The organism is Actinomyces sp. zg328, from assembly GCF_009829635.1.
Lineage (GTDB): Bacteria > Actinomycetota > Actinomycetes > Actinomycetales > Actinomycetaceae > Actinomyces > Actinomyces marmotae.
Window position 1 is genome coordinate 57,672 of record NZ_VWPE01000002.1, and the last position, 57,346, is coordinate 115,017.

The window sequence follows — 57,346 nt, forward strand, 5'->3', positions numbered from 1 at the left end:
TCACCCCCGCCCATTAGAGGATGATTAATGTGGAGACTGAGTTTGAGTCACGGCTATTGATGCGCGGGGCGGCTCCCCTGTCCCGGACGATGAGCATCGCTTGGAGTCGGATTGACGGGAGCGCGCGTCGCCGCTTCGCCGTGATCGGAATATTGTCGATAGTGTCCGGCGTCCTCCCTGGGGCGCAAGTGTATGCGGTCGGAGCTCTCGTATCGTCAGTCGTGGACAGCGCCGACTATAGGGGGTACCTCGTTTGGGCCATCGTGTTCGGAGTGGTTGTCTTCGTAAAATATGTTCTTGAGAACATAATCAAATTCCTTGGGGATGTCTTAACCTTAAGGCTATCGTATGACATAGAGATCGACGCGGTTCAGCGACTGGGGGACATGGAGGTGCAAAATTTTGAGTCCTCAAAGACGTATGACATCATTCAACGCGTGGACGAATCGACGGGCGAGCACGTCTACGGCTTGTTTGATACGCTGAGATCCGCGATTCAGGCGCTGCTGTCGCTGCTGAGCATATGCGCAGTGCTCTGGCAATGGAGCCCCGTTATTGCATCAATGCTCCTTGTCGCCCCTATCCCTGGATGCGTCGCCACTTTTCGCGTTCAAACGAGGGCTTATGATATAGAGTACAAGCGCGCCACGAAGGCAAGGCTGGCGGGATACCTCCGCGGCTTGCTCATGTCGGATAGTGCCAAGAAGGAGACTCGTCTGTTCCGCCTGGACGAACTGTTCACGAACTCATATTCGTCGATCAAGAAAAATTTCTTGCGCCAAGACATCGGCCTGGCGCGCTTCGCTCTCCTCCAGGCCGGAGGCCTTGGGGCGGCCTCTGTGCTCGCCAGCTTCGGCGCAGTGGTTTACGCGGCAATTATTGCCGAGGCGCATAATAGGGTAGGCGAGCTTGCGGGATTTATTTCGGCCACTACTCAGGTCGGCCCATTAGTGCTCGCGGCGTTCATCGGCTTCACAGGCATTTATCAGCATCTTCTTTATGTGTCAAATTGGGCGGCATTGGTTGATACGCAACCCGCCCGTATCGCTGAAGGCGCGTTCCGAGGGCCTTCCGATGGGCGCGGCGGCTCAGTGGAGTTCCGTAATGTGAGCTTCCGATATCCCGGGACTGATGTTCTCGCATTGAATGATGTTTCCTTTTCGATCGACAGTGGCAGTATCACCGCTTTTGTTGGAATCAACGGTTGTGGCAAATCAACGATATGTAAATTACTGTTGAGGTTCTATGAGCCGGATGAAGGGGAAATTTTTGTTGATGGCCGCCCCATCGGAGAGCTGTCGCGAGAATATTTGTACTCATGGTCCTCCGCTCTTTTCCAAGATTTCGTTAAATATGAGAGATCGTTGCGAGACAATATTGAGTACGGCTATCCGCGAGATCGCGGCACTGCTGATGATGAACGACTCTGGGATTCTCTTGAGGCGGTCGGGCTGAGAGATTGGGCGATGTCCCTGCCTGAGCGGTTGAACACGATGCTGGGACGGCATTTTGAGGGAGGCCATCAACCGTCTATTGGGCAATGGCAGCGGATCGCGGCTGCGAGAGCCTTGGTGAAGAAGCCTCGCCTGCTGGTCCTTGACGAGCCGACTGCGTCTGTGGACGCGGTCTCGGAGAAGATACTTTTCGAGGCCATGGCCGCGCTTGGGGGCGAGACGACGGTCGTGCTCGTCTCGCATAGATTCGCCACAGTGGCTCATGCGGACAGGATCATCGTCATCGATGATGGCGCGGTCGTTGGCGTTGGCGGGCACGCGGACCTAATGGAAGACTGTGCGCATTATCGCGATATGTATGACGCCCAGGGCCTGCAGGCCCGTTGATCGGTCCTGCCGGAAACAGCGAGCACAGCTAGGACGCGGGTTACCGCGCTCACGGCCACTTTACGGGCCTTCACGGTCCGCGCTAACGCACTCCTGATGTCTGAGGGCAGGCGTCGTCCGGCCTCGACGAATTGCTGTCCCGCGGCTCACGCGTCGATGGGAGCCTCACCGTGTCGCCTGCCGCCTGCGCCCCCTCCGGTACCACCGTCGAGCACGTCGGCGGTCGGCGCCGGGGCGGTGGCCTCGCTCGGGCCGCGGCATCGCCGTCGGGCCCCAACCCTAGGGCCCTGCCCACCCCCGGCGCTAGACCCCACCGTCAATCTGTGGAAAACCCCCACCAAGCCCACCCCACCAGCACCGCCCTGTAGACAACCGACCGGTCTCGCCCCTAACAACGACCGGTCTCGCCCGTGTTTTCGACCGGTCTCGCCAAAGGGGGCGGTGCGGCTAGAGGAGGTCGAGCACGAGGCGCAGGTCGCGCTCGTCGATTCGCGCTGGCGCCTGCTCGCGGAGCAACGGCTTGGCGCAGAAGGCCACGCCGATCCCCGCGGCACGTATCATGTCGAGATCGTTCGCGCCGTCGCCCACCGCCACCGTGCGCTCCATCGGCACCGAGCGCTCAGCCGCCCACTGGTGCAGGCAGGCTTCCTTCGCCCGTCGGTCCACGATCTTTCCCAGGACCCGCCCGGTGAGGCGCCCATTGGCGACCTCCAGCCGGTTTGCGGCGACATGGTCGATCCCCAGGCGCTCGGCCAGGGGTAGGACGACCTCCTCGAAGCCCCCCGAGACCACGCCCACGGCGCAGCCCCGCTCATGCAGCGCCGCGATGAGATCCTCCGCCCCGCGTGTCAGGCGCACCTCGGCCAGGACCTCGGCGAACACGGTTTCCGGCACGCCCGCCAGCGTTGCCACCCGCTCGCGCAGCGAGGCCGCGAAGTCCAACTCGCCGCGCATCGCCCGCTCAGTGACGGCGGCGACCTCCTCGCGAGTCCCCGCCCGCTCGGCGATGAGCTCGATGACCTCCTGCTCGATGAGCGTGGAGTCCACGTCCATGACCAGCAGCCCAGGGCCCTGCGGGGCCAGAGCCCCACGGGCCCCCGAGACCCGAGAAGTGGGTGAGGCGGGGGATGCGGCGGCGCTCGTGGGAATCATGGACGCGATCGTACCGAGCGCGCGCCTGGGTGCGCGGCGCGTCCTGTCGGCTGCGCCGCGCACCCCGCGCACCGGGGTATCTACTCAGGTGGCCGGCGCGTCAGCGCGCGACAACCTTGCCCTTGGGGACCACGGTGATGCCGGACTCGGTGACGGTGAAGCCGCGCTCGAGGTCGTGCTCGCGATCGATGCCGACCATCGCGCCCTCCTCGATTACCACGTGCTTGTCGAGGATCGCGCGGTTGACCACTGTGTTCCGCCCGATCTGCGCGCCATCCATGATCACCGACGAGCGCACCGAGGACCACGAGTTCACCCGCACCGACGGCGAGAGCACCGAGGAGATCACCTCACCACCGGAGATGATGACGCCGGGTGAGACGATCGAGTCAACGGCGTGCCCCAGGCGCTCGTGGTGCCCGTAGACGAACTTCGCCGGAGGCATCGAGGCGTCGTAGCCGGCGAACAGGGGCCAGCGGTCGTTGTACAGGTTGAACACGGGGCTGACGCTGATGAGGTCCTGGTGGGCCTCGTAGAAGGCGTCCACCGTCCCGACGTCGCGCCAGTAGTTGCGGTCGCGCTCGCTCGCGCCGGGGACGTCGTTGTCCTTGAAGTCGTAGACGCCGGCCTCGCCCCGGGAGACGAACCACGGCACGATGTTGCCGCCCATGTCGTGCTTGGAGGACTCGTCGGCGGCGTCAGCAGTCACGGCCTCCAGGAGGGCGTCGGCGTTCATGATGTAGTTCCCCATCGAGGCGAGGACCTCGTCGGGAGAGTCGGGCAGCCCGGGGGTGTCCTTCGGCTTCTCCACGAAGGCCTTGATGACCCCCCGGTTGACCGGGTCGGACTCGATGACGCCGAACTGGTCCGCCAGGGACCGGGGCTGGCGGATGCCCGCGACGGTGCAGGGCAGCCCGGAGGCGATGTGGTGGTCCAGCATCTGGGAGAAGTCCATGCGGTAGATGTTGTCCGCGCCGGTGATCACCACGTAGTCCGGCCGCTCGTCGTCGAGCAGGTTGAGAGACTGGTAGATCGCGTCCGCCGAGCCGAGGAACCAGTGCTTGCCCACGCGCTGCTGCGCGGGCACGGGCGCGATGTAGTTGCCCAGCATGTTGGACAGGCGCCAGGTCTTGGCGATGTGACGGTCCAGCGAGTGCGACTTGTACTGGGTCAGCACGACGACCTTGAGGAAGCCGCTGTTGATCATGTTGGACAGGGAGAAGTCGATGAGCCGGTAGATCCCGCCGAAGGGCACGGCGGGCTTGGCACGATCGACGGTCAGGGGCATCAGGCGCTTGCCTTCACCGCCGGCGAGGATGACTGCGAGGACACGTGGGGAAGCCATGGGGCCACCTTACGGTGATCGAGGCCACTCATGCGACCGGTTTGGGGGTGCGGGTCGGCATCTGAGCGCACCGCTTGGCGCCGGGGACGGGCTGAAACCCCGGCGGCGCGCCGCCCGATCCCGCTACCGTTGCGCTGAGGCCCGCATCACGGCCGACGGCGCCCTGGCCAGCAGGGCGGCCCGAACGCGCAGCCGAGGAGGCACAGGCACATGGCGTCACTGAGAGTCGATCTGCTCACCAAGGAGTACCCGCCGTTCATCTACGGAGGCGCTGGCGTCCACGTCAACGAGCTCGCGCGCGTGCTGCGGCCCCTGGCCGATGTGCGCGTCCACGCCTTCGGGGGGGCCCGCGAGCCGGGCAGCGAGGGGGCCGACGACGGCGTCACGGGCTACCCGGAGATCGCGGAGCTGGATGGGGCGAATGCGGCGCTGCGCACCTTCGGCGTCGACCTGGAGATCGCCGCCGGCTGCGAGGGCGCCGACATCGTCCATTCCCACACCTGGTACGCCAACCTCGCCGGCCACCTCGCCTCCCTCCTCCACGGCGCCCCGCACGTCATCTCCGCCCACTCCCTGGAGCCCCTGCGCCCCTGGAAGGCCGAGCAGCTCGGTGGGGGCTACGCCCTGTCCTCCTGGGCGGAGCGCACCGCCTACGAGGCCGCCGCCGGCGTCATCGCCGTCTCCAACGGCATGCGCGCCGACATCCTGCGCTCCTACCCGGCCATCGATCCCGAGCGGGTCAAGGTCGTCCACAACGGCATCGACCTCGACGCCTGGCAGCGCCCCGCCGGCCCCGGGGCCGATGCCGCGTCCAACGCCGCCCTGGAGCGACTGGGCATTGACGCCTCGCGGCCCACCATCGTGTTCGTCGGACGCATCACCCGCCAGAAAGGCCTGCCCTACCTGCTGCGCGCCTGCGAGCTCCTGCCCGCCGAGGTCCAGGTGATCCTGTGCGCCGGAGCCCCGGACACCGCGGAGATCAAGGCGGAGGTCGAGGGCCTCGTGGCGGGGCTGCGCGAGAAGCGCACCGGCGTGGTGTGGATCGAGGAGATGCTGCCGCGGCCTGAGCTCATCGCCGTCCTGTCCGCCTCCGACGTCTTCGTGTGCCCGAGCGTCTACGAGCCCCTGGGCATCGTCAACCTCGAGGCCATGGCCTGCGGGCTGCCCGTCGTCGGCTCGGCCACGGGTGGCATCCCGGATGTCATCGTCGACGGCGAGACCGGCCTCCTGGTACCCATCGAGCAGGTCACCGACGGCACCGGGACCCCCGTGGAGCCCGAGGCCTTCGTCCACGACCTCGCCGAGCGCCTCACCTCGCTCGTCATGGATGAGGCCCTGGCCCAGCGCATGGGCCGGGCGGCCCGCGCCCGCGTGGAGCAGCACTTCTCCTGGGAAGCGATCGCCCAGCGCACGATGGAGGTCTACCGCTGGGTGCTCGACCGCGGCTGATCCCTCGATAGCGCTCCCGCCCCGGTCTCGCGCGGGTCGCGGGCCGGCCGGGGCCGGGTTGCCCTCAGCGCGCCCCGGCCCACCAGTCCGTTGCCGCGGCCACGCCGTGGCGTGCGGTGTCCCGCAGGGGGCGCAGCACCCGCGCCCTCCGCTCGGCCTGGAGCGCCGTCGCCGCGGCGCCGTCGTCGGCCAGCGCGATCTCGCAGATGCCCAGCAGGCGCAGTGAGCGCTCCAGGAGCTCGCGGCGCCGCTGGTCCATCCCCGGTGGCAGGAGGCGCGGGTCCGCGACGGCGGTGATGAGATCCGTCAGATCGTCGGCCAGTTCGGGGCGCTCCCGGGCCAGGTCCAGCTCGGTGAGCGCCGCGATGGCCTCCTCCGTCGCCGCATGAACCTGGGCGCGCGCGTGCGCGGCATCGAAGGGGGGAACCGCCTCACCGGGCCCCGCGGGCCCAGTACCCAGTTCGACGAGGCGCCACACCGCGCTCGTTCCTGACGGCTCGGGGATGAGCAGGCGCGTGCGGGCCCCATGCGGGCCGCCTCGCCCCGCCGCGGTCCGCAGCAGCACCGCCTCACCGGCGTCGAGCGCCGAGCCCAGCCCTGGCAGGGGGTCAGAGGGACTGGGGAGCACCGCCGCCACTCGCTCGGGCCGTCCCGCCAGGGTCATCCACTCCAGCAGGGGCACCTGACCGCCGAACTCCGGATCAGCGACCGCGTGGGCGCCGTCGGCGCCCTCGACGACGGCGGCGCCGCGTGAGGAGGGAACGGGCAGCCACAGGGCGAGCAGGATCGAGGGGCGGAGGTCGAGGTCAGTCACGCTGCGCACCTTAAACCGTTGGGAGCGCTGCGATTGCGAGGCCGCACCGCGCCGCGGGGACGTAAAATGAAGGCACTCCGTCCCCGCTGGACCGGCGTCCCCACCGGCCTCCCACCGGGGCAGCGTCTCCTGGAGGCACTGATGCCCACCGCCCCTGTCCCCTCACGCTGCGCGCGCTGCGATCGCCGGATGCCGATCCTCGCGGCCCTGCTCCTGCCCGCGCTCATCCCATTGGCCGCCTGCGGGTCGGGGTCCGGGCCGGGCGCGCCGAGCGCCGCGCCGTCGGCCCCTGGCGTCGCCGCGGAGCAGGACCCGGCCCCAGCCGGCGCGGTACCGGCGTCGGAGGCTCCCTCCGCGCTGCCCTCCGGGGCCGCCACCACCCTCAGCCCCCTGCCCTCGGCATCGACCTCCGCCGTTGACCCCGCTGACTACTCCTACCCCGGCTTCGACGGCGTCGCCTTCCTCACCCCCAGCCGGAACATCGCCTGCGTGATCGGCCCCGCCTCCTTCCCTGACGCGCTCGGATCCGATTCCGCGCGAGCCGTCGCCCCGCAGGCCTCCTGCGAGCTGGCGGACAGCCCCGAGCTCCGCGCCGAGGACCAGGACGCCAACGGCTGCCCCACCGGGCCGCTGACCAAGGGCATCATCCGCACCGGTGAGGCCGGCCCCTCCTATGGCGCGTGCAAGACCGATATCAACGGGATCACCGCCTGGAGGAACGGGGGCGGCGCCATCACCGACTTCGACGCCTTCGGATCACTGGGCTACGGCCGGTCCGTGAGCGCGCACGGCTACACCTGCTCCAGCGTGGAGTCGGGCGTGACCTGCCTGGACGGCGCCGGGCGCGGCTTCACCATCAGCCGGGATGAGTACGCCCTCCACTGAGGGGCTCCCTGCCGGCGCGCCGGACCGGTCTCGATCGTAATTTCGACCGGTCTCGGCGCTGTTTTCGACCGGTCTCGATCGAGGAGGGGAGGGCTGTGCGCGAGTGCGTGCGACTCAGGTCACGCGGGCGGGATAGGGTTATCCCATGACCCGTGTTCTTCTCCTCGACGACGTATCCCTGCACCGTGGGAGCACGCAGATCCTCGACCACCTCTCCTGGAGGGTCGACGAGGGCCAGCACTGGGTGGTCCTCGGGCCCAACGGCGCCGGCAAGACCACGGCCGCCCGCATGGCCTCCGCCCGTCTCTTCCCCTCCTCGGGGGCCGTGGAGGTCCTGGGGCGGCGCCTGGGCAGGGTGGACATCTCCGAGCTCCACCCCCGCATCGGGCTGAGCTCGTCGGCGATGGCCTCCAGCTTCCAGGCGGGGGACCGCGTGCTCGACATCGTCCTGTCGGCCTCCTACGGCCGCATCGGCGTCTGGCGCGAGGAGTACGAGGACAAGGACACCGAGCGGGCCACCGCGCTGCTCACGGCGCTCGGCTCGGGCGAGCTCATCGAGCGCCCCTGGGCGAGCCTGTCCTCCGGCGAGCGCAAGCGCGTGGAGATCGCCCGCGCCCTCATGCCCGACCCCGAGCTCCTCATCCTCGACGAGCCCGCCTCGGGGCTCGACGTCGCCGGGCGCGAGCAGTTGCTGGGGGCGCTCAGCCAGATCGTGTCCACCCCCTCCTCCCCGACGATGGTCATGGTCACCCACCACCTGGAGGAGATCCCGGTGGGCTTCACCCACGCCCTGGCCCTGCGCGGCGGGCGGGCCGTGGCCTCGGGCGCCCTGGGCGAGGTCCTCACCAGCTCGACCATGTCGGCCACCTTCGGCCTGCCCCTGGAGATCACGACGGACCGCGGGCGCTTCACCGCCCGCGGGGCCAGCGGCCCCGCCGTTCACCAGGCCTGAGCCGGGCCTGGATCCGATCGGGGCGATCAGCGGGCCCCATCCCCATCCCACTCATCAACCACGGCCCAGTCCCATTGGGCAGAAAGCGAGACCGCCATGGAATGGATCTGGTGGCTCGGCGCCGCCCTCATCCTGGCCATCGTCGAGACCCTCTCGGCCGATCTCACCCTCCTCATGCTCGCTGGGGGCGCGCTCGGCGGCATGATCGCCTCCCTCCTGGGGGCGCCCCTGTGGCTGCAGGTGATCGGGGCCGCCGGGGTCGCCAGCCTGCTCCTCCTCGCCGTCCGCCCGGCCCTCAAGCGCCGCATGTCCGCCTCCGCGCCGAGGATGCGCACCAACGCCGACGCCATCGTCGGCTCATCCGGCCGAGCCCTGACCGCCGTGGACGCCCTGGGAGGCCGGGTACGCCTGGGCGGGGCGGAGTGGAGCGCCCGCCTGGCCGAGGGCCACGGGCCCGGCGCCAGGCTCGAGCCCGGCGCGGCCATCACCGTCATCTCGATCGACGGCGCCACCGCCGTCGTCGCCCCCGCTGACTGACCAGTCATCCGCCCCGGGCCCTACCCCCGCGGCGGCCCCCTATCTAAGGAACTGATATGGAGAACGTCATCCTCATCATCCTCGGCCTTTTCCTCCTACTCGTCCTCGTGGCGATCGTGCGCGCCGTGAGGATCGTGCCCCAGTCGTACGCGATCATCGTCGAGCGCCTGGGCAAGTTCCAGGCCGAGTTCGGCGCGGGGATGCACCTCCTGGTGCCCTTCGTGGACCGCGTGCGCACCATCGTGGACCTGCGCGAGCAGGTGGTGTCCTTCCCGCCGCAGCCGGTTATCACCTCCGACAACCTCGTGGTGTCCATCGACTCCGTCATCTACTACCAGGTGACCGACCCCAAGCGCGCCACCTACGAGATCTCCAACTACCTCCAGGCCATCGAGCAGCTCACCGTCACCACGCTGCGCAACGTCATCGGCGCCATGGACCTGGAGCAGACGCTGACCAGCCGCGACCAGATCAACGGCCAACTGCGCGGCGTCCTCGACCAGGCCACCGGCCGCTGGGGCATCCGCGTGAGCAACGTGGAGCTCAAGTCCATCGACCCGCCCGCCTCCATCCAGGGCGCCATGGAGCAGCAGATGCGCGCCGAGCGCGACCGCCGCGCCGCCATCCTCACGGCCGAGGGCGTCAAGCAGTCCCAGATCCTCACGGCCGAGGGCGATAAGCAGTCCGCCATCCTGCGCGCCGAAGGCCAGGCCCAGTCCGCGATCCTCAAGGCCCAGGGCGAGTCCCGGGCCATCCTCCAGGTCTTCGACGCCATCCACCGCGGCAACGCCGACCCCAAGCTGCTGGCCTACCAGTACCTGCAGACCCTGCCCAAGATCGCCAACGGCCAGTCCTCCAAGATGTGGGTGGTGCCCACGGAGTTCACCGCGGCTCTCAACGGCATTGCCGGCGCGCTGGGCGGAAAGGGGGCCGACGGCCCATCGGCCGCCTTCGCCGACGCCGGTGACTCCGGTGAGGTCCGGGTGGATCTGGCGGGCATGGAGACCGGCCTCGACATCGCCTCCGACCTGGCCGCCACGAACCTGCAGACCCCCGAGGAGGCCCTGGCGCAGGCCCGCGGCGAGGCGGCCTCCGCCTCGCAGGAGGCGGCCGAGGCGCCGCAGTCCACCGGTGGGGCTGACCCGGCGGGCCCCTCCTTCCCGGCGTCGCGGGGCGGCGCGCACCGCCAGGAGCCCGAGCCCCCGGCGCAGGGGTGAGGCGCGTCCCAAAACCCAACGGCGCAACGGGGGGACATGGAATCGGCCGACCGGCCGTCCTAGTCTCCCCGTTGTGCTGCCTGCCCTCTCACGCCCTCCCCTCGATCTCGCCCCCTGCCGCCCCCTCCGCCAGGGGGCCCTACGATGATCGTCCCCGTCGAGCACGGCGATGACGACCGCCTCGCCGACTACACGCGCCTGACCGACGTCGCCTTGCGCCGCCGCCTTGAGACCGAGCGCGGGCTGTACATGGCCGAATCCACCAAGGTGATCGCCAGGGCCGTGGAGGCCGGGCACGCCCCCCGCTCCTTCCTCACGGCGCCCCGCCACCTGGACGAGATGGCGCCGCTCATCGCAGCGGCCGCCGGCTGCCAGGGCGATCCCGAGGGCGGGCCCGTGCCCGTCTACGTCGCCGAGGAGGCCGTGCTGGAGTCCATCACCGGATTCCACCTCCACCGGGGGGCGCTGGCCGCCATGAACCGCCCTGCTCTCACCCCGGTCCCCCGGTTGCTCGCAGCGGCCCGCGGGGGAGCGGGCGCCCGCCGGGTGGCGGTCCTCGAGGACCTCGTCGACCACACGAACGTGGGCGCGGCCTTCCGCTCCGCGGCCGCCCTGGGGATGGACGCCGTGCTCGTCACGCCGCGCTGCGCCGACCCGCTCTACCGGCGCGCCGTGCGCGTCTCCATGGGCACCGTCTTCCAGGTGCCGTGGACGCGCATCGATCCCTGGCCGGCCCTCGCCGACCTCCACGCGGCGGGCTTCACCGTGGCGGCCATGGCCCTGTCCGAGGACTCGATGAGCCTCGATGCCTTCGCCGCCTCGCCCGCCTGCGCCTCCCCGGGATCCCGAGTCGCCCTCGTCCTGGGCACCGAGGGCGATGGGCTGCGGCGGCGCACCGTGAGCGCCTGCGACGCCGTCGTGCGCATCCCCATGGCCGCAGGAGTGGATTCCCTCAACGTGGCCGCCGCGGCCGCCGTCGCCTTCTGGGCGCTGCGAGTCCCGGGGGAGGGCTGAGGGTCCGGCCCCCGCTCCCCGGGCTCCCGCCCGCTCCTCCCAACCTCCCGCCCGCTCCTCTCAACGCGGTGGCACGGCTGAGGGCCGGCGCCCCACGGGGGAGCGCCGGCCCTCAGAGCCGAACCACCCGGCCGATCCCCGCCAGAGGATCGGGCGAGGATCAGTCCAGGATCAATCCTGGGCGGTGATGCGCAGGAGCGCGGCGCCCCGCTCGATGCCGCCGGAGGCCACCAGCTCGACGGAGGCGAACTTCGCGGTGTTGGTGACGAGCACCGGGGTGGTCAGCGAGTAGCCGGCCTCCTCGACGACGGCGCGGTCGACGCGCACGAGCTCCTGGCCGGCCGTGACCCGGTCGCCCTGCTTGACCTTGACGTCGAAGCCCTTGCCCTCCAGGTTGACGGTGTCGATGCCCACGTGGATGAGCAACTCGACGCCGTTGTCCAGGTTGATGCCGTAAGCGTGGCCTGAGGCGGGGGCGACGACGACCGTCCCAGCCGCGGGGGCCGTCACGACGATCTCGCCCGAGGGCGTCACGCCCGCGCCGTCACCGACTGCCCCGGTGGAGAACACGGGGTCCGGCACATCGGCCAGGGCCACGACATCACCGACGAGCGGAGAGGCGATCTCGGTGACCGCGCCGGGCTTGAGCGCCTCGGCGACGCCAGCGGCTCCGGCGGCGCCAGCGGCTCCGGCCTCAAGCGCCAGATCCGCGGCGGTGTCCTCAGCGGGGGCCTCGACGGCGCCGCCGGCGGCAGCGGCCATGGCGGCGGCGCGCTCCTCCTTCGTGCGGTAGTCGGTGATGATGATGAGCACCATGGCGGTCAGGAAGGCCGCCGTGATGCCCACGACGTAGAGGAACATCGGGGAGAAGACCGGGATGGTCAGCAGCGAGGTGAACACGAAGGTCGAGGCCTTCAGGCCACCGCCGATGCCGACGATGAGGCCGCCCACGGCGCAGCCGATGAGCATGCGCGGGTAGACCCGCTTGAAGCGCAGGTGGATGCCGTAGAGGGAGGGCTCGGAGATACCACCGAGGAGGCCCGCGGCGAGGGCTCCCGAGGCGGTCTGGCGCATGACGCGGTCCTTGTCGCGGATGGCCAGGACGAGCACGCCGGCGGTGGCGCCGAAGCAGGCGAAGTTCCAGGTGCCCATGGGGCCCTGGATGAAGTCGTAGCCCAGGGTGTCGATGTTGATCAGCATGAGCGCGTTGAGCGGCCAGTGCAGGCCCAGCGGCACCAGGAAGGGGTAGAGCAGCGGGATGACAATCGCGAAGACGATCGGCGCGCTGTTGTTGAGCCACGCCAGGCCGGCGCCGATGGCGCTACCGGCCCACACGCCGATGGGGCCCAGGAGGAAGGCGGTGACCGGCATCATGACGACGAAGGAGAGGAAGGGGACGAAGACCATCTGGAGGTTGACCGGGATGATCCTCTGCAGGCCCTTGTACAGCGGCGCGAGGACCGCGACCATGATGAGCGGGACGAACACCTGGCCGCCGTAGTCATTGAGCTGCATGGGCAGGCCGAAGATGTGCGCGACGCAGGACTCGGTGCCTAGCGTGTGGTTCGTCGTGCAGGTGACCTGGTCGGAGAACTTCAGGGCCTGGGTGAACATGCCCGATCCCGAGGCGGTCTCGGTGTACGCCTTGGAGCTCAGGCTCATGAAGTTCGGAGTCATCAGCGCGGCCATGACGGCCGTGCCGACCCAGGGGTCGATGTTGAGCTTCTTGGCGGCGTTGTAGGCCACCATGATCGGCAGGAAGTAGAACACTGAGCGCCACATGGAGTCCACGAAGACCCAGGTGGCGCCCTTGGCCGCGTCGTCTCGGAAGTCGACGATGCCCAGCGCGTCGAGCATCGCCTCGAAGGCGATGATGAGCGAGGCGCCGAGCAGCACGGGCAGCAGCGGGCGGAAGGAGTCGGAGAGGTACTCGAAGAAGGCGTCGATGATCGCGTTCTTCCCGCGTGCCTTGGAGCGGGCGGCCGCCTTGACGTCGGCGTCGGACATGGCCCCGGCGCTCTTCATCGCGGGCAGGTTCATGATTTCGGTGTACACGCCCTGGACGGCGCCGCCGATGACGATCTGGTAGCGGTCACCGGACTGGGGAACCGCGCCGAGGACTCCGGGGATGGCCTCGACGGTGGCCTTGTCAATGACCGAGGCGTCGTGGAGTTCGAACCGGAGGCGGGTGGCGCAGTGCGTGAGGTGGACGATGTTGTCCGCCCCACCGACCGCGTCGAGGATCGCCTCGGGCGTGCTCGTGGTGGTGGTCATGGCGTGGGAATGCCTTTCTGACGTGTGGCCCGACGGCGGGCAGTACCGTCGGCATAGCGATTCTCCGGGCCCTGGGATCGGCCGTGCGGGCGGATGGGCGCGGGGATGCCGCTTTGCTGAGATGTTACAGCCCTGTGAGGACTGCCTCAATCCTGCGGGGGCTCGGCGCCGGACCGGGGACGTTCCGCGCCGTGCCGGAGCGGCGGCCCGGCCCCCGCCCGCGCGGCTCCGGCGGGAGCGCTCCGGCGCGCCCCGTAGCATGTCCGCCGTGATCAACGTCCAGGACCTCACCCTGCGCATCGGCGCCCGTCGGCTCGTGGCCGGCGCCGGTTTCCGCGTCGACAAGGGCATGCGCATCGGTCTTGTCGGCCGCAACGGCGCCGGGAAGACCACGATGACCAAGCTCCTGGCCGCCGCCTCGGTGGCCCAGGGCACCAGTCAGGCCGTGGCCGACGGCGACGAGCGTCACGGCCTGGACGCCGTCGAGCACGAGGGGACGATCTCCTGCAACGGGACAGTCGGCTACCTGCCTCAGGACACGAAGGTCGGGGACCTGGGCGAGATCGCCCGCGACCGCATCCTGTCGGCCCGCGGCATCGACTCCCTCCTGGCCCGCATCCGCAAGGCGGAGGAGCGCATCTCCACCACCGAGGGCGACGCCATGGCCAAGGCCCTGGACCGCTACACCCGCCTCGACCACGAGTTCACCATGGCCGGAGGCTACGCCGCGGCCTCCGAGGCTGCCCGCATCGCCGCGGCGCTGTCCCTGCCCGACCGCGTCCTCGACCAGCCCATCGGCACGCTCTCCGGTGGCCAGCGGCGCCGTGTCGAGCTCGCCCGCGTCCTGTTCGCCCACCCCGACACGCTGCTCCTCGACGAGCCCACGAACCACCTGGACCACGACTCCATCGTCTGGCTGCGCGACCACCTGCGCGCCTACTCCGGCGGCTTCATCGTCATCAGCCACGACGTCGAGCTCCTGCGCGACACCGTCAACCAGGTCATGCACCTGGACGCCAACCGCGGGGCCCTCGACGTCTACCACCTCGGCTGGGACGCCTACCTCAAGCAACGGGCCGACGACGAGCACCGGCGCCGTCGCGAGCGGGCCAACGCGGAGAAGAAGGCCGCCACCCTGCGCGCCCAGGGCGAGAAGATGCGCGCCAAGGCCACCAAGGCCGTCGCCGCCCAGCAGATGCTCAAGCGCGCCGAGAGGCTCATGGCCGGCCTGGAGGCCGAGCAGCAGGCGGACAAGGTCGCCCACCTGCGCTTCCCGGACCCAGCCCCCTGCGGCAAGACGCCGCTCAAGGCCGCCGGGCTGTCCAAGGCCTACGGCTCCCTGGAGGTCTTCGCCGGGGTGGACCTGGCGATCGACCGGGGCTCTCGCGTGGTGGTCCTCGGCCTCAACGGCGCCGGCAAGACGACGCTCCTGCGCCTCCTGGCCGGCGTCGAGACCCCGGACTCCGGCGAGGTTCTGCCCGGGCACGGGCTCAAGATCGGCTACTACGCCCAGGAGCACGAGACCATCGACAACGATCGCACCGTGGTGGAGAACCTGCGCTCAGCTGCCCCGGAGATGGACGACACTCAGGTGCGCGGCGTGCTCGGCTCCTTCCTGTTCTCGGGGGCGGACGCCGACAAGCCCGCCCGGGTCCTGTCCGGCGGGGAGAAGACGCGCCTAGCCCTGGCGATCCTCGTGGTCTCCAGCGCCAACGTCCTGCTGCTCGATGAGCCCACGAACAACCTCGACCCGGCCAGCCGCGAGGAGATCCTGCGGGCGCTGTCCACCTTCACCGGCGCCGTCGTGCTCGTCACCCACGACGAGGGCGCGGTGACCGCCCTCAATCCCGACCGGGTGCTGCTGCTGCCCGACGGCGATGAGGACCTGTGGGGGGACGACTACCTCGAGCTCGTGGCCATGGCGTGATCGGGGCCCGGCCTGAGCCCGACTGGGGCCCGGTCCCCTCTGGCCGACCCTGACTGGGTGCTGGGCGCGGCCGGCCTGCGACCCGGTGGGCGACGGTGAGTGCCGTCACTCGGTGATCCGAGGGGCGCGGACGTAGGGTAGTTGTGAATGACCACGTCGATCGACGTGGACGATTCACGAAAAGTACGGAGACAGTCATGACTCAGACTCTTGAGACCGTGAGCAACGGGACCGCCGAGGCGCCCGAGCACGAGGTCCTCCTCACCGAGGCCGCCGCCGCCAAGGTCGCCTCCCTCCTGGAGCAGGAGGGCCGGGATGACCTGCGCCTGCGCGTGGCCGTGCAGCCCGGCGGCTGCTCCGGCCTCGTCTACCAGCTCTACTTCGACGAGCGCGTTCTCGACGGCGACGCCGTGCGCGCCTTCCCGACCGGTGGCGGCGCCATGGAGAGCGTCGAGGTGGTCGTGGACCGCATGAGCGTGCCCTACCTGTCCGGCGCGACCATCGACTTCGCGGACACGATCGAGAAGCAGGGCTTCACCATCGAGAACCCGAACGCGGCCGGCACCTGCGCCTGCGGCGAGTCCTTCCACTGATTCCCACTGAGCGGGTCCCTCCGCCGCCATGAGCGGCTGGAGGACCGCTCACCGACACGAGAGGCAAGTAGTGCCTTCCTTCCTCCCCCTTCCCACCGTCGGCCGCGCTAAGCGCCGCGGCCCGGCCCTCGGCGCGCTCGTTCTGAGCGCGGCCCTGGCGTTGGGCGCCTGCGGTGACGTCTCAGAGCGGGCCTCCGACGCGACTCCCGCCACCCCGGCAGCGACCGCCTCGCCCGTGAAGCCGTTGACCGGCGTCGACTGCTCCACGCTGACCATCGACTCCGATTCCCCCGCGCTGCCGGCCGTCAGCGGTGATCCTGGCGCCCAGCCGACCCTCACCTGGAGCGGCCAGGCCGCGCCGGCGAACCTGACCGTCAAGACCCTCAACGAGGGGACGGGAGACGCGGTCGCGAGCACCGACGTCGTCACCGCCTCCTATGTCGGTTGGGAGTGGGGCGGCAACACCGCGTTCGACTCCTCCTATAAGCGCGGGGCCCCGACGCCCTTCAGCCTCCAGCAGGTAGTCCCGGGGTGGACCTGCGGGTTGGCCGGCCACAGGGTCGGCGAGCGCGTGCTCATGTCGATCCCGCCGGAGCTCGGCTACGGCCAGGGCATCGCCAAGCCCGGCTCCGGGAAGCCCGAGGGCCCGCTGGTGTTCGTCGTCGAGATCGTCTCGAAGACCTCCCCCCAGGACGTCGACTCCGCCGTCTCGACGGCCACCCCGGAGGGCGAGGACAAGGCGGCCGCTCGCGGGATCACGGTGACCGGGGCACCCGGCACCGAGTCGACGATCAGCGTGGCCTCCGGAGCCACGGAGCCCACCGAGCCCGAGGTCATCGTGCTGGCCCGCGGCACGGGTCAGCCCCTGACCGCCAACTCCACCGTCGCGGCGAACGTCGCCTACTCCACATGGGACGGCTCCCGGACCGGCTCCACCTGGAAGGACGGCGGCCTCCAGACCGTGAACACGGCCCAGATCAAGGGCCTGGAGGGGGTGCCCGCCGGGTCGCGCGTCATCGTGCTGACCCCGCCCGCCCGGGGCGGTTCGGCACCGTCGCTCGCCTACGTGATGGACCTGGGCAAGGCCCTCTGACCCGTGTGACCGCCCCTCAGGGGCGCGAGGGGAGGCAGTGGCATCCTGCCGCTCATCCCGCGCGCTCCTCAGGTGACGATGAGAGGGCCCCGCGACCGAATGATCGGTCGCGGGGCCCTCTCATCCTGCGGCCGGGGCCGGAGGCGAGACCCGCTCGGGGCTCAGGAGTCAGGAGGCGTTGATGATCTCAGAGCGCTTGGAGGTGGCCAGGGCCAGGCTCTCGGAGACGTTCTGCCAGTTGGCGATGTTCCAGATCGCCTTGACGTAGTCCGCCTTGACGTTGAGGTAGTCGAGGTAGAAGGCGTGCTCCCACATGTCCACGAGGAAGAGGGGGAGGGTGCCCGCGGGGAGGTTCGACTGGTGGTCGAAGAGCTGGAAGATGACCAGCTTGCCGGACAGCACGTCGAAGGCGAGCATCGCCCAGCCCGATCCCTGGATGCCCAGGGCGGCGGCCGCGAACTGGGCCTGGAACTGCTTGAAGGAGCCGAAGGAGTCCTTGATGGCCTCGGCCAACTCGCCCTCGGGCTCGCCGCCGGCGTTCGGGGCGAGGTTCTTCCAGAAGATCGTGTGGTTGGTGTGGCCGGCCAGGTTGAAGGCGAGGTTCTTCTCCCACAGGTTGATGGCGGCGAAGTCGTTCGCCTCCCGGGCGGCGGCCAGGGCGTCGAGCGCGGCGTTCGCGCCCGCGACATAGGCGGCGTGGTGCTTGTCGTGGTGGAGCTCCATGATGCGCCCGGAGATGTGGGGCTCGAGGGCGGCGTAGTCGTAGGGGAGTTCGGGAAGGGTGTAGACGGCCATGCGGCGTGCCTTTCAAGTCGGTGGGCGAATCCAGTCCGGCGACGAGGCGCTGGGACTGAGGTCCTGGAAGTGCTCCCATCGTAGGTCGCCGAGTCAGGAGCGGGTAGCCGAGCGCGCCCTGCCCGCCTGTGATTACACTGACCGCTGAACGCCTTGCCGCCCAGACCGTCCTTTGGAGGACCTCATGACCACCAATGACTCCCCTGGCGCCGCCGATCGCCTCGAACTTCTCATCTTCTCCGACGATGCCAATGTCCGCCGCGAGGTCATCGAGGGCATCGGACGGCGTCCCGCGAAGGGAATGCCGTTTGTGACCTGGTTCGAGGCGGCCACCGCCGAGGGCGTGCGCCTGGCGATGAAGGACCGCGCCGAGGCCGGCCAGAAGCCCTTCGACGCGCTCGTGCTCGATGCCGAAGTCAAGAAGTACGGCGGCATGGGCCTGGCCCACGAGCTCTTCACCGAGATGGACCGCCGACCCCCGGTGCTGCTCCTGACCGCCCGCCCCCAGGATGACTGGCTGGCCGCCTGGTCCAAGGTCGAGGCCGTCGTTCCCCGGCCCCTGGAGCCCCTGGCCCTCCAGGAGGGCATCGTCGCGGCGCTCCGCGCCCGCCGGGGCAGCGTCGTCGCCGCGGGCTGACCGCAGGACTGAGGGCGGGCTGCACCGGGACGGGCTCAGGCCCGGTCGATCCTCCGCGCCACCGGGCGCTGAGGCGCCCTGGGGCGCTCCCGTCGGGCCTGATGAGGGCGCTGCGGGGCCGAACCCGCCCCTGGCGATACCTCTCGGCTCAACCCGCGTCGATGACCCGTTGGTGGCGGGCCGCGGCGCCGATGGGCCAGGCCAGGACCGAGGGATCGCCGTCGACCTCGACGAGGCGGGCGCCGTCGTCGAGGACCCAGGAGGCCAGCAGCAGCGTCTCCTCCACGCTGGCCGCCTGTCCCACACGCTCGGGGCGGTCGACGACCTGGGCCGTGGCGCGCAGGGCGTCGACGTAGGGGCGCGGGTCTGCGCCGGGCGGGCTGACGAGCGAGCCTGCCAACTTCCCCCAGCGCACGGCCACGAGTTCCCAGCCCCCCGCCTCGCGGCGCCTGGCCGCGATGAGGTGCGGGCAGGCGAGCAGGGGCCTGGCGGTCTCCGCGCGGCGCGCGCCCAGCAGGAGTGAGCGCAGGCGGGAGGTCCACGTGCCCGCCTCCTCGTAGCGCTCGCGCTCGGCCAGGGCGGCCACGCGCTCAAGGATGGGCGCGGCCACGAGGTCGATGCGTCCGGCCAGGGCCTGGCGCGCGGTTCTGGCGTCGGCGGGGAAGTCATGGACCGAGGCCTGGTGCAGGTCTGTGCCGTCCCAGGCGCTCAACCGCAGGACCGACTCGGCGGCCCGCTGCGCCTCCAATCCGCTGGCGCGGGACGGGAAGGGGCCCACGGCCTCGGGGGCATCGTCGGTGGGGAGCGCCGTGGTCAGCGCCAGGCGTGGGCCGAGGCCGCCGCGCCCCCGGGCCACGCGCAGCCAGGGCTGGCGCTGGGGCGCGCGGGAGCGGCGGTTGAGGGGCGGGTCGAGCTCGGCGATGAGGCGCAGCTCGCGAACGCGGGCCTCGATCTCGGTGGGGGTCTCGATGTGGCGCACGCTCACGGCGGTGTCGAGCATGCGCGCGATGCGACCGCGCTTCTCCGCGGCGGTGAAGTAGGAGCGCACGCGCCGGCGCAGGTCGGAGGCGCTGCCAATGTAGAGCGCCTGCCCGGCGGGGGAGCGGAACTGGTAGACGCCGGGCGCGTGGGGGAGCGGGTCGGCCAGGTGGGCCTTGGCGCGGCGCTTGGCGGGAACGGGGTCCGCGGCGGTGGACAGGTCCTCCACGTGGGTGATGCCCAGCGGCGCGAGGGCCTCGAGGGTGGCGTGGAGGACGTCAACGGTGGCGCGGGCGTCGTCGAGGGCGCGGTGCGTGGGACGGGTGGGGGAGCCGACGAAGGAGGCGAGGGTGCCGAGCCTGTGGTTGGGGACGTCGGCCCGCGACCAGGCCCGGCGCGCCAGGGCGAGGGTGTCGACGACGCGGGGCTCGTCCCAGGGCAGGCCCAGAGCGCGGGCGGCCCCCCGCAGGTGGCCGACGTCGAATCGGGCGTTGTGTGCCACGAGGATCGGGCCGGCGGCCGCGCCGTCGGCCGGGGAGGATCTGCGGGACCAGGTCAGGAAGGCGGCGAGCGCCTCCACAAGGGGCGGCGCGGTGGCGACCATGGCGTTGGTGATCCCGGTGAGCAGCGTGATCTGGGCGGGGATGGGCGCGCCGGGGTTCGCCAGGGTGGAGAACTCGTCGTCGACGATGCCGCCGCGCACGCGGACGGCCCCGATCTCGGTGATGGCGTGGGCCCCTGGGCCCGCGCCGGTGGTCTCCAGGTCGACGACGACGAAGGTCGCCTCGCGCAGGGGCGTGCCCATGTCCTCGAAGGAGCCCTGAGTCCCGGTGGCTCCCCATGGGCGGCAGGCCGCGGCGGCGGGGCGAGGATCGTGGGCGCCGTCGGTCGAACGTGTGGGTGGGGGCACGGTGCGAGGCTAGACTTCGTGATGCGATCGCTCCAAGGGCGCCCCGCCGGGCCCGTGGGGCGGATGCGAGCGCCACCAGTAGGAGTCAATAGCGCAGGAGGCCCCCCGTGGGATACCGAGGCATGAAGGCCGCCGCCGGCCCCGCCCTGGAGATGCTCTACCAGCCCTGGATCCGGGGCGAGGAGCGCATTCCCACCGAGGGCGCGGCGATCCTCGCTTCGAACCACCTGGCGGTTATCGACTCGTTCTTCCTGCCGCTGCTCATTGACCGCGAGGTGGCGTTCATCGGCAAGTCCGACTACTTCACCGGCAAGGGCGTCAAGGGCTGGGCGGTCAAGCGCTTCATGACCGCCGTGGGCACGATCCCGGTGGACCGCTCGGGCGGCAAGGCCTCGCAGGCGGCCCTCCAGGCGGGGATCGACCGGTTGCGGGCGGGTGAGCTGTTCGGCATCTACCCGGAGGGCACGCGCAGCCCCGATGGCCGCATGTACCGGGGCAAGACGGGCGTGGCGCGCATCGCCCTGGCCACGGGCGCGCCGATCATCCCGGTGGCGATGATCGGCTCGAACATCGCCCAACCGATCGGCCAGGTCATCCCATCGACGCGCCACCGCGTGGGCATCGTGGTGGGTGAGCCGCTGGACTTCTCCCGCTACCGGGGCTTGGAGAACGACCGCTTCGTGCTGCGCTCCATCACCGACGAGGTCATGTACGCGCTCATGTCCCTGTCAGGGCAGGAGTACGTGGACGTCTACGCGGCGGACGTAAAGAAGCTGATGGACGCCGAGAGGATCACGGCCCTGGAGGCCACAGACCGCCTGCTGGCGCAGCAGGCCGGCTCCCGCCCCGCCGCCGCCCCCGTGGCGGCCCCCGGCGGCCGCCCCGCCCCTGAGGTGAGCGTCCCCGAGCCTCCCGCCGATGAGGCCGATGATGGCGATGAGGTGGATGAGGAGTCCACCCCGGAGTCCTGAGACCGCTCACGGCGAAGGCCGATCAGTCTCAGGCGGCCGGCACCAGGGACGCCCCCCAGGCCGCCAGGACGGCGAGGGCCCTGGTCTCATCGACTGCGGCGGGCTCGCTGGCGCCGGTGGCCGCCGCGCCGCGGGCCGATGACGGCGCTTGACCGGACGAGCAGGCGGCGAGGAGCGCGGCCACTGGAAGGGCCGCCACCCCCGTCAGCGCCGTGCGTCGGCTCAGCGAGGGCGGGGCAGGGGGGAAGATCGCGATCTGAGGGCGACGGACGCGCATGGGACCTACTTTCATAAATGGCGACTATGGCAGTGGAGGATGCCATAACCGAACTCTATTCGGTTTGCTGCGGCTAGAGCCGACGGTTTCGCTCTGGGGGAGACTGAGACCGGGGAGGCGGCGGCCAGCGGCGCCAGCGCCCTCCGGGCACGCACGGCTAGGATTGAGGCTGTCACTTCTCAACCTTCACCGAAAGGCCCACGATGACGATCCGTCGCGTCGCCCTGCTCACCGCGGGCGGCTTCGCCCCCTGCCTGTCCGCCGCCGTCGGCGACCTCATCGAGCGCTACACCGAGGTCGCTCCCGACGTCGAGATCATCGCCTACCAGTACGGCTACCACGGCCTGCTCACCGGCAACTACATCGTCGTCGACGCCGAGGGCCGCAAGAACGCCGGCCTCCTGCGCGAGTTCGGCGGCTCCCCGATCGGCAACTCCCGCGTCAAGCTCACCAACGCCAAGAATCTCGTCGAGCGCGGCCTGGTGGCCGAGGGCGTGAACCCCCTGGAGTTCGCGGCCGAGCAGCTGCGCAAGGACGGCGTCGACGTCCTGCACACCATCGGCGGTGACGACACCAACACCACCGCCGCGGACCTGGCCGCCTACCTCCACGACAACGGCTACGAGCTCACCGTCGTCGGCCTGCCCAAGACCATCGACAACGATGTCGTGCCGGTCCGCCAGTCCCTCGGCGCCTGGACCGCCGCTGAGGAGGGCGCCGGATTCGCCTTCAACGTCATCGGCGAGCACCGCTCCAACCCGCGCATGCTCATCATCCACGAGTGCATGGGTCGCAACTGCGGCTACCTCACCGCGGAGACCGCCCGCCGCTACCACGAGCTGCTCGACACTAAGCAGTGGGCCCCCTCGCTGGGCCTGACCAAGGAGCGCTGGGACGTGCACGCCGTCTTCCTGCCCGAGGTCAAGCTCGACATCGCCGCTGAGGCCGAGCGTCTCAAGGCGATCATGGACAAGCAGGGCAACGTCAACGTCTTCCTGTCCGAGGGCGCCGGCGTGCCCGAGATCATCGCGGAGATGGAGGCCAAGGGCGAGGAGGTCCAGCGCGACCCCTTCGGCCACGTCAAGCTCGACACCATCAACCCCGGCCAGTGGTTCGCCAAGCGGTTCGCCGAGCGGATCGGCGCTGAGAAGGTCATGGTCCAGAAGTCCGGCTACTACTCGCGCGCCGCCGCCGCCAACGCAGAGGACCTCGCCCTCATCAAGCAGATGTGCGACCTCGCGGTCGACTGCGCCCTGCGCGGGGAGTCGGGCGTCATCGGCCAGGACGAGGAGAACGGTGACGCCCTGGGCGCCATCCCGTTCCCGCGCATCGCCGGCGGAAAGCCCTTCGACATCACCCAGCCCTGGTTCACCGAGCTCATGAGCGAGCTCGGCCAGGCCGTCGTCCCGGCCGGCACGGCCTCGGAGCACTGAGGCGGGGATATCCCGGCCAGGCCGACCCGGCAGACCCGGTCGACCCGGCCAGAACCGCCACTGGGGGCGGGCGGCGCCCGGCGCGGGGCGCCGCCCGCCCCCAGGCGCGTCCTTAGAGCCTATGGGCGTGCCATCTCAGGCGAGGGGAGTGGGAATCGCACGCTCGCAACGGGAGCGCTCCGACTTCTCGTTGGAATGGCGTGAGCGCTGAACGCGCCCGGAGTCTCCCGTGTGCATTCGGGCTTCGAATGCACACGGGAGACCCCGCGGCCCGAGATCGCTTCGCGTGATTCCAACGTTCTGAATCCTGAGGCGTCCTCCGAGCGTGCAACTCTGGGTCTCAGCGGGCCGTCGGCGATCGGCTGACGTTGCCGTGGTGCTCGAACGGAGGGGCGGCGGCGGTTGTCCAGCCCGGGCTGGCCCTGATCCCGGCATGCGGTGGGGGAGGGGGGCCCGTCCCGCCCTGACCTATGCTGATCGGCGTGATGAACAAGCTCGAGGCCACCGCCAGCCCTGGCACCTGGCGGGATCGTCCCGCCGCGCAGCAGCCCGCCTATCCGGATCCCGGGGCTCTGGCGGCTGTTGGGGAGGACCTGCGCTCGCGCCCGCCGCTCGTGTTCGCCGGCGAGGTCGACTCCCTGTGCTCCCGCATGGCCCAGGCCGCGCTGGGTCGGGCCTTCGTCCTCATGGGCGGGGATTGCGCGGAGTCCTTCGACGGCAACACCGCCACGGACATCCGTCTCAAGGTCCAGACCATCCTGCAGATGGCGGCGGTGCTCACCTACGGCGCCTCCACGCCGATCGTCAAGATCGGGCGCATGGCGGGCCAGTATGCCAAGCCCCGCAGCGCCGACACCGAGACCCGTGATGGCCTGACCCTGCCGTCCTACCGCGGCGACTCGGTCAACGGTCACGACTTCACCCCTGAGGCCCGCACACCAGACCCGGCCCGCATGCTCGACGCCTACCTGCGCAGCGGCACCACCCTGAACCTCATCCGCGCCTTCACGATGGGCGGCTACGCCGATCTGCGTGAGGTCCACTCCTGGAACCGCGGCTTCACCCATAACCCCGCCTACAAGCGCTTCGAGGCCTTCGCCGAGGAGATCGACCGGGCCATGCGCTTCATGGAGGCCGCCGGGGTCGATTTCGACGCCCTCAAGCAGGTTGAGTTCTACGCCGCCCACGAGGCCCTCCTGCTGGAGTACGAGGACGCCATGACCCGGCGCGACTCGCGCACCGGTGACCTCTACGGCACCAGCGCCCACCTGCTGTGGGTCGGTGAGCGCACCCGCGGCGCCGACGACGCCCACGTCGCCCTCCTGGCGGGCGTGCGCAACCCCGTCGGTGTCAAGGTCGGCCCCACCGCCGAGCCGGGAGAACTGTTGGCCCTCGTCGACCGACTCAACCCCGATGGCGAGCCCGGCCGTCTGAGCGTCATCACCCGCATGGGATCGGGACGCGTCCGCGACGCGCTGCCGCCCCTGATCGAGGCGGTCCGCGCCGACGGGCGCCCCGTCACCTGGATCACCGACCCCATGCACGGCAACACCATCACCTCCGACAACGGGTACAAGACCCGCCGCTTCGAGGCGATCATGGACGAGGTCCGCGGCTTCTTCGAGGTCCACAGGGCCCTGGGAACCGTGCCCGGCGGCATCCACGTCGAACTCACCGGCGGGGATGTCACCGAGGTCCTCGGCGGCGGCGAGCGCATCGACGAGGCCGGCCTGGCCGAGCGCTATGAGACCCTCGTCGACCCCCGGCTCAACCATCAGCAGTCCCTCGAGATGGCCTTCGAGGTCGCCGAGATGCTCCAAGCCCACCACGGCTGAGCCGGGTCCCGGCGTCCGGGAAGGTCTCGAAGGGGATAAGGCTTCGCCGCCGGCGCTAAGAAGCGGCAGGCCGCCCGGTAGTCTCGGCCCATGACCCTTCCCGACGCCGAATCCCTGGCTCGGCAGTTGCCTTCTTTCCCGCATGCCGATCGCGTGCGCGCCCTCGTGCGCTTCGCCCGCGACCATGCCGCCGATCCCGCCCTCGGCCCCCTCCTCGACGGCCTCGCCGCCCGCTCCGACTACCACGCCGGCCTCGTCCTGGCCGCCGCCAGGGCGATCGGCGACGTCAAGCGCGTGCGCGCCCTCAGCCGCAGCGCCGTCCCCGGCACCGATGATCTCGCCACCCGCTACCTCTCCCTGCCCCTGAACCAGCGCCGAGCCCTGGAGCACCGCATCCGCGCCACGCGGCGCACCGACATGGCCGCGATCCTTCTCAGCCTTCCCCTGGCCGACGCCGACCGCGCCCGCCTCCTCGCCTCCGCCGACGAGCCCACCGCCCGCTCCCTCATCGCCGACCTCGGCGACCTCCTGCCCAGCCTCGCTGCCCTGGCCCGGCGGCACCCCGGGGTCGTCCTCGATGAGCTCGCCCGCCGCCTGGAGGACGCCGCCCCCGTCCAGCGCGACCGCGCCTGGGCCTGGGCCTGCACGGCCTACGCCCCGCTCGCCGCCAGCCTGCCCGGCGGGGTCATCGCCCTGCTCCTGACCGCCGGGCCCACCCGCGTCATCCCCGACGGCCTCGACCCCCACCTCGGGCGCCTCCTGCGTCACAATCCCTCCGCCGTCGGCGCCCTGCTGGCCCGCGCCCCCCACGACGTCGGCCAGCGCCACCTCACCACCGCCAGCGCCCGCCTGGTCAAGAGCCTCCACCGCGCCCTCCACCTGCTCACCGTCCCCGAGCGCATCGCCCTGGCCCGCGCCGGCCGTGACGACGACGGCCGCCTCGCCGCCATCCTCGCGGCCCTGCCTCCCCGGGATCGCGAGGAGGTCCTCGACGGCGCCCTCGACGGCATCGACACCACCCACCGCCACTACTCCGACGCCCTCTTGGAGGTTCTGCCCCGAGCCCGGCGCCAGCGCGAGGCCCAGCGCATGGCGGCCCTGCCCGACGCCGCCAGCGCCCTCGCCCAGCTCTCGCTCGCCGGATTCCTGCCACCCGACCAGGCCATGCTCCAGGCGGCGCCTCGCATCCACGCCCTGGGCGCGGAGGAGCGCGCCCAGGCCTGGGCCGCCCTCATCGCCTCCGCCGGGCGCGGCCGCGACGCCGACGCGCTCACCGACGTCCTCCTGCGACTCGGCGCCCTCGACCACGAGCAGGACCCCGTTCGCCTCGTCGTCGCCAGGGCCCTGGCTTCCATCCCGCTGTCCGTCCTGGCCAACTGCCCCCTGACACCCCTGGAGGGCTTCACCCGCGCGGCCGTGCGCGCCCAGGACGCCTCCACCGCCACTCAGTGGACCCTGCAGGGCCTCGCCTGGGCCTTGATCGACCACGCGATCGCCACTGGGGGCTCACCCACTGCCCCCGCGCGACTCCTCGAGGCCGCCGTCGGCGACGAGCCGCGCCTGTGGCACCCGCCGATCACCCCCGGGCGCGCCCTGGCCGCCGCCGCCGTCGAGGCCCTCGCCAAGCGGCTTCGCGAGGAGTCCCTCGCGGGGGAGTGCGGCCTCCTCCTCGACCTCCACTCCGCCCTCGGCCGCCGGGCGAACGGCGATCGTCTGCTCGACTCCCTCCTCGTGCAGGCGCTCGACTCACCCGTCGCCGCGGACCGCCTGGGGGCCGCCGTCGCATGGCTGGCCGACCCCGCCACCCGCGGTGAGCGCGTGGCCGAGCTCGTGCGCCGCGATGAGTCCTTCGCCGCCCTGCGCCCCGTCACCGATGCCATCGCCACCATGCGGCAGGACCTCGTCGAGATCCTCTTCCTCGACCGCCCGCTGCGGGGCCGCTTCTGGCACCGCGAGCACACCTACCTGGCGCTCCTTCCCAAGGGCGCCCGCGGCTGGGACCCCGAGCACCTCGCCTCCTACGCCTCTGCCCTGCGCCGTCGCATCGACGCGCGCACCACCACCCGCCCTGAGCGCCACTGCGCCCTGATCGCCCTGGCGCGCATCCCGGCTACCACCGTTGAGGACCTGAGGCCCTGGCTCGACGACGGCGCCCCCGAGACCCGCGCCTCCGCCCTGGGGGCCCTCGCCCACCTGTCCGACCCCGAGGCCGCCCTGCGCGAGATCGTCCACCACGCCGGGGAGGACTGGGCCCGCACCGCCTTCGACGGCGCCATGGCCTGCGCGGCGCGCCTCGACCCGGCCATGGCCTCCAAGATCCTCACCAGCGCGCTGTCCGGCCCCATCCGCATGAGCGCTCGCAAGGAGGCCCTGCGCGTCCTTGCCCGCCTCCACCGCCCCGCGGACCTGCCCACCCTCACCGGTGCCGCCATGGCGCGCGACACCCGCCCCGATGTGCGCCTGGCCGCCGCCCGCGCCATGATCGCCTGGCTCGACGCCCCCGAGGCCTGGACGATCCTGGCCCACGTGGCCACCGAGGGCCGCGACGCCGCTCTCGCTCTGTCGGCAACATCGCCCCGGCATGTCGCCGACCGCCATCGTCCGCGCTACGCCCGCCTCCTGCTCGCCGCTGCCCGCGAGCCCGAGCTCATCGCGGCCCTGGGGGAGTGGGGCGACGTCCTGCCAGACCTGCCCAGGTTCCTGGAGAGCATCGTTCGCGACGGCGCCCCCGCCGAGTCCGCCGCCGCGATCATCGCGATCGCCGGGCATAGCGCGCTGTCGGCCGACTGGAGTGAGCACCTGGCGGTCCTGCGCCGGCTCGCGCGCGGCGCCGCGCCCAACGCCCAGCCCGGGGCGGATCCGCCTCACCCGCGCCGCATGGAGAGCCTCGCCGCCGCCATGATCCCTGACGATGGCGCTTCCCTCCGCTGGCACCGCGAGCATTTGGAGGCCATGAGCGCCCTGCTTGAGGACATTGAGCGCGACTCCCGCCCGCTCGGCGCTCCCTGGGCCAGTCGCCTGGCCGCCACCGACTGGGAGGACGAGGTCGCGTGCCTGGCCTCCCTGGAGCGCCTGGCCGGGGCCACCGGCGACGCGAGCCTCGCCGGGGAGCTCGTCAAAGCCGCCGCCGCGGCGCTGAAGCGCGCCCGCCGACTGCGCCTCCTGCCCGAGTCCGGCATCCCCATCAGCACCGCCGATGCCCTCCTGCGCCGCCAGGACGCCGCCGGCGCCGCTCTCGCCCTGGCCATCGTCACCGCCCAGGGGCAGGCCCTCGGCTGGCCGGAGCCCTGGCGCGACCGACTGCGCGAACTGCGCGGCAACGGCACGGGGATCATCGCCCTCCTGGCGCGCCGGGCGCGCGCAGCCGCTGAGTGAGCCGTCTGGGCCTCCCGGCGCCCGTCCGGTCGCGGGACTCGCCGACGCGTCTGGCCGCGTCGGTCGATCACCGGGGCGGCGTCACTTGATGTGCACGATCACCGTAGAGCCCTCGGCGGCCTGCTCGCCTTTGGCGGGCTTGGTGTAGTCGACCTCGCCGAAGACGTGGCCCGTCCAGGCCTTGTCCACCTGCGTCTCGAAGCCGGCGTCCTTGAGGGTCTTCCTCGCCTCGCTCTCGGACTTCCCCGTCACATCGGGGACGGTGACCATCTTCGGGCCCTGCGAGATCACGAGCGCGACGGTGTCGCCCTTGTGGACGCCGCTGGCGCCCTTCCTCGGCGACTGCGAGATGACGCGGCCCTCCTTGACCGATTTGTCATTGGCCCTGGTAGGGATGCCCATCTCCAGGCCAGCGGCCTTGATGGCCTTGCGTGCCTCCTCCTCGGTCTTGCCGACGACGTCGGGCACCGTGGCCGAGGGGCGCCCCTTGGAGACCGTGATGTTGACGGTCGAGCCCTTGTCCAGGGACTGGCCCGCCCCCGGATCGGTGGAGATCACCATGCCGGGGGCCACGGAGGAGGAGTGCTCCTTCGAGGTCTGGCCCACTGTCAGGCCCGCGTCGATGATGGCGGTCTGGGCGTCGTGCTCGGTCCTGCCCACGACGTCCGGCACGGTCTTCCGCTCAACGCCGAGCGAGACGACGGTCTGGATGCGCGCCCCGACGGTCACCGAGGTGCCGCCCGCCGGCGTGGCCGAGATGATCGTGCCGGCCGGGACGGAGTCGGAGTAGACCTTGGTCGGCTCGGCCCACACCAGTCCCGCCCCGGAAACGGCGGCACTGGCCTCCTCCGTGGTCATGCCCTCGATCCTGGGGACGCTGACCCGGCGCCCCGGGCCGGCGGCGAAGTACCAGGCGCCCGCGCCGCCCACCGCGCCAAGGACGGCGAGCGCGCCACCCGCGATGAGGAGGCGGCGACCGAGGAGCCCGGCCGCGCGCGCGTCGGGATCCTTCTCGCCGTCGGCATCATCGCCGCTCGTGCTGGAGATCGAGCCGATCGGCAGGGAAACCGTGCGCATACCGGCGCTGGGAGTGATGGCGCCCGGATCGAGGGGGCTCCGGGGCAGGCGGGCCGTCAGCGAGGCCTCGGCGGGCGTGGCCGCGCTGGTGGAGACTCCCGCGCTGGCGGGGCTGGGAGCGTCGGCCGGGCTCGCCGCGCCGGGCGCGCCCGCCGAGTCGGCGGCACCGTCAGCGCTGCCCGCGCTGCCGGCACTGCCCGCCACATCCGCGCTGGTCGTCTCCGCGCCGCTGCTCGCCCCGGGCGGGGAGGCGGCCCGGCTGGCGCCCTCCTCACCGGCCGCGCCCATGGCGGCGCTCAGCATGGCGCCGATCGCCGCGGCGGCGCCGGTGGCCGGCGCGCCGTCGGCCCCGGCCTCATCCACGGCCTCAGCGGCCGCCTCCCTCACCGCGCGCAGCGCGTCGTCGGCGTTGGCGAGCCGCTCCTGCGGGTCCCGTGCGGTCATCGAGGCCACGAGCCCGTCAACGGCGGCCGGTATCCCATCGGCGCGCGTCGAGGGCGCGGGGATGTCCTCGTGAACGTTGCGGAAGGCGATCTGGATCGGGGTGTCGGCGCTGAACGGCTGCTCGCCGGTGAGCAGCTCGAAGAGCATGACCCCCACCGAGTAGACGTCGGCGCGCGGCGTGGAGGCCCCGGAGGTGATGAGCTCGGGGGCGAGGTAGGCCACCGTCCCCAGAATGTTGCCCGTGGAGGTCTGGGTGGCCTCCGTGACCGCCCGGGCCAGACCGAAGTCGGCGACCTTCGGCACGGAGCCGTCCGCCGGCAGCAGGACGTTCTCCGGCTTGATGTCCCGGTGCATGAGGCCGGCGCGGTGCGCGGCGCCCAGCGGCCGGAGCACGTGGCTGGTCATCTCCAGGGCCTCGGCGACCGTCAGGGGGCCCGAGGCGATGCGGTCCCGCAGGGTGGGCCCGGGCACGTACTCCATGATGATGTAGGCGATGCCGTCGATCGCGCCCTGGTCGTAGACCGCGACGACGCCGGGATTGGATAGCCGCGCCGCGGCCCTGGCCTCCCTGCGGAAGCGGGCGACGAAGTCGGGGGAGTCCGCCAGGTGGGCGTGCATGAGCTTGAGGGCGACATCACGCTCAAGACGGCGGTCATGAGCCTTGTAGACCGTGGCCATGCCGCCGCGCGCCACTCGCTGGCCGACCTCGTAGCGAGAGTCGACGATCCGGCCAGTCAGGGGGTCGTGGGACACGACGGCATTGTATGGGGCCCGGGAGCCCGCGCCGGACCGCAGCGCCGGGGCGGCCCGCGTGGGTCAGGCGCTGCGGTCGGTCAGCAGGGAGATGACGGAGGCCAGGTCGGCGGCGGCGCTCCTGGAGAGCCCCGCTTCCGCGGTGATGAGCGCCTCGAGCGCCCGGCGCGCCCGCTCGGCGTGCGCCTCGATCCTCTCCTCGTGCGCGGCCCGGGCCCCGCACTCCTCGATGATCGCTGCGGCCGCGGCGATCTCCCCAGCATCCGCCCGGGCGTTGGCCAGGACGCGGCGCAGGACCGCCCTGCCCCCGGCGTCGCAGCGCTGCCAGGCCAGCGCCAGCAGCACCGTCCGCTTGCCCTCGCGCAGGTCGTCCCCGGCGGGCTTGCCCGTATAGGCGGGGTCGCCGAAGACCCCGAGCTCGTCGTCGCGCAGCTGGAAGGCGACCCCGGCGGCCTCGCCCAGTTCCGCGAGGCGGCGGGCCCCCTCACCCCCGGGCGGCAGCCCCCCCAGGAGCGCGCCGATGAGCAGGGGGCGCATGACGGAGTAGCGGGCCGACTTGCGCAGGACCACGGCCAGGGCGGCCTCCTCCATCGCCCGCCCGGCGGCGGCGTGATCCGCGCCCTCATCGGGCAGGGGCAGGGACTCCGCCCGCACGTCCAGGTACTGGCCGAGCGCCACCTCCTCCGTCATGGCGTCGAAGGCGGCCCGCGCCGCCGCCCGGGTCCCCCGCGGGCACTGGGCGAGGGCCGCCCCGAGCTCGGCGCCCGCGGCGGACAGGAGCAGGTCCCCCAGGAGGATCGCCGCGCTACGACCATGCGCCTCCGCGTCGCCGAGCCAGTGGGAGCCCCGGTGGGCGGTGGCGAAGCGGCGGTGGGCCGCGGGCAGGCCCCGGCGGGTCAGCGCCGCGTCGATGACGTCATCGTGGATGAGGGCGCTGGCCTGGTAGAGCTCCAGGGCGGCGCCCAGGCCGGCGCAGGCCCGCCCGGACAGGACATCCTCTCGGCGCGCGCCATCAGTGGTCGCGGACAGGGCGATGGCGGCCAGCACGGCCCGCATCCGCTTGCCGCCCCGCAGCAGATCGGCGGCGGCGTCGAGGAGCTCGGCCGCGGCGGGCCCGGCATCGGACCACTCGTCCCTCCGCTCGGCGATCGCCTGCGAGAGGCGCTCGTCCACTGCCTGGCGCACGAGGCTCATCGTGCGGTCGATCTGCGTCATGGCGCCAGGTTAGTGGCAAAGACGGCGGCAGTCGCGGGAGAGGCGACGCGGGCCCCAGGCGGTCGGCTGATCCCGGGGGCGCCCGCCTGGGGCCGCCGAGCACCACTGCGCTGGGCCGATGCCGGGCGCAGCGGGAATAAACGCTACAATTGCTGGGTTGCCCGCTGCGATGGTGGTGGACTGCGCCCGGTTCCCGGAATGGAGATGAGGGGAGCCGAGGGGCTGGTCGGCCGCCGAGCAGAATCCCCACGTGAAAGGTGCCCCGTGGCTTCCTCCACTGCCCTGCGCAAGCGTGCTCGGAACATCGACGACGCCGATGAGATCCCCGAGGACGACTTCGACCTCGATGCGGACTCCGATGACTCCGAGGAGCAGGAGGAGGACCTCGACGACGACTTGGACGAGGACTCCGACGAGGATGATCCCGAGGACGAGGAGGACGACGAGGATGCCGAGGACGACGACGGCCCGGCCCCGGAGTTGCGCGACTACTACCTCGACGTGAACCTGGGGGAGAACGGCGACGGCACGAAGAAGCGCCCCTTCAACACGCCGGCCGCCCTCAAGGGCGTCAAGCTCGCCCCCGGGGCCACCCTCTACGTGCGCTCCCACACGATCGTGGAGGGCCTGGAGATCGACGGCAACGGCACCCTTGAGGAGCCGATCACCCTGGCCCCGTACGGCCATGGCCCCGTCCCGCGCTTCACCATCGGCGACTCCGCGCCCCTGGTGGCCCGCGAGTTCCTGGCCGAGAACGGCTACATCTTCCGCGGCTGGGTCATCAAGGGCATCAAGATGGAGCCCTCGATCGCCGCCCTGACCGGGGAGCTGGAGAGGATGCGCCGCGAGGAGGCCGAGCGCGCCGCCGCCAAGAAGGCCGGCAAGCGCGCCAAGGACCGCGACAAGGACGGCTCCTTCACCGTCTCGGACTCCGACGACGCCGACGAGCCCGCGCAGAAGGTCGTCACCGCCGGCGCCACGGCGGACCCGGTCAAGGACTACCTCAAGCAGATCGGCAAGGTCGCGCTCCTCAACGCCCTGCAGGAGGTGGAACTCGCCAAGCGCATCGAGGCCGGCCTGTACGCCGAGCACCTGCTGGCCACCGAGGGCAACGACCTGCCCGCGAAGTACCGCCGTGAGCTGCACTGGGTGGCCCAGGACGGCCAGCGCGCCAAGAACCACCTGCTCGAGGCCAACCTGCGCCTCGTGGTCTCCCTGGCCAAGCGCTACACCGGCCGCGGCATGCTCTTCCTGGACCTCATCCAGGAGGGCAACCTCGGCCTCATCCGCGCCGTGGAGAAGTTCGACTACACCAAGGGTTACAAGTTCTCCACCTACGCCACGTGGTGGATCCGCCAGGCCATCACCCGCGCCATGGCGGACCAGGCCCGCACGATCCGCATTCCGGTCCACATGGTGGAGGTCATTAACAAGCTCGCCCGCGTGCAGCGCCAGATGCTCCAGGACCTGGGCCGCGAGCCCACCCCGGAAGAGCTCGCCGTCGAGTTGGACATGACGCCGGAGAAGGTCGTCGAGGTCCAGAAGTACGGCCGCGAGCCCATCAGCCTGCACACGCCGCTCGGCGAGGACGGGGACAGCGAGTTCGGTGACCTCATCGAGGACTCCGAGGCCGTGGTCCCCGCCGATGCCGTGAGTTTCACCCTCCTGCAGGAGCAGTTGCACGCGGTGCTCGACACCCTGTCCGAGAGGGAGGCTGGCGTGGTCTCCATGCGCTTCGGCCTGACCGATGGCCAGCCCAAGACCCTCGACGAGATCGGCAAGGTCTACGGGGTCACGCGCGAGCGCATCCGGCAGATCGAGTCCAAGACCATGTCGAAGCTGCGCCACCCCTCGCGCAGCCAGGTCCTGCGCGACTACCTCGACTGATCCCGGGACCCGCTCCGCGCGTGGTCAGTGGCCCCGCCGCCACTGACCTGCGGGCTCCTGGACGCTGGACGCTGGTCCAGGGGAGGATGGGCGCATGAGAAACACATTCCCCTCCCGCCCTGGCCCGCCCGCCCGGCGGCTGGTGCTCGGCCTAGGCGCCGTCGGCCTTCCCCTGCTGGTCGCCGCCTGCTCCCAGTCGAAGGGCTCCAAGGACTCCAAGGACTCCGGCTCCTCAGCATCGCAGGAGCCCGCCGCCACCGGGCAGCCCGCCACCACCGGGACGCCCACCGCCACCCAGGCCAGCACGGGGGGTGAGTGGGTCTCGCGCGACGACCTCATCACCCCCGAGCCCCAGGTGTGGGACACCTGGCGCGCCATTGACGACACTACGATCGAGCTCGCCTTCTCTACCGGCTCGGCGACCTGTCTGGGCGTCCACACAGATGTCGGGGAATCGCCCGGCGCCGTGGACATCAACCTCTCCGTCGGGGGCCTGCCGGGCGCCCCCGCGCACTGCCCGGCGATCCTCGAGATGGCGACCGTGAGGGTCACCCTCGCCGCGCCCCTGGGCGACCGCACCGTCGTCCAGTCCAACTTCCACGGCCAGGGAGTCCAGGCCACGGACGCTGGCTGACGCCCGAGCGCGGGCTCGCGTCCCATCGCGGCCAGGGGCCGCGCGCCCCCTGGCCGCGATGCCATGGCGGCCAGTCACGCGCGGTCGCGGTCCCGTCCGCCACCTCCGCCGGCGCTGGCCGGGCCGCGCGTCCAGTGACGGCGGCGTGACGGCGGAGTAACGGCGGCGAGCGCGCCCGATCCTTCGCGGATCGGGCGCGCTCGCGTAATGCCGGCTACACCGGGGGAACGGGCTCGGGATCAGGCTCCCTCGGTGAGGCGGGGGCTCTCGTCCTGGATGAACAGCGCCCGCTCAGCGAGCGCCGGCGCGTGCGCGCGCCCGTGGTGGGCACAGAACAGAAGCTCTCCCGAGACGAGGACTACGCGCACCCAGGCCTGGGCGCCGCAGGCGTCGCAGCGGTCCGCCGTGGTCAGGGGACGGGTCTCGACGTCGGTGCCCTCGGCGCTGGAGACGGCCTCGGGCGCGCGGCCCGGGCGCTCGACGACGGAAGTGCTCGCGGTTGTCATGGCTCGATTGCACCACAGGAGGGCGACCTCCCCGGCCCGTGTCCGCCGGTTTCCGCCCCGGGCGCAGCGCGTTCGCCGTCAGCCGACCCGGGGCGTTCGCCCGCTACCGGGGCAGGGAGCACGAGCCCTGGCAGCCGACCCTGTGCCGGTTGCGGGCGATCGCCCGGTACACGGTCCTGGCCAGCGGTTTGAGAGGCTGGCGGATGATGAGGTTGCCGGCGACCCTGGGCAGCGGGCCCGCGATCATGAGCGCCCGCCCGATGGCCTGCTCCTCGACGTGGAAGGCATCCTCCTTCGAGTCGTAGAAGACCGCGGAGCGGTCGGTCCACTCGGCCCCGGGCCCGTCCCAATGCGAGGAGGGGGTCAACTGCAGCGCGGTCGAGGGGTGGACGCGCTTGCCCAACTGGCGCACGAAGGCGGTGCACACCGAGCAGTCCGGGTCGTAGACGAGCACGGGGCCGGAGGCGGGGGCGGGGGGCCGGGGCCCGCCGTCGCTCAGCGCAGCCATCCGTCGCCCACCTTCATCGCCCAGCGGCGCCCCAGGCCCCAGGTGTCACCGGCGAGGGTGAGGGCCGAGGTGATCATGATGGCGGCGAAGAGCCAGTGGTCGTCGATGATCGGGTTCGTGCCACCGTTGATGAGGGGGAACTCGGCCAGGTAGAGCATGAGCATGAGCAGCGTGCCGCTCGCCGCCGCGATGCGCAGTCCGATCCCCAGTACCAGGGCGGCCCCGATGCCCAGGAGCGCGGCCATGAACAGGACGTCCCCCACCGGGTTGGCGAAGACCGAGAAGACGCCGGCGAAGGGGCCCTTGATGTGGTTGATGAACCCCTGCGCGGGCGTCCCGCCGCGGATCCAGGCCCCCTCCGGGGGGACCACGTAGCCCAGGCCGAAGACCTTGTCGAAGAAGGCCCACAGCAGGTAGGCGCCGACGATGATGCGCCCGGAGGCCAGGGCGCGGCGGGCCGTGGGGGAGGTGACGATGTCGGAGCCCGTGCGCGCGGTGGCCTCGGGGGCCTGCTCGGGCGTGGTGGAGTCATGCATGGGTGTGAAGGAACCTCATTGTTGGGGCGGTGATCGACCGCCGTGGTGGATGTGGAGTCGCGGACGGGGCGGCGGTTCTGGCTCCGGCGCTGTCGAGGCGTACAACCCACAGGGAAACTCGTTTAATTCCAGGGGTTTCATAGACCAGGTGTCATCTCGTGATGTTTCCGTGACTCCGCGCATGTCAGCGCGTCCCCTGTGAGCCTCGTCCCGGAACGGGGCCGGCGGGTCGCGCCAGCGGCGCGGCAGAAGCGGCGCGGCCTCGGCGTCGGCTAGATTCCGGGCGTGCCCGCATCCGAGAACAAGACCAGCCGAGGCGACTACTCCGCGCGCCACCTCTCCGTCCTGGAGGGGCTCGAGGCGGTGCGCAAGCGCCCCGGCATGTACATCGGCTCCACCGACCAGCGCGGCCTCATGCACTGCGTGTGGGAGATCGTGGACAACGCCGTCGACGAGGCCCTCGAGGGGCATGGGGACGCCATCTCGGTGATCGTCCACGACGACGGCTCCATCGAGGTGCGCGACAACGGGCGCGGCGTTCCCGTCGACATCGAGCCCTCCAGCGGGCTGACCGGCGTCGAGCTCGTCTACACCAAGCTCCACGCCGGCGGGAAGTTCGGCGGCGGCTCCTACGGCGCCGCCGGGGGCCTGCACGGCGTGGGCGCCTCCGTCGTCAACGCCCTGGCCTCCCGCATGGACGTCGAGGTGGACCGCGGTGGCAAGACCTACGCCATGAGCTTCCACCGCGGCGTCCCGGGCTCCTTCGACGACTCCGCCGGCCGCGGCCCCGACTCACCCTTCACCGAGTTCACCGACGCCTCCGAGTTGCGCGTCATCGGCAAGGTCAAGCGCGGCGTCACCGGCACCCGCGTGCGCTACTGGGCCGACCCCCAGATCTTCCCCAAGCCCACCGAGTACGACGCCGGGGCCCTGCGTGCCCGCCTGCGCCAGACCAGTTTCCTTGTGCCCGGCCTGACCCTGTCCCTTGACGATCAGCGCCCCGAGGCCGAGGCCGTCGCCGCCTCCAGCACGCCCGCCGCCGACGCCGGGGCCACCGACGACGCCGTGGCCGAGGCCTCGCTGCGGGCGGCCGCCAAGAACGCCGTCGAGGGCTCGGGGGACCTCTTCGACACCGGTGGGGAGGACGGCGTCGAGGTCTTCCAGGCTCGCGGCGGCACCGCCGACTTCGTCGACTTCCTCGCCACTGACGCCTCAGTGACTGACACCTTCCGGCTCAGCGGAGAGGGCGCTTACACCGAGACCGTCCAGCAGCTCGACAAGTCCACCGGCCACCTGCGACCCGTGGAGGTGGAGCGCACCTGCTCCGTCGACGTCGCCCTGCGTTGGGGCATCGGCTACGACACCCTGGAGCGCTCCTTCGTCAACATCATCGCCACCCCCATGGGGGGCACCCATCTCACCGGGTTCGAGCAGGCCCTCGTCAAGGTGCTGCGCAAGCAGATCGACGCCAACTCCCGCGCCCTGAGGATGACGGCCAAGGACCCCCGCATCGAGAAGGACGACATCATGGCGGGCCTGACCGCCGTGGTCACCGTGCGGGTGCCCGAGCCGCAGTTCGAGGGGCAGACCAAGGAGGTCCTGGGCACCGCCCCCGTGCGCCAGATCGTCGCGCGCGTCGTGGAGAAGGAACTCACCGCCCTGCTCACCTCCACCAAGAGGGACTTGAAGACCCAGTCCCGATCGCTGCTGGAGAAGGTCGTCGGGGAGATGCGCGCCCGTGTGAGCGCGCGCATGCACAAGGAGATCACCCGTCGCAAGACCGCCCTGGAGACCTCCACCCTGCCGGCCAAGCTCGCCGACTGCCGCTCCAACGACGTCGCCCACTCCGAGCTGTTCATCGTGGAGGGCGACTCTGCGCTCGGCACCGCCAAGAACGCCCGCAACTCCGAGTACCAGGCGCTGCTGCCCATCCGCGGCAAGATCCTCAACGTCCAGAAGGCCTCCCAGGCGGACATGCTGCGCAACGCCGAGTGCTCGGCGATCATCCAGGTGGTGGGCGCGGGCTCGGGGCGCACCTTCGACCTTGACGCGGCCCGCTACGGCAAGGTCATCCTCATGACCGACGCCGACGTCGACGGCGCCCACATCCGCACCCTCCTGCTCACCCTCTTCTTCCGCTACATGCGCCCCATGATCGAGGCCGGCAGGGTGTACGCGGCCGTTCCGCCCCTGCACCGCGTCGAGGTCTCCGGCTCCGGGCGCCGCAAGAAGGAGATCATCTACACCTACTCCGACAACGAGCTCGTGCACACCCTGCGCCGGCTTGAGAAGCAGGGGCGCTCCTTCAAGGAGCCCCAGCGCTACAAGGGCCTGGGGGAGATGGACGCCCACCAGCTCGCCGAGACCACCATGGAGCCCGAGCACCGCACCCTGCGCCGCATCACCCTGGCCGACGAGGCCGCCCTGACCCACGCCGAGGACGTCTTCGAGCTCCTCATGGGCTCCAGCGTGGAGCCGCGCCGCGACTTCATCATTGCCGGGGCCGACGCCGTGGACCGCGATCGCATCGACGCCTGAGCGACGGCGAGCGGCCGGCCACCGCCCGCCCCGGGCCGCTCCCGGTTCCACCTGCAGGAGGAGGGGCCGGCCCCGCCTCTCCGGTAGCCTTGCCGGGAACGGGTCCCGGTGCCGGGGCGGGTGTCGCTGAGGACACGAGCGCCCCCGGATGAGGCCGGCAGCGGGCCGGCCGTGGAGCCGGCGGCGGCAGCTCATCGGCGCTTCGTCGGCGGCTCATCTCCGGGGCATCGGATCAGGCAGCAGGGAGGCGGTAATGGCATATTACGGACGGCCCAAGGCCACCGCGGCCGCGGCGTGGTCGATGATGCGCCCGGGCGCGCGCTCCGCCCTGCCCTGCTCCCTGTCCTGGAGGCCCCTGGGTCCCGCCGACAACGCCGAGCTGGCCGCGCTCGTCGCCCGGGCCGAGGATGTCGATGATCCCCCCTACCGCACCACCGAGCAGGAGACCGCCGAGTACTTCCTCGACCCCACGTACTCCGGCGTCGCCGGGAGGGACTCCGATGGCGTCATGCGCGCCTTCGGGCTCGCCCGGGTGCGCCCGGCCGCGGAGATCTTCGCCTCCATCCTCGGCGTCGTCGACCCGCGCTGGCGGGGCCGGGGCATCGGCGGGGCGATCCTGCACTGGCAGTCCGAGCGCGCCCGCCACCTCATCGGCGCCGAGCGCGCGGGGAGGCAGGGCGATGGCTCCCTCATCCCCGCCCACATCATCACCACGGTGCTCGAGGACGATGAGCGGATGAAGACGCATCTGGAGAACCTCGGATACTCGCCCCAGCGCTGGTACCGGGAGGTGCGCCGCTCGCTGAGCGAGCCGATCCCCACGGCCCCCGTGGACCGCTTCCTCAGCATCGAGCCGTGGTCCAAGGACCTGGACGAGGCGATCCTGCGGGCCCACAACCGGGCGGCAGACGACGCCGGCGCGGAGCCGATGAGCCCCGAGCGGTGGGCCGCGGGCCGGGCCTTCTTCGCCCCCGAGTGGTCCTTCGTGGCCTTGGACCGCTCCAGCGACCGCGCCCGGATCGCCGGGTACCTCCTGTCCAGCCGGTACGAGCAGGACTGGGAGGCGCTGGGCTGGAAGGAGGGCTACACCGACATGCTCGGCTCGCTCGCCGAGTACGCCGATCGCGGCCTCGGAGCGGCCCTGCTGGCCGCGGCCATGCGCGCCTACGCGGCCGATGGCATGGAGTACGCCGCCGCCGGCGTCGACTCCGCGAGCCCGACGGGCGCCGGCAGCCTCTACGAGCGGCTCGGCTACCAGCCCACGCGCGGCACGATCCTCTACGGCCTGGATGTGTGATCCCGGCAGTGATGCTCAGCGGTGGGCGGTCAGGGCGCCGGCGACCAGCGTGGCCAGTGGGCGCACCGCCCGCAGTTCCTCCGGGCCGAGCCTGAGGGGATTATCCGGCAGCAGGACGAGGTCGCCCCGCGACCCCACGCCAACGGGCCCGGCGCCGTCGACACTGGCCGCCAGGGCCTCCTCGGCGCTCAGGCGCTGCTCGGGGGACCACACCGAGCCGTCCGGAGCGCGTCGGCCGACGGCGGCGCTCATCGCCAGCCACGGATCGAGCGGCGCCACCGGGGCATCCGAGCCCAGGGCGAGCATGGCTCCGGCCGCGGCCATGTCCGCGAAGGCGTATGAGCGCGACTCCAGCCCCGGCCACACCCGCCCCACGGCGGCCCAGTCGTCGATGAGGTGCGCCGGTTGGACGCTCAGCTCGACGCCGAGCCGCACGAGCACCGTCAGCGCGCCCTCCGGCCCGGCGGCATCGGCCGGCAGCAGTTGCGCGTGCTCCACGCGTCCCCGCGCGCCCGTGCGGGCGAAGGCCCGGGCGACGTCGATGAGCGCGGCGTCCCCGATGGCGTGGACGGCCGCCGTCATCCCATGCTCGTGGGCCCGGCCCAGCAGGCCGGTGAGTTCGTCGAGCCCCACGCTCATCACCCCGTGGGGGTGGGCTAGGCCCAGATCGGCGGGGTAGGGGCTGCGCAGGCGGGCCGTGCCCGTGCCCATGGAGCCATCCGAGATGATCTTGAGAGGCCCCTGCGTCAGCAGCGCCGAGCCGTCGCCGCCCACGGGGGAGCCCGGCAGGGGGTCGCCGGTGCGCAGATGGGCGTCGATCCGCTCCTCCAGGCCCTCGCGGTAGGTCGACACCCGGATGCGCGGTAGGCCCGGCAGGGGGCCGGTCGCGCTCATGCGATCCAGGCGCGCGGCCCAGGCGGGGGCGTCCTGCCCCCAGGTCATGTCGGTGACGCCGGTGATGCCGCGGGCGGCCATGTCCTCCAAGACCCCGCGGTAGCCCGACTCGACGAGCTCGCGCGAGCCGGGGATGTCGTCGAGGCGGTTCAGGGCGGCGAACCACTCGCCCTCCATCAACGGCGCGCCGGGGTCGGCGCTGGTCGCGGGAGGCAGGCCGAGCAGCGTGAGCGCCGCCGAGTTCACCCACCCGGAATGGGCGTCGCCCGAGACGAGGACGGTGGGGATCGGGCCGGTGACGGCGTCGAGTTCGGCCACGCTGGGCACGCGCGGCCAGTTGGACAGGCGGTGCCCGAATCCCTGGATGAGCGCGGGACCATCCGCCGCGCCCGAGCGCAGAGCCCGGGCCTGCGCCGCGACGATCGCCAGGGCCTCCTCGGCCCGCGTGGCGCGGCCCAACTCGAGGCGCGCCACGCGGGCGGCCTCCAGGTCCAGGTGGGCATGGGCGTCCCACAGCCCGGGGATGAGCCAAGCGCCCCCCGCGTCAAGGACCTCCTCGCCGTCGTGGCGCGCCAGGGCCGGCCCCATCTCGACGACGGCGCCCGCCTCGATCCTCAGATCCGTGGGGCCGCCCGGGGCCGGGGGCTCGTTCAGCCCAGCGCGCGCGGCGGCGCGCAGGCGCCCCAGTTCTCTGCGGCCGCGGAAGCGGACAGGGCGCGCGCCACGGATGAGAAGACCGCTCATGGCAGGACTGTACGCGCCCCGGGCGGCGATCAGCCGATGGCGGTGATGGGCGAGATGGTCGGGATTCCGGAGGCGTCGCGGCGCTCGTCGGGGCCCGGCAGGGTGATGCTCTGGCCCCCCGAGCCGACGGCGCGCGCCGGGCCCACGCCCACCCATGCCAGGACCAGCTCGTGCTCGCCGCGCAGGAACCTCTGAGCGCGCACGCCCCCGGTGGCCCGGCCCTTGGCCGGGTAACGGTCCAGGGGCGTCACCTTGACGCTGCCGCCCGTTCCGGGCAGGGCGCCCGCGCTGGCGGCCACGGTCACCACCACCGCCTCGGCCAGCAGATCGGCGCTCACCGCCGACGCCGCGACCACGCGGGCGCCGTCGTGCAGGCTGATCCCCGCCATGCCCCCGGCCGCGCGGCCCTGCGGGCGCACCTTCGAGGCCTCGAAGCGCAGCAGTTGGGCGTCCGAGGCCACGAGGGTGAGCACATCGGTGTCGGCGGCGGTGCCCGCGAAGACCACGGAATCGCCCTCGCCCAGGGAGATGACGTCCCAGGAATCGCCCCTGGCGGGCTCATCGCCCACCTTGACGCGCTTGATGACGCCGGCGGCCGTGGCCAGGACGATCGGGTTCGCGCCCGCGTCGCCCACCGGCACGAGCCCCACCACGCGCTCCTCGGGCTCGATCTCCACTAGGAGCCGCGCCGGGGTGCCCCCCGCCAGGGAGGGCGCCCCCTCCAGGCGCGGGACCTCGGGGGCGGAGACCACGTCAAGGCGCACGAGGCGGCCGGTGTCGGTTACCGCGCCCACGCGGCCGCGCGCCGTCGTCGCCACCTGGGAGACCAGGGCATCATGGGGCTGTCTCGCGCCCGAGCGGGGCACCGGCTCGGCCCCCGCCGCACGCGCCACGAGGCCCGTGGCGGACAGCAGGATCCGGCACGGGTCGTCCGGGATCGTTAAGGGCACGTCCTTGACACCTGCCATGACGCCCGCCATGAGGCCCACCGTGGCCGGCCCCGCCGACCCATCCGAGCCGCCCGCGCCGTTGGCGGAGCGCGGGCCGGCGGCGCCGGGGGCCTCCAGCAGCACGGTGCGGCGCGGCGTGGCGAAGTCCTCGCAGACAGCGGCCAACTCGCGGGAGACCACCCGGCGCAGGAGGACGTCATCGGCGAGGATCGCCTCCAGGGCCTCGATCTCCCGGGCCAGCTCGTCACGCTCCTTCTCCAACTCGATGACGGAGAACTTGGTCAGGCGCCGCAGCTGCAACTCCAGGATGTAGGAGGCCTGCGCCTCGGACAGGTCAAAGACTTGCTGCAAGCGCTCCCGCGCCGTGGCCGCGTCCTCCGAGGAGCGGATGAGCGCGATGACCTCATCGATGTCGAGGATGGCGATGAGCAGGCCGTCCACCAGGTGCGCGCGCTCGCGCCGCTTGCCCAGGCGGAAGCGGGTGCGCCGCTCCACCACCCTGAGGCGGTGGCCCACGAAGACCTCGAGGAGCTCGCGCAGGCCCAGGGTGCGGGGCTGGCCGTCCACGAGGCACACGTTATTGATGCCGAAGGAGTCCTCCAGCGGCGTGTGCCGGTAGAGCTGGGCCAGGACCGCCTCGGGGTTGTAGCCGTTCTTGACCCCGATGACCAGGCGGGTCCCGTTCTTCCTGTCGGTCAGATCGGCGACGTCGGTAATGCCCTGGAGCTTCTTGGAGGCGACTCTGTCCTTGATGGCCGCGATGATCTTCTCCGGACCCACCAAGTAGGGGAGCTCGGTGACGACGATGCCCTTCTTGCGGGCCGTCACGTTCTCGACGCGGGCGGTGGCGCGGGTGAGGAACTTGCCGCGGCCCGTGCGGTAGGCCTCCCGGATGCCGTCCAGGCCGACGATCATGCCGCCCGCGGGAAGATCCGGGCCCGGCACGAAGGCCATGAGGTCCTCCAGCGTGGCATCCGGGTGCTCGATGAGGTGGCGGGCGGCGCTGACGACCTCGCCCAGGTTGTGTGGCGGCATATTCGTCGCCATGCCCACGGCGATCCCCGAGGCGCCGTTGACCAGCAGGTTCGGGAAGGCCGCGGGCAGTACCCCCGGCTCGGTGAGCGTGTAGTCGTAATTCGGGGCGAAGTCGACGGTGTCCTCGTCGATGTCCGCCGTCAGCGCCAGGGCGGGGGCGGCCAGGCGGGCCTCGGTGTAGCGGGGGGCGGCGGGGCCGTCGTCGAGGGAGCCGAAGTTGCCGTGCCCGTCGATAAGCGGCAGGCGCATGGTAAAGGGCTGGGCCAGGCGCACGAGCGCCTCGTAGATCGCCACGTCCCCGTGGGGGTGCAACTTGCCCATGACATCGCCGACGACGCGCGAGGACTTCACATGCGGGCGGTCCGGCCGCAGTCCCATGCGGTCCATCTGGAACAGGATGCGGCGCTGGACGGGCTTGAGGCCGTCACGGGCGTCGGGCAGGGCCCGGGAGTATATGACGGAGTAGGCGTACTCCAGGAAGCTTGAGCGCATCTCGCTAGAGAGATCCTGCTCGACGATCGCGCCGTCGGTCGGAGGGGGCGTGCGGGTGGCGGACTTCGGCATGGGGGCATTGTCCTGTTCGGGCGGCCCCCGCCCGGGCAGCGACACCCGTGCCCGGTGGCACAATGACCGCATGACGACGCCGAACAACCCGGGGGATCGGCCCACGGCCGCCCCTGTCCCGCACCTGCGCGAGGTCCTGGGCGCCGCCGCCCTCGCCTCCGGGCTCTCCCTGGCCGATGGCCCCGACGGCGCTCTCACGCGCGCCCAGGCTGAGGACGCCGCCGTGCGCTGGGGGCTGATGCCGGTGGGTGGGGCCGCATCGGCCCCACCGACCGTCATCGTGCTCGTGGACGGGCTCGGCTTGGACCAGTTGCGCGAGCGGCGGGGCCACGCCCCGGTCCTGCGGGGCCTGCTGGCCGACTCCGAGGCCGCCGCCCGCGCGGGCCAGGGGCCGGGCCCCGACGCCGTCACCTGCCGGCCCTCGACGACGGCGGCCGCCCTCACCGCGCTCGGCACGGGCGCCCTGCCCGGCACGACCGGCATGGTCGGCTACTCGGTGCGCAACCCCCTGCTGCCACCGGCCTCCGCCGAGGGCGCCCCCGCCGGCTCCGATCTGCTCAGCCTCATCTCCTGGGAGGGGCGCTGCCCGGACCCGCGCGCCTGGCAGGACGTGCCCACGATCTTCGAGCGCCTTCGTCCTGCCGATCGCCCCGCCGCGGACCGGCCCCTGGCCGTGACGATCGGCCCCGCCCGCTTCGCCGGCTCGGGCCTGACCGAGGCGGGACTGCGCGGCGCACCGCATATCGGGGCCGACGCCATGGAATCGCGCGCCGGCCACGCCGCCGAGGCGCTGAGGCGGGGCGTCCCTCTCGTCTACCTGTACGTGGGCGAACTCGACCACGCCGGGCACGCCCACGGCTGGCGCTCGCAGAAGTGGCTGGCCCAGTTGGAGCGACTGGACGCCCTCATGGCCGAGCTCGTCCGCCGCGTCCCGGGCGGCACGCGGATCATGCTCACCGCCGACCACGGCATGGTCGACACCGACGACGAGCACCGCCTCCTCGTCACCGACTCGCCCCGCCTCATGCGGGACGTCGCCTGCGTGGCGGGGGAGCCGCGATTCACCCACCTCTACGTCGGCGGCCGCGACGACGCCGAGCGCTCCGAGCGAGCAGCGGCGGTTGCCGAGCGCTGGCGGGCGGAACTGGGGGAGAGGGCGCTGTGGGTCGGCACCCGCGACGAGGCCGGAGAGCATCTCGGCCCGCTCAGCGAGAGGGCGCGCGGCGTCACCGGTGACGTGCTCGTGGCGGCCGCCGGCGCCTGGGTGGTGCTCGACCCGCGCGTCCACGCCGACGCCGTCCTGGGGATGCCCGGCGTCCACGGCTCCTTCACCGGCGCCGAAACGCGCATCCCCCTGCTCATCACGAGCGCCTGACGCCGGGAGCCGCCGCCCGCGCGCCCGCCTACTCGGGCTTGGCGCCGAAGACGATCTCGTCCCAGGAGGGCACGGAGCGGCGCGCCCGCCGCTTGGGCTTGGCGGAGGCCTGCGGCATCTCGGGCAGCGCCTCCTGATGGACGCCGCTGATGCGGGCCACCGCGGCGACCTCCGTGGTGGGGTCGGAGACGTCCGCGGGCTCGACGGCCTTGCCGCGCCGGGAGCGGGAGCCCTTCTCACCGGGCCCCTTCGAGCCCTCAGCGGCGTCGGAGCCGCGCTCCTGGCTCTCTCCCGCGCCGCCCCTGCGCTTGCCGGCAGGGTGGTTGGAGGAGCCCTTGGCGCGGCGGCGGCGACCCTCCATGGACAGCACCTGGGCCTCGCCCTGGGACGGGTCCTGGGCGGCGGGGTCCCAGGCGGCGTCGGCGCCGGCCGGGTCGTCGTCGGGGACGCCGACCTCCACGCGCCGCCCGCGGCTGGAGGCCAGGTCCGCCAGGAGCGCGTCGGTGGGGTCCAGCGCGGGGGCGGCCCCGTCCCGAGCGCCCTCCAGGGGCCTGTCCACGACAGGCAGCCCCGTGGGGACCGTGCGACTGGTGCGCGATGTGGAGAGGAGCGCGCCCGGTGCCGGGGCGTCATCCTGGTCGAAGACGTCGGGGCGCCGCGCTGAGGGCGAGGCCGCCTCGGTGAGCCAGCGGGCCTCGTCATCGAGGGCGGTCACGGTGCGAGCGGAGAGGTCGAGGAGCCAGCGCGCCTGCTTCTCCTGGGCGCCCTGGACGAAGGTGAGGCAGATGCGCCAGGGGTCGCGCCCTTCGCGCATCGCATCCCACTCCAGGCTGGCGGGCGTGACGGCACGGGTGGCCAGGCGGTCGACGACGAGGTCGCCCAGGACGGGGGAGTCCTTCCCCCAGCCGATGCGGCAGGCCTGAGCCTGCTGGACGGCCCACCGGCGCTCGGCGATGACCGGGCCCTCGTACTTGCGCACGTGCTCCAGGCTCATGCCGGTGGCGGCGGACACCTCCTCCGCCGAGGCCCCGGCCCGCATGAGGGACTGGAGGTCCTTGGGGCGCACGGGGGAGTCCGTCGGCGCGGCGTCCGCGGGTTGCGCCAGGGCGGCGATTCGGTCACGGCGCACCGCGGCGCGCAGGGCATCGTCGATCACAACGCTGTAGCGCTCGCCGTCGGCATCCGTTAGAACGACCGTGTCGCCGTTCGCGCCCAGGAGCTCGAGCTCGATCATGGCAATGCGCCTCCTCAAGGATCTCTCGTTCCAGGGCACAGCCTGCCATCACAGGGCGGCCAAGCCGGGGAGACCCGCCGGTGAGCCGCTCCCGGACCGGGCAGGACGCCCCGTCTCACGGGGGCTTGCGCTGATCCTCAGCGGTGCTATGGTGCGCGTGCCCTGCTCTGAACGGGACCGCCTCTGCGTGGAGGCGAGCCTGCCCGGTAGTGCCCCTGCTGCCGGACCCCGCGTGACGAGCCGTCGACGAGAGAGAGTGACGTGGCCCATGGCGACTGACTACGACGCCCCGCGTAAGCACGATGACGAGCCCGAAGCCGATTCCATCGAGGAACTGACCGCCGCCCGGCAGAAGGATCAGTCCTCCGAGGCGATCGAGGAGGATGAGAACGAGGTCGCCGAGGGCTTCGAGCTTCCAGGCGCCGATCTGTCCCGCGAGGAGCTGAGCGTCCACGTGGTGCCCCAGCTCGAGGACGAGTTCACCTGCTCGGAGTGCTTCCTCGTCCACCACCGAAGCCAGCTCGCCCACATCGACGACGCCACCGGCCTGCCGGTGTGCACCGACTGCGCCGGCTGACCGCCGCCCCACCGTCGGCTGACCACGGCCGAGGATCCCCCAATCACCTAAGGAGCCCCCTATGGCACTGTTCTCCCGCCGCAAGAGCGAGCGCGGCAATGATGACGCCCTTGCCGGGGGCTCGGCCGGCTCCCCCGAGGACGGCGAGGAGGCCTTCGACGACGAGTCCTCGGAGGCCGCCGCCCGCCCGGCCGACGGCCCCTGGGACTCCGGGGAGGTCGCCGAGGACGACGATGACACCCGCATCGACCTCGGGTCCCTGAGGGTCCCCGCCATCGACGGCATGCAGTTGCGCATGGAGTCCCCCGGCCCCGGCGGCGGCATCCAGGCCGTCTCTCTCGCCCTGGGCGGCTCCACGCTGGAACTGCGCGCCTTCGCCGCCCCCCGCACCTCTGGGATCTGGGACGAGCTGCGCGCCGACATCCTCGACGAGCTCGGCCGCGCCCAGGCCCGCACCGAGGAGATCGACGGCGAGAACGGCGTCGAGATCATCGCCGAGGTCCCCGTGCGCAACGCCGAGGGCGCCACCGGCACCGTGCCGGTCCGCTTCCTCGGCGTCGACGGCCCCCGCTGGTTCCTGCGAGGTGTGCTCCAGGGCCCAGCCGCCGTCGACGACGCCGCCGCCCGCGAACTGCGCGACGTCTTCCGCGGCGTCGTCGTCGTGCGCGACGGCGCGGCCCGGCCCCCGCGCGAGATCCTCCCCCTCCACGTCCCGGGCGCCGCGGCGGCTCCCCAGGTCGAGGACCTGCCCGGCCTGGACCCGCTCGCCCCGGGCCCCACCATCGCCGAGGTCCGATGAGGCCGGCCTCGGGCCTGCTCGCCCGCCTGCGCTCCCTGGGCCGCAGCCGGGAGGACCTCGACGCCGACGACGAGGCCCGCGCCGCGGGGGAGCGCCTGGCCGAGCTCGGCGCCGTGGAGATCGCCAGCATCGTCCCCCGCCACCGCGTGCGCGTCACCGGCGCGCTGCGCGCCGTCACCTACCGCCCCTCCGAGGCCCGACCCGTGCTCGTCGGCCAGCTGTTCGACGGGACCGGCAGCGTGGACCTGGTGTGGATGGGGCGGCGCCGCATCGTGGGCATCGAGCCCGGCGCGCGCCTGTCCGTGGAGGGCATGGTCGTCGCCGGCCGCGCGAGGCCCACGATCTTCAACCCCGCCTACGAACTGCTGAGCGCCCGACGATGAGCCACGAGCGCGCATCGGAGCAGGGGGCCGGCCCCCGGGAGGAGGGCCAGGCGAGGCCCGCGGGCGGGCTGGGCGCCATCGGCGCCCAGGCCTTCGACGTCTCGACCGCCGTGGGCGGCTGGCGCGGCATCATCGAATCCGTCGCCCCCACGCTCGTCTTCGTCACCATCGTCGCGCTGCGCCCCTCCGCCCTCATCCCAGCGCTCGTGGCCTCCCTGGCCATCAGCGCCGTCGGCCTCGTGGCGCGCCTGGCCGCCCGCCAGGGCCTCACCCAGGTCATCGGCGGGGCGGCCCTGGCCGCCATCTCGGCCGCCTGGGCCTGGCGCACGGGCAAGGCCGAGGACTTCTACATCACGGGCCTGCTCATCAACGCCGGGTGGTTCGCGGTCACCGCTGGCTCCCTGGCGCTGCGCTGGCCCCTCGTGGGAGTCCTGATGGGCCTGTGGCGCGCCACCACCGACGGCCAGGACGGCGCGGGCTGGGCCGCCTGGCGCAAGGACCCCGCGCTGCGGGCCGATCGGCGCCGCTACACCTGGGGCACCGCCGTGCTGGCGGGAATGTTCGCCCTGCGACTGGTCATCGAACTGCCCCTGTACCTGGCGGGCGCCGTCGGGCCGCTCGGGGCGGCCAGGATCATCCTGGGGCTGCCGCTGTACGCGCTGACCCTGTGGCTCGTCTGGCTCCTGGTGCGGCCCCGGGACTAGTCGGGGCGCGCCGAACCGGGGCGCGCGATGAGGGGTCAGGCGTTGAAGATCTCCGGGATCTCCCCCAGCGCGGCCTCGCCCTCCTTGGCGGTCAGGAAGATGAGTTCGTCCCCGCGCTCGAAGCGCTCATCCTCGTCGGGGGTGATCGGCCGGTACTCGCGCAGGATCGCGGTGAGCACCGTGTGAGGGGGCAGGACCACGGAGGACACGAACTCGCCGATCATGGGGGAGTCGTCCGGCAGGGTCAGCTCGTGCATCAAGGCCCCGGACTGGTGGAAGGTGAACAGGGCGACCAGGGAGCCTACGCTCACGGCCTCCTCCACCAGCGCCGTCATGATCCGCGGCGTTGAGACGGCCACGTCCACGCCCCAGGTCTCGTCGAAGAGCCACTCGTTCTTCGGGTTGTTGACGCGCGCCACCGTGCGGGGGACCCCGTACTCGGTCTTGCACAGCAGGGAGATGACCAGGTTCGCCTTGTCATCGCCCGTGCAGGCCACGACGACGTCGCACTCCCCGGCCCCCGCGTCGTCCAGGGCCTCGACGTCGCAGGCGTCGGCGAGCTGCCAGTCGGCGTCGGGGACGGTTGACAGTCGCATGGCCTCCGCCGAGCGGTCCACGAGCGTGACCTCGTGGCCGTGGCTGATGAGCTCGCGGGCGATGGAGCGCCCCACGCTGCCGGCTCCGGCGATGAGGATCTTCATGGCTCAGGCCTCCAGGACGGGCGGGCGGGATAGGACGCGCTGCGCGGCGGTGATGCGTTCGGTGGCAACCGCCAGGTGAAGGCGGTCATGCTCTTGCAGCAGGGTGGTGGGCTCGGGCACGAGCGCCCCCGAGCCGCGCGAGATCCAGGCGACGCGCCCGCCCACGCGGTCCTCGATCGTCGCCACGGGCACGCCCACCCAGCCCGAGGACGCATCGGGCTGGACGAGGCTGACCGCGCCGGAGGGGTCCTCAGCCTCCCGTGCTGAGCCCCCGGGCAGGATCCAGCGCATCATCTGGTCCGCCGTGCGGCGCACGGTGGCGACCGTGGGAATGCCCAGCCGCTCGTAGACATCGGCGCGGTTGGCGTCATAGATTCTGGCGACCACGTGCTCCACGCCGAAGGTCTCGCGGGCCACGCGAGCCGAGACGATATTGGAGTTGTCCCCGTTGGACACGGCGGCGAAAGCGTAGGCCTCGTCGATCCCCGCCTGCTCAAGGGCGTCCCGATCGAAACCCACGCCCTTGACCTTGCGGCCGTTGAAATCCTTGGGGAGGCGCCGGAAGGCCTCGGAGTTCCTGTCGATGACGGCCACTGAATGGCCCATGCGGTCCAGCTGAGCGGCCATGGTGGCGCCAACCCGGCCGCAGCCCATGATGACGAAGTGCACGACTGAACCGTACCCTCAATCTTGGCCGAGGCCGAGCGGGGGCATAGCATTCGGGGTCGTGCGTGACTTCGCCGACCGCGTCAAGCGGCTCCTCGTCGGCCGCCCCGTTCCCAGTGGGGCGCTCGGCGAGACCCTCCTGCCCAAGCGGATCGCCCTGCCGGTCTTCGCCTCGGACGCCCTGTCATCCGTCGGATACGCCCCGGACGAGGTGATCGTGACCCTCGCCGTGGCGGGCGTGGCCGCCACCGCCCTGTCGCCCTGGGTGGCGGTGGCCGTCGTCGGCGTGCTGCTCATCGTGGTGGCCTCCTACCGCCAGACCGTCCACGCCTACCCCTCCGGCGGCGGCGACTACGAGGTCGTCTCCACCAACCTTGGCTCCCACGCCGGCCTCGCCGTGGCCTCCGCGCTGCTGGTCGACTACGTCCTGACGGTCGCCGTGTCGATCTCCTCGGGATCGTCCTACCTGGTGACCGCCGTGCCCGCGGCCGCCCCCTACAAGGTGGAGATCGCCGTCGGCGTGTCCACCATCCTGGCGCTGCTCAACCTGCGCGGCACGCGCGAGGCGGGCGGCGCCCTCGCCATCCCCACCTACATCTACATGATCGCCATCGGCGCCCTGGCCGTCACCGGCTTCGTCCAGGAGGCCATGGGGACGTTGGGCAGGGCGGAGTCCTCTGCCTTCGACGTCGCCGCCGGGCCCGGATGGGACGCCGGGCTGACGGGCCTGGCGGGCGCCTTCCTTGTCCTGAGGGCCTTCTCCTCCGGCTGCGCGGTCCTCACCGGTGTGGAGGCGATCTCCAACGGCGTTCCCATCTTCCAGCGGCCCAAGTCGAAGAACGCGGCGACGACGCTGCTCATGCTCGGCGGCATCGCCGCGGCGATGCTCATGTCCATCATCCACCTGGCCGGGGCCACCGGCGTCCATATGGTGGAGAACCCCGCCACCCAGCTCACCTCCCACGGACTGCCCGTGGGGGAGGGCTACCACCAGGACCCGGTCATCGGCCAGCTCGCCGCCACCGTGTTCGCCGGCTTCAGTCCCATGTTCTACCTGGTGACGGCGGTGACGGGCCTCATCCTGGTGCTCGCCGCCAACACCGCCTTCAACGGCTTCCCGGTGCTCGCGAGCGTCTTGGCCGCCGATGGCTTCCTGCCGCGCCAGCTCACCCAGCGCGGCGACCGCCTGGCCTACTCCAATGGGATCCTCGCCCTGTGGCTCGGGGCGATCGCCTTCATCGTCGGCTTCGAGGCCGACACCAACCGCCTCATCCAACTCTACATCGTGGGCGTGTTCATCTCCTTCACCCTGTCCCAGATCGGCATGGTGCGCCATTGGACCCGCGAGCTGGCCACCGCCACCGGGCCCCGGCAGCGCTCCCGGATGAGGCGCTCCCGGATCGTCAACAGCATCGGCCTGGCGGCGACCGGGCTCGTGCTCATCGTCGTCCTCATCACCAAGCTCACCCGCGGCGCGTGGATCACGCTGACGATCATGGCGATCATCTTCCTGGTCATGAACCGGATCCACCGCCACTACGACAGGGTCCACGAGGAGCTGGCCATCACCGACCTGCATGACTCCCGGGTCCTCCCCGCCCACATCCACGCCATCGTGCTGGCCTCCAGCCTGCACAAGCCCACCCTGCGGGCGCTGACTTACGCGCTGTCCACGAACCCGACCTCGATCGAGGCGCTCACCGTGGATATCGGCGACCACCGGGCCGACCGGCTCCTGGACGACTGGGACGAGGCGGATCTCCAGGTCCCCCTGACCGTCCTCGACTCGCCCTACCGCGACATCACCCGCTCGGTCATCGCCTACGTGCGCTCGGTGCGCCGGGAGTCCCCGCGCGACCTCGTCGTCGTCTTCATCCCCGAGTACCTGGTGCGGCACTGGTGGGAGCAGGTGCTGCACAACCAGATGGCGCTGCGCATCAAGACGGCGCTCCTGTTCACCCCCGGGGTGGTGGTGGCCTCGGTGCCGTGGCAGCTGGGGGCCCCGGGGATGCGGCAGGCCCGCCAGGAGCGGCGCCTGGCCTCAGCGGCCGGCATCGTCGACGCCGATGAGGCGGTGCGCCGAGGCTCGCGGGCCCGCCGTCGTGGCGCCGGGTCGCCCGTCGGCGCCTCCGCCCCCGGCACTGGGAGGAGGCCATGAGCGGGCGGGGGCGCGGCCCGGCCCGCCAGGAGAAGGCCCGGGGCGGCGCCCATGAGCCGGAGGAGATGATCCTCGTCGTCGGGCCCCCCGCCCACGGCGGGCATTGCGTGGCCCGGCCCCAGGGGGAGCCGGAAGGCCGCGTGGTCTTCGTGCGGCACGCGCTGCCCGGGGAGACCGTGCGGGCGCGCATCACCGCCAGGACCTCCAAGATGTGGCGCGCTGACGCCGTCGAGGCGCTCACCGCCTCGCCGGACCGGGTGGAGCCGGTGTGGCCCGAGGCCGGCCCCGGCGGGGTCGGCGGGGGAGAGCTGTCCCATGTGGCCCTGCCTGCCCAGCGCACCTGGAAACGATGGGTCCTGGCCGACTGCCTGCGCCGCATCGGTGGGCCGGAGGTCGCCGAGGCCGTCCTGGCCCTGCCCTCCTCGACGCCCCCCGGCGGCGTGCCCGTCGAGCCCATGCCCTGTGAGACGGCCGCCGAGACCGCCGAGGACCCCCGGGTCCGCGCCCTGGCGGGGACCGGCACCCGCACCCGCGTCGAGCTCGCCATCGGCGACGACGGCGCCCCCGGCATGCACGCCTTCCGCTCGGCGACGATCCTGCCCGTGCGCGACCTCCCACTGGCGGTCCCCGCCATCCGGGATCTGGGCCTGACCACACGCGGGTCCTGGCGCCGGCGCCTGGCTAGGGCGCGGCGCGTCCAGGCCGTCGCCCCCAGCACGGGCGCTCCCGTCGTCATCGTCGACGGCACCGTCCTGTCGGCCAGCGGGCGCCCCCTGAGCAGGCAGCGGGTGGACGAGTCCGTCGACGCCTCGGGCCTCGGCCTGGGGGAGCTGCGCTACACGGTGCGCGCCGACGCCTTCTGGCAGGTCCACCGGGACGCCCCCCGGGCCCTCGTGGAGGCCGTGACCCGCGCCGCCCTGGGCGATGAGGCGGGAGGGGCGGGCGCCTCCGGCGCCGGTCGGCCGGGAGGGCCCCGCGTCCTGGAGCTCTACTCCGGCTCGGGCCTGCTCACCCTCCCGCTGGCCCTGCTGGGCGGCGAGGTCATCTCCCTGGAGGGCTCTGAGCGCGCGGTGCGCGACGCCGATCGCAATCTGCGCCCGGCTCCCCGGGCCCGCCTGATGGCGGGCCGGGTGACGGGAGCCTCGGTCACCGAGCTTGGGCGATCCTTCAGCCCCGGCGGGGATGGGCGCGCCGACGTCGTCGTCCTCGACCCTCCCCGCCAGGGCGCGGGCAGGGACGTTATCGAGGCGATCGTGGGGGCGGGCCCCGCTCGGGTCGTGCTGGTGGCCTGTGACCCCGCGGCCCTGGCCAGGGACGTGGGCTCGCTCCTGCGCGGCGGCTACCGCCTGGAGGGCCTGCGGGCCCTCGACATGTTCCCCCACACCCACCACTTCGAGACGATCGCGGTGCTCCAGCGCCCCTGAGCCCGGCGCCGGCCCTCGCGGGCCGGCCTGGTGCCGGTTAGGTGCGGAGCGGCTCGCGATATTCGGCGCTCACCCCCCTTGCTCCGAGGGCGGGAGCACGGCGCTGGATCGGCATGTTGACGGGCGATGACACGCCGTCGGATAGCGTGGGAGCCACATCGGGCGGGCCCGCGCCGGACGACCCGGGCCGCGCCGCCCCCGGTGATCCTCGACCAACAGGAGCGACGTTGACCAGCATCGACACCTTCGGATCCCGCGCCACCCTCGACGTCGACGGCGCCGCCTACGAGTACTACCGCCTCAGCGCCGTCCCGGGCCTGGAGCGCCTGCCCTACTCCCTCAAGGTGCTGGCGGAGAACCTGCTGCGCACCGAGGACGGCGCCAACGTCACCGCCGAGCACGTGCGGGCCCTGGCCTCATGGGATCCCACCGCCGAGCCGGACACGGAGATCCAGTTCACCCCGGCGCGCGTCGTCATGCAGGACTTCACCGGCGTTCCCTGCATCGTGGACCTGGCCACCATGCGCGAGGCCGTCGCCGAGCTCGGGGGGGACCCGGCCGTCATCAACCCGCTCGCCCCCGCGGAGATGGTCATCGACCACTCGGTGCAGATCGACTCCTTCGGCCTGCCGAGCTCGCTGGAGCGCAACAAGGAGCGCGAGTACGAGCGCAACGCCGAGCGCTACCAGTTCCTGCGCTGGGGCCAGGGGGCCCTCGACAACTTCCGTGTCGTGCCCCCGGGCACGGGCATCGTCCACCAGGTCAACATCGAGTTCCTCGCACGCACCGTCTTTACCCGCGCCGAGGAGCGCGACGGCGCCCGGGTGACCGTGGCCTACCCGGACACCTGCGTGGGCACGGACTCCCACACCACCATGGTCAACGGCCTGGGCGTGCTCGGCTGGGGCGTGGGGGGCATCGAGGCCGAGGCCGCCATGCTCGGCCAGCCCGTGTCCATGCTCATCCCGCGCGTCGTCGGCTTCAGGCTCACCGGTCAGATCCCCGCCGCGGCCACCGCCACGGACGTGGTCCTCACCATCACCCAGATGCTGCGCGAGCACGGCGTGGTCGGCAAGATCGTGGAGTTCTACGGCGAGGGCGTGGGCGCGGTGCCGCTGGCCAACCGCGCCACCATCGGCAACATGAGCCCGGAGTTCGGCTCCACCGCCGCCATGTTCCCCATCGACGGCGTCACCCTGGACTACCTGCGCCTGACCGGCCGCCCCGAGGAGTCCATCGCCCTGGTGGAGGCCTACGCCAAGGCCCAGGGCATGTGGCACGACCCCTCCCGCGAGCCCGTGTACTCCGAGTACCTGGAGCTCGACCTGGCCACCGTCGTCCCCTCGATCGCCGGTCCCAAGCGCCCCCAGGACCGCATCGAGCTCTCCCGCGCCAAGGAGGCCTTCCGCGAGGCCCTGCCCGCCTACGCGCCCGAGGGCCACAAGCCCACCGAGGCGGCCCTGGCCGACGGCACCACCGCCGAGCTCGACCACGGGCGCGTCGTCATCGCCTCCATCACCTCGTGCACCAACACCTCCAACCCCTCGGTCATGGTGGCCGCAGGCCTGCTGGCGCGCAACGCGGTGGCGCGCGGGCTGCGCTCCAAGCCCTGGGTGAAGACCTCCACCGCGCCTGGGAGCCAGGTCGTCACGGACTACTACGCCAAGGCCGGGCTGTGGCCGGCGCTGGACGCGCTGGGCTTCAACGTGGTGGGCTACGGCTGCGCCACCTGCATCGGCAACTCCGGCCCCCTGCCCGAGGAGGTCTCGGCCGCGGTGAACGAGGCCGACCTGGCGGTCGTCTCGGTGCTGTCGGGCAACCGCAACTTCGAGGGCCGCATCAACCCCGACGTGAAGATGAACTACCTGGCCTCCCCGCCGCTGGTCATCGCCTACGCCCTGGCCGGGACGATGGACTTCGACTTCGCCACCGAGCCGCTGGGCCAGGATCCCCAGGGCGAGGACGTCTTCCTCGCCGACATCTGGCCGGACCCGGCTGAGGTGCAGGCCACCATCGATGCCACCATCGACCGCCAGATGTACGAGCGCGACTACGCCGACGTCTTCGCGGGCGACGAGCGCTGGCGGGGCCTGGACACCCCCGGGGGCCAGACCTTCGCCTGGGACCCAGGCTCCACCTATGTGCGCAAGGCCCCCTTCTTCGAGGGGCTGACCATGGAGCTGACCCCGGTGGCGGATATCGAGGGAGCCCGGGTGCTCGCCCTGCTGGGCGACTCGGTGACCACGGACCACATCTCCCCGGCCGGGGCCATCAAGGCCGACTCCCCGGCGGGCCGTTACCTGTCCGAGCACGGCGTGGCCAGGGCTGACTTCAACTCCTACGGCTCGCGCCGCGGCAACCACGAGGTGATGATCCGCGGCACCTTCGCCAACATCCGCCTGCGCAACCAGCTCCTCGACGGCGTCGAGGGCGGGTACACCCGCAACTTCCTCACCGGCCAGACCGAGTCGATCTTCGACGCCTCCCAGGCCTACCAGGCCGCCGGCGTGCCGCTGGTGGTGCTGGGCGGCAAGGAGTACGGCTCGGGCTCCTCGCGCGACTGGGCGGCCAAGGGCACGGCGCTGCTGGGCGTCAAGGCCGTCATCGCCGAGTCCTTCGAGCGCATCCACCGCTCCAACCTCATCGGCATGGGCGTGGTGCCCCTTCAGTTCCCCGCGGGGCAGTCGGCCGCCTCGTTGGGGCTGGATGGCGCGGAGTCCTTCTCGATCACGGGCCTGACCGCCCTCAACGACGGCGTGACGCCGCGGACCGTGGAGGTGCGCGCCGAGCGGGCCGACGGGAGAGCGACGACCTTCGAGGCTCTCGTGCGCATCGACACCCCCGGCGAGGCCGACTACTTCCGCAACGGCGGCATCCTCCAGTACGTCCTGCGCTCGCTCGCCCGCGGCTGACAGGCCCTGATCCCGCCCGGGGCGTCCGCGCGGCGCGGCGGCATCGCCGTCGTTGGGGCCCACAGGCGCCGCGGGTGGCAGGATGGTCCGCGTGCTGCACGTCATCTTCTTCGAGCCGCGGATCCCCGGGAACACCGGGGCCGCCATCCGGCTGAGCGCCAACACCGGCGCCATGCTCCACCTCATCGACCCCCTGTTCGACATGGATGACGCCAAACTGCGCCGCGCCGGCCTGGACTACCACGACCTGGCCCGCACGCGCGTCCACGAGGACCTGGAGTCCTGCCTCGTCCATGTTCCCGGGAGGATCTACGCCTTCACCGCCCAGGCCGAGCGCCTGCACGCCCAGGTGGACTGGCGGGCCGACGACGCCCTCCTCTTTGGGCCCGAGCCGACCGGCCTGCCCGAGGAGGTCATGGCCCACCCCCGCGTGACCGACCGCGTTCGCATCCCCATGGTCGAGGGCAACCGCTCCCTCAACCTCGCCAACTCCGCGGCCATCGGGCTCTACGAGGCGTGGCGGGTCC

The 57,346-nt window shown here is 72.0% G+C and carries 46 protein-coding genes (2 of these 46 only partly in view); 29 read left to right on the forward strand and 17 right to left on the reverse strand.

Annotated features, from left to right (window positions below; genetic code table 11):
• Together GVV75_RS01585 and GVV75_RS01590 are read left to right on the forward strand one after the other, a co-directional pair.
• On the forward strand, positions 1 to 17 hold the final stretch of the coding sequence (locus tag GVV75_RS01585) for a SixA phosphatase family protein (RefSeq protein WP_159813210.1). The gene continues 550 nt to the left of window position 1, outside the view; 17 of the gene's 567 nt are visible here — the last part of the coding sequence; the start codon falls outside the window, past its left edge; it ends in the stop codon at positions 15 to 17.
• A gap of 72 nt (positions 18 to 89) precedes the next feature.
• Complete coding sequence (locus GVV75_RS01590; RefSeq protein ID WP_159813212.1) at positions 90 to 1,841, forward strand: ABC transporter ATP-binding protein; 1,752 nt, start codon at positions 90 to 92, stop codon at positions 1,839 to 1,841.
• A 447-nt stretch (positions 1,842 to 2,288) separates the two neighbouring features.
• On the opposite strand, the gene serB is transcribed toward GVV75_RS01590, so the two are convergent.
• On the reverse strand, positions 2,289 to 2,993 hold the full coding sequence (serB, locus tag GVV75_RS01595) for a phosphoserine phosphatase SerB (protein WP_159813214.1): 705 nt from the start codon (positions 2,991 to 2,993) through the stop codon (positions 2,289 to 2,291).
• Between the two features lie 100 nt (positions 2,994 to 3,093).
• Positions 3,094 to 4,338, reverse strand: coding sequence for a glucose-1-phosphate adenylyltransferase (gene glgC / locus GVV75_RS01600; protein ID WP_159523518.1), 1,245 nt, complete (start codon positions 4,336 to 4,338; stop codon positions 3,094 to 3,096).
• Positions 4,339 to 4,557: 219 nt separating this feature from the next.
• Here glgC and glgA point away from each other — a divergent pair, with 219 nt between their 5' ends.
• Positions 4,558 to 5,787 (forward strand): glycogen synthase, encoded by a 1,230-nt coding sequence (glgA, locus tag GVV75_RS01605; RefSeq protein WP_159813310.1) that lies wholly within the window; start codon positions 4,558 to 4,560, stop codon positions 5,785 to 5,787.
• Between the two features lie 64 nt (positions 5,788 to 5,851).
• Here glgA and GVV75_RS01610 read toward each other — a convergent pair whose 3' ends face one another.
• The gene (locus tag GVV75_RS01610; RefSeq protein WP_159523516.1) at positions 5,852 to 6,601 is read right to left on the reverse strand and encodes a hypothetical protein; all 750 of its coding nucleotides are present in this window, start codon (positions 6,599 to 6,601) and stop codon (positions 5,852 to 5,854) included.
• A 141-nt stretch (positions 6,602 to 6,742) separates the two neighbouring features.
• Here GVV75_RS01610 and GVV75_RS01615 point away from each other — a divergent pair, with 141 nt between their 5' ends.
• From GVV75_RS01615 to GVV75_RS01635, 5 genes are all read left to right on the forward strand, one after another.
• Positions 6,743 to 7,486, forward strand: coding sequence for a hypothetical protein (locus GVV75_RS01615; RefSeq protein ID WP_159813216.1), 744 nt, complete (start codon positions 6,743 to 6,745; stop codon positions 7,484 to 7,486).
• A gap of 145 nt (positions 7,487 to 7,631) precedes the next feature.
• Positions 7,632 to 8,438, forward strand: coding sequence for an ABC transporter ATP-binding protein (locus GVV75_RS01620; RefSeq protein WP_159813218.1), 807 nt, complete (start codon positions 7,632 to 7,634; stop codon positions 8,436 to 8,438).
• A 96-nt stretch (positions 8,439 to 8,534) separates the two neighbouring features.
• The gene (locus GVV75_RS01625; RefSeq protein WP_159813220.1) at positions 8,535 to 8,975 is read left to right on the forward strand and encodes an NfeD family protein; all 441 of its coding nucleotides are present in this window, start codon (positions 8,535 to 8,537) and stop codon (positions 8,973 to 8,975) included.
• 56 nt (positions 8,976 to 9,031) lie between these two features.
• A complete protein-coding gene (locus GVV75_RS01630) occupies positions 9,032 to 10,192 on the forward strand; it encodes an SPFH domain-containing protein (RefSeq protein ID WP_159523508.1) in 1,161 nt (386 codons plus the stop codon).
• 144 nt (positions 10,193 to 10,336) lie between these two features.
• On the forward strand, positions 10,337 to 11,206 hold the full coding sequence (locus GVV75_RS01635; RefSeq protein ID WP_159625471.1) for a TrmH family RNA methyltransferase: 870 nt from the start codon (positions 10,337 to 10,339) through the stop codon (positions 11,204 to 11,206).
• A 171-nt stretch (positions 11,207 to 11,377) separates the two neighbouring features.
• Here GVV75_RS01635 and GVV75_RS01640 read toward each other — a convergent pair whose 3' ends face one another.
• Positions 11,378 to 13,480 carry a glucose PTS transporter subunit IIA gene (locus GVV75_RS01640; RefSeq protein WP_159813222.1) on the reverse strand — a complete coding sequence of 701 codons (2,103 nt, stop codon included), beginning with the start codon at positions 13,478 to 13,480 and terminating at the stop codon, positions 11,378 to 11,380.
• A gap of 268 nt (positions 13,481 to 13,748) precedes the next feature.
• Here GVV75_RS01640 and GVV75_RS01645 point away from each other — a divergent pair, with 268 nt between their 5' ends.
• From GVV75_RS01645 to GVV75_RS01655, 3 genes are all read left to right on the forward strand, one after another.
• Positions 13,749 to 15,407 carry an ABC-F family ATP-binding cassette domain-containing protein gene (locus GVV75_RS01645; RefSeq protein ID WP_175994026.1) on the forward strand — a complete coding sequence of 553 codons (1,659 nt, stop codon included), beginning with the start codon at positions 13,749 to 13,751 and terminating at the stop codon, positions 15,405 to 15,407.
• A 197-nt stretch (positions 15,408 to 15,604) separates the two neighbouring features.
• A complete protein-coding gene (locus GVV75_RS01650; protein ID WP_159523500.1) occupies positions 15,605 to 16,000 on the forward strand; it encodes a HesB/IscA family protein in 396 nt (131 codons plus the stop codon).
• 70 nt (positions 16,001 to 16,070) lie between these two features.
• A complete protein-coding gene (locus GVV75_RS01655) occupies positions 16,071 to 17,093 on the forward strand; it encodes an FKBP-type peptidyl-prolyl cis-trans isomerase (RefSeq protein ID WP_235925140.1) in 1,023 nt (340 codons plus the stop codon).
• 168 nt (positions 17,094 to 17,261) lie between these two features.
• On the opposite strand, the gene GVV75_RS01660 is transcribed toward GVV75_RS01655, so the two are convergent.
• Positions 17,262 to 17,888 (reverse strand): superoxide dismutase, encoded by a 627-nt coding sequence (locus tag GVV75_RS01660; RefSeq protein ID WP_159716695.1) that lies wholly within the window; start codon positions 17,886 to 17,888, stop codon positions 17,262 to 17,264.
• 184 nt (positions 17,889 to 18,072) lie between these two features.
• On the opposite strand from GVV75_RS01660, the gene GVV75_RS01665 reads away from it, so the two are divergent.
• Positions 18,073 to 18,525, forward strand: a complete 453-nt coding sequence (locus GVV75_RS01665) for a hypothetical protein (RefSeq protein WP_159523494.1) — start codon at positions 18,073 to 18,075, stop codon at positions 18,523 to 18,525.
• Between the two features lie 148 nt (positions 18,526 to 18,673).
• On the opposite strand, the gene GVV75_RS01670 is transcribed toward GVV75_RS01665, so the two are convergent.
• On the reverse strand, positions 18,674 to 20,413 hold the full coding sequence (locus tag GVV75_RS01670; RefSeq protein ID WP_159813224.1) for a DEDD exonuclease domain-containing protein: 1,740 nt from the start codon (positions 20,411 to 20,413) through the stop codon (positions 18,674 to 18,676).
• A 122-nt stretch (positions 20,414 to 20,535) separates the two neighbouring features.
• Here GVV75_RS01670 and GVV75_RS01675 point away from each other — a divergent pair, with 122 nt between their 5' ends.
• Positions 20,536 to 21,384 (forward strand): lysophospholipid acyltransferase family protein, encoded by an 849-nt coding sequence (locus GVV75_RS01675; protein WP_442858378.1) that lies wholly within the window; start codon positions 20,536 to 20,538, stop codon positions 21,382 to 21,384.
• Positions 21,385 to 21,412: 28 nt separating this feature from the next.
• Here the strand turns inward: GVV75_RS01675 and GVV75_RS01680 are convergent, their stop codons facing one another.
• Positions 21,413 to 21,661, reverse strand: coding sequence for a hypothetical protein (locus tag GVV75_RS01680; RefSeq protein WP_159625463.1), 249 nt, complete (start codon positions 21,659 to 21,661; stop codon positions 21,413 to 21,415).
• Between the two features lie 203 nt (positions 21,662 to 21,864).
• Here GVV75_RS01680 and GVV75_RS01685 point away from each other — a divergent pair, with 203 nt between their 5' ends.
• The 3 genes from GVV75_RS01685 (at position 21,865) to GVV75_RS01695 (ending at position 28,304) form a co-directional block, all read left to right on the forward strand.
• Positions 21,865 to 23,094, forward strand: a complete 1,230-nt coding sequence (locus GVV75_RS01685) for a pyrophosphate--fructose-6-phosphate 1-phosphotransferase (RefSeq protein WP_159523488.1) — start codon at positions 21,865 to 21,867, stop codon at positions 23,092 to 23,094.
• Positions 23,095 to 23,564: 470 nt separating this feature from the next.
• Positions 23,565 to 24,929: a class II 3-deoxy-7-phosphoheptulonate synthase gene (locus GVV75_RS01690; RefSeq protein WP_159813228.1), complete on the forward strand. Its 1,365-nt coding sequence runs from the start codon at positions 23,565 to 23,567 to the stop codon at positions 24,927 to 24,929.
• Between the two features lie 90 nt (positions 24,930 to 25,019).
• Positions 25,020 to 28,304 (forward strand): hypothetical protein, encoded by a 3,285-nt coding sequence (locus tag GVV75_RS01695; RefSeq protein WP_159813230.1) that lies wholly within the window; start codon positions 25,020 to 25,022, stop codon positions 28,302 to 28,304.
• 81 nt (positions 28,305 to 28,385) lie between these two features.
• Here the strand turns inward: GVV75_RS01695 and GVV75_RS01700 are convergent, their stop codons facing one another.
• Both GVV75_RS01700 and GVV75_RS01705 read right to left on the reverse strand, forming a co-directional pair.
• Positions 28,386 to 30,578: a Stk1 family PASTA domain-containing Ser/Thr kinase gene (locus GVV75_RS01700; RefSeq protein WP_159813232.1), complete on the reverse strand. Its 2,193-nt coding sequence runs from the start codon at positions 30,576 to 30,578 to the stop codon at positions 28,386 to 28,388.
• A gap of 63 nt (positions 30,579 to 30,641) precedes the next feature.
• Entirely contained in the window at positions 30,642 to 31,793 is a 1,152-nt protein-coding gene (locus GVV75_RS01705) for a polyprenyl synthetase family protein (RefSeq protein ID WP_159813234.1), read from the reverse strand.
• A gap of 264 nt (positions 31,794 to 32,057) precedes the next feature.
• Between GVV75_RS01705 and GVV75_RS01710 the strand changes: the two genes are divergently transcribed.
• Both GVV75_RS01710 and GVV75_RS01715 read left to right on the forward strand, forming a co-directional pair.
• Positions 32,058 to 33,680: an RNA polymerase sigma factor gene (locus GVV75_RS01710; protein ID WP_159523126.1), complete on the forward strand. Its 1,623-nt coding sequence runs from the start codon at positions 32,058 to 32,060 to the stop codon at positions 33,678 to 33,680.
• Between the two features lie 94 nt (positions 33,681 to 33,774).
• The gene (locus GVV75_RS01715) at positions 33,775 to 34,314 is read left to right on the forward strand and encodes a hypothetical protein (protein ID WP_159813236.1); all 540 of its coding nucleotides are present in this window, start codon (positions 33,775 to 33,777) and stop codon (positions 34,312 to 34,314) included.
• A 239-nt stretch (positions 34,315 to 34,553) separates the two neighbouring features.
• Here GVV75_RS01715 and GVV75_RS01720 read toward each other — a convergent pair whose 3' ends face one another.
• The 3 genes from GVV75_RS01720 to GVV75_RS01730 all read right to left on the reverse strand — a co-directional run bounded on the left by GVV75_RS01720 (position 34,554) and on the right by GVV75_RS01730 (position 35,864).
• Positions 34,554 to 34,820, reverse strand: a complete 267-nt coding sequence (locus GVV75_RS01720; RefSeq protein WP_159813238.1) for a DUF7455 domain-containing protein — start codon at positions 34,818 to 34,820, stop codon at positions 34,554 to 34,556.
• A 103-nt stretch (positions 34,821 to 34,923) separates the two neighbouring features.
• A complete protein-coding gene (locus GVV75_RS01725; RefSeq protein ID WP_159523120.1) occupies positions 34,924 to 35,328 on the reverse strand; it encodes a DCC1-like thiol-disulfide oxidoreductase family protein in 405 nt (134 codons plus the stop codon).
• Positions 35,316 to 35,864, reverse strand: coding sequence for a DoxX family protein (locus GVV75_RS01730; protein WP_159523118.1), 549 nt, complete (start codon positions 35,862 to 35,864; stop codon positions 35,316 to 35,318). The genes GVV75_RS01725 and GVV75_RS01730 overlap by 13 nt, the downstream gene beginning before the upstream one ends.
• A gap of 285 nt (positions 35,865 to 36,149) precedes the next feature.
• Between GVV75_RS01730 and GVV75_RS01735 the strand changes: the two genes are divergently transcribed.
• On the forward strand, positions 36,150 to 38,402 hold the full coding sequence (locus GVV75_RS01735) for a DNA gyrase/topoisomerase IV subunit B (protein WP_159813240.1): 2,253 nt from the start codon (positions 36,150 to 36,152) through the stop codon (positions 38,400 to 38,402).
• Positions 38,403 to 38,655: 253 nt separating this feature from the next.
• Entirely contained in the window at positions 38,656 to 39,699 is a 1,044-nt protein-coding gene (locus GVV75_RS01740; RefSeq protein WP_159813242.1) for a GNAT family N-acetyltransferase, read from the forward strand.
• Positions 39,700 to 39,714: 15 nt separating this feature from the next.
• Here the strand turns inward: GVV75_RS01740 and GVV75_RS01745 are convergent, their stop codons facing one another.
• Both GVV75_RS01745 and GVV75_RS01750 read right to left on the reverse strand, forming a co-directional pair.
• A complete protein-coding gene (locus tag GVV75_RS01745) occupies positions 39,715 to 41,337 on the reverse strand; it encodes an amidohydrolase (protein ID WP_159813244.1) in 1,623 nt (540 codons plus the stop codon).
• 29 nt (positions 41,338 to 41,366) lie between these two features.
• Positions 41,367 to 43,886: a DNA gyrase/topoisomerase IV subunit A gene (locus GVV75_RS01750; RefSeq protein WP_159813246.1), complete on the reverse strand. Its 2,520-nt coding sequence runs from the start codon at positions 43,884 to 43,886 to the stop codon at positions 41,367 to 41,369.
• Between the two features lie 70 nt (positions 43,887 to 43,956).
• Between GVV75_RS01750 and GVV75_RS01755 the strand changes: the two genes are divergently transcribed.
• Positions 43,957 to 45,261, forward strand: coding sequence for an alkaline phosphatase family protein (locus GVV75_RS01755; protein WP_159813247.1), 1,305 nt, complete (start codon positions 43,957 to 43,959; stop codon positions 45,259 to 45,261).
• A 28-nt stretch (positions 45,262 to 45,289) separates the two neighbouring features.
• On the opposite strand, the gene sepH is transcribed toward GVV75_RS01755, so the two are convergent.
• Positions 45,290 to 46,495, reverse strand: coding sequence for a septation protein SepH (gene sepH, locus GVV75_RS01760; protein ID WP_159813248.1), 1,206 nt, complete (start codon positions 46,493 to 46,495; stop codon positions 45,290 to 45,292).
• A gap of 268 nt (positions 46,496 to 46,763) precedes the next feature.
• On the opposite strand from sepH, the gene GVV75_RS01765 reads away from it, so the two are divergent.
• From GVV75_RS01765 to GVV75_RS01780, 4 genes are all read left to right on the forward strand, one after another.
• Positions 46,764 to 47,072 carry a DUF4193 domain-containing protein gene (locus GVV75_RS01765; RefSeq protein ID WP_159523104.1) on the forward strand — a complete coding sequence of 103 codons (309 nt, stop codon included), beginning with the start codon at positions 46,764 to 46,766 and terminating at the stop codon, positions 47,070 to 47,072.
• A 61-nt stretch (positions 47,073 to 47,133) separates the two neighbouring features.
• The gene (locus GVV75_RS01770; RefSeq protein WP_159523102.1) at positions 47,134 to 47,871 is read left to right on the forward strand and encodes a DUF3710 domain-containing protein; all 738 of its coding nucleotides are present in this window, start codon (positions 47,134 to 47,136) and stop codon (positions 47,869 to 47,871) included.
• Positions 47,868 to 48,254, forward strand: coding sequence for an OB-fold nucleic acid binding domain-containing protein (locus tag GVV75_RS01775; protein ID WP_159523100.1), 387 nt, complete (start codon positions 47,868 to 47,870; stop codon positions 48,252 to 48,254). Before GVV75_RS01770 ends, GVV75_RS01775 begins: the two co-directional genes overlap by 4 nt.
• Positions 48,251 to 48,958, forward strand: a complete 708-nt coding sequence (locus GVV75_RS01780; RefSeq protein WP_159716725.1) for a DUF3159 domain-containing protein — start codon at positions 48,251 to 48,253, stop codon at positions 48,956 to 48,958. Before GVV75_RS01775 ends, GVV75_RS01780 begins: the two co-directional genes overlap by 4 nt.
• A 35-nt stretch (positions 48,959 to 48,993) precedes the next feature.
• Here GVV75_RS01780 and GVV75_RS01785 read toward each other — a convergent pair whose 3' ends face one another.
• Entirely contained in the window at positions 48,994 to 49,659 is a 666-nt protein-coding gene (locus GVV75_RS01785) for a potassium channel family protein (protein WP_159813249.1), read from the reverse strand.
• Positions 49,660 to 49,662: 3 nt separating this feature from the next.
• Positions 49,663 to 50,328 carry a potassium channel family protein gene (locus tag GVV75_RS01790; RefSeq protein WP_159523094.1) on the reverse strand — a complete coding sequence of 222 codons (666 nt, stop codon included), beginning with the start codon at positions 50,326 to 50,328 and terminating at the stop codon, positions 49,663 to 49,665.
• Between the two features lie 58 nt (positions 50,329 to 50,386).
• On the opposite strand from GVV75_RS01790, the gene GVV75_RS01795 reads away from it, so the two are divergent.
• The 4 genes from GVV75_RS01795 to GVV75_RS01810 form a co-directional block, all read left to right on the forward strand.
• Entirely contained in the window at positions 50,387 to 52,483 is a 2,097-nt protein-coding gene (locus tag GVV75_RS01795) for an APC family permease (RefSeq protein ID WP_159523092.1), read from the forward strand.
• Positions 52,480 to 53,907, forward strand: a complete 1,428-nt coding sequence (locus GVV75_RS01800) for a class I SAM-dependent RNA methyltransferase (RefSeq protein WP_159813250.1) — start codon at positions 52,480 to 52,482, stop codon at positions 53,905 to 53,907. Before GVV75_RS01795 ends, GVV75_RS01800 begins: the two co-directional genes overlap by 4 nt.
• Positions 53,908 to 54,134: 227 nt before the next feature.
• Entirely contained in the window at positions 54,135 to 56,819 is a 2,685-nt protein-coding gene (gene acnA / locus GVV75_RS01805) for an aconitate hydratase AcnA (RefSeq protein ID WP_159523088.1), read from the forward strand.
• Between the two features lie 91 nt (positions 56,820 to 56,910).
• Positions 56,911 to 57,346, forward strand: the 5' portion of a protein-coding gene (locus GVV75_RS01810) for a tRNA (cytidine(34)-2'-O)-methyltransferase (protein WP_159523086.1). It continues 23 nt past the right edge of the window; only the first 436 of its 459 coding nucleotides appear in the window; it begins with the start codon at positions 56,911 to 56,913; the stop codon falls past the right edge of the window.

Excerpts from the sequence above, each read along its gene's own strand:
- GVV75_RS01590 (WP_159813212.1), top strand. The coding sequence starts at position 90 with ATGAGCATCGCTTGGAGTCGGATTGACGGGAGCGCGCGTCGCCGCTTC.
- serB (WP_159813214.1), bottom strand. The coding sequence starts at position 2,993 with ATGATTCCCACGAGCGCCGCCGCATCCCCCGCCTCACCCACTTCTCGG.
- glgC (WP_159523518.1), bottom strand. The coding sequence starts at position 4,338 with ATGGCTTCCCCACGTGTCCTCGCAGTCATCCTCGCCGGCGGTGAAGGC.
- GVV75_RS01615 (WP_159813216.1), top strand. The coding sequence starts at position 6,743 with ATGCCCACCGCCCCTGTCCCCTCACGCTGCGCGCGCTGCGATCGCCGG.
- GVV75_RS01620 (WP_159813218.1), top strand. The coding sequence starts at position 7,632 with ATGACCCGTGTTCTTCTCCTCGACGACGTATCCCTGCACCGTGGGAGC.
- GVV75_RS01625 (WP_159813220.1), top strand. The coding sequence starts at position 8,535 with ATGGAATGGATCTGGTGGCTCGGCGCCGCCCTCATCCTGGCCATCGTC.
- GVV75_RS01630 (WP_159523508.1), top strand. The coding sequence starts at position 9,032 with ATGGAGAACGTCATCCTCATCATCCTCGGCCTTTTCCTCCTACTCGTC.
- GVV75_RS01635 (WP_159625471.1), top strand. The coding sequence starts at position 10,337 with ATGATCGTCCCCGTCGAGCACGGCGATGACGACCGCCTCGCCGACTAC.
- GVV75_RS01640 (WP_159813222.1), bottom strand. The coding sequence starts at position 13,480 with ATGACCACCACCACGAGCACGCCCGAGGCGATCCTCGACGCGGTCGGT.
- GVV75_RS01650 (WP_159523500.1), top strand. The coding sequence starts at position 15,605 with ATGACTCAGACTCTTGAGACCGTGAGCAACGGGACCGCCGAGGCGCCC.
- GVV75_RS01660 (WP_159716695.1), bottom strand. The coding sequence starts at position 17,888 with ATGGCCGTCTACACCCTTCCCGAACTCCCCTACGACTACGCCGCCCTC.
- GVV75_RS01665 (WP_159523494.1), top strand. The coding sequence starts at position 18,073 with ATGACCACCAATGACTCCCCTGGCGCCGCCGATCGCCTCGAACTTCTC.
- GVV75_RS01675 (WP_442858378.1), top strand. The coding sequence starts at position 20,536 with ATGAAGGCCGCCGCCGGCCCCGCCCTGGAGATGCTCTACCAGCCCTGG.
- GVV75_RS01680 (WP_159625463.1), bottom strand. The coding sequence starts at position 21,661 with ATGCGCGTCCGTCGCCCTCAGATCGCGATCTTCCCCCCTGCCCCGCCC.
- GVV75_RS01685 (WP_159523488.1), top strand. The coding sequence starts at position 21,865 with ATGACGATCCGTCGCGTCGCCCTGCTCACCGCGGGCGGCTTCGCCCCC.
- GVV75_RS01690 (WP_159813228.1), top strand. The coding sequence starts at position 23,565 with ATGCTGATCGGCGTGATGAACAAGCTCGAGGCCACCGCCAGCCCTGGC.
- GVV75_RS01695 (WP_159813230.1), top strand. The coding sequence starts at position 25,020 with ATGACCCTTCCCGACGCCGAATCCCTGGCTCGGCAGTTGCCTTCTTTC.
- GVV75_RS01705 (WP_159813234.1), bottom strand. The coding sequence starts at position 31,793 with ATGACGCAGATCGACCGCACGATGAGCCTCGTGCGCCAGGCAGTGGAC.
- GVV75_RS01715 (WP_159813236.1), top strand. The coding sequence starts at position 33,775 with ATGAGAAACACATTCCCCTCCCGCCCTGGCCCGCCCGCCCGGCGGCTG.
- GVV75_RS01720 (WP_159813238.1), bottom strand. The coding sequence starts at position 34,820 with ATGACAACCGCGAGCACTTCCGTCGTCGAGCGCCCGGGCCGCGCGCCC.
- GVV75_RS01725 (WP_159523120.1), bottom strand. The coding sequence starts at position 35,328 with ATGGCTGCGCTGAGCGACGGCGGGCCCCGGCCCCCCGCCCCCGCCTCC.
- GVV75_RS01730 (WP_159523118.1), bottom strand. The coding sequence starts at position 35,864 with ATGCATGACTCCACCACGCCCGAGCAGGCCCCCGAGGCCACCGCGCGC.
- GVV75_RS01740 (WP_159813242.1), top strand. The coding sequence starts at position 38,656 with ATGGCATATTACGGACGGCCCAAGGCCACCGCGGCCGCGGCGTGGTCG.
- GVV75_RS01745 (WP_159813244.1), bottom strand. The coding sequence starts at position 41,337 with ATGAGCGGTCTTCTCATCCGTGGCGCGCGCCCTGTCCGCTTCCGCGGC.
- GVV75_RS01750 (WP_159813246.1), bottom strand. The coding sequence starts at position 43,886 with ATGCCGAAGTCCGCCACCCGCACGCCCCCTCCGACCGACGGCGCGATC.
- GVV75_RS01755 (WP_159813247.1), top strand. The coding sequence starts at position 43,957 with ATGACGACGCCGAACAACCCGGGGGATCGGCCCACGGCCGCCCCTGTC.
- sepH (WP_159813248.1), bottom strand. The coding sequence starts at position 46,495 with ATGATCGAGCTCGAGCTCCTGGGCGCGAACGGCGACACGGTCGTTCTA.
- GVV75_RS01765 (WP_159523104.1), top strand. The coding sequence starts at position 46,764 with ATGGCGACTGACTACGACGCCCCGCGTAAGCACGATGACGAGCCCGAA.
- GVV75_RS01770 (WP_159523102.1), top strand. The coding sequence starts at position 47,134 with ATGGCACTGTTCTCCCGCCGCAAGAGCGAGCGCGGCAATGATGACGCC.
- GVV75_RS01775 (WP_159523100.1), top strand. The coding sequence starts at position 47,868 with ATGAGGCCGGCCTCGGGCCTGCTCGCCCGCCTGCGCTCCCTGGGCCGC.
- GVV75_RS01780 (WP_159716725.1), top strand. The coding sequence starts at position 48,251 with ATGAGCCACGAGCGCGCATCGGAGCAGGGGGCCGGCCCCCGGGAGGAG.
- GVV75_RS01785 (WP_159813249.1), bottom strand. The coding sequence starts at position 49,659 with ATGAAGATCCTCATCGCCGGAGCCGGCAGCGTGGGGCGCTCCATCGCC.
- GVV75_RS01800 (WP_159813250.1), top strand. The coding sequence starts at position 52,480 with ATGAGCGGGCGGGGGCGCGGCCCGGCCCGCCAGGAGAAGGCCCGGGGC.